This window comes from Pseudoalteromonas sp. SANK 73390, assembly GCF_054966645.1.
The window spans coordinates 115,344-173,014 of sequence record NZ_ARPN01000035.1; the positions used below are offsets into that span (position 1 = coordinate 115,344).

The following is a 57,671-nucleotide window of genomic DNA, read 5'->3' on the forward strand; positions in this document are numbered from 1 at the left end:
CAAGGTAGACTAAAATAGTCAGCTAAAGGGTAGCTTGCGATTACACTGGCACTAAAGCTAAGGGCGAACAGCCCTAACGCGATATTAGCGGTTTTTAAAATAAGGGTGACATTTTGCATACTAAGCACCTTGGACTGATTAATAGTGTTTAGTTATAGCATTCAACGTGCCAATTTTAATGTTGTTAAAAATCAGAGTATTATGATTTAAAGTTTGAAAGTGAAGTCATTTTGACATATTATTTTATGTTCACAATTAACTATATGAGTCATTTTGACATGAAGCCGCAAGCGCTATCACAACTACTTACGCTGAGTATTGCTCTGACTCGAGCTCAACCGTCACAACTAACTGATTCGGTTAATGGCTTTTATAGTGCATTAATACAGGCTATTAAAGCCTGTATTAATGCTGATGCAGTGGCACTATTGCTTAACCAAAACGGTATGCTCACGCCAGTGGCACTAGATGGGTTAACCAGAGACTCTTTTGGACGGCGCTTTGATATTAACGCGCATCCACGTTTAGCGGCTATTAGTCAAGCTCGTGGGCCACTTCGTTTTGATGAACACTGTGATTTACCAGATCCCTACGATGGGCTGTTATTAGCGACAGATGGTGATATGCCTGTGCATTCGTGTATGGGGTTAGCCTTGTTTGATGAGCAGCGGTTATTAGGCATTTTAACATTAGATAGCCTAACTCCTGGAAGCTTTAGCCATTATAGTGAATCGTTCTTACAGCATGTAAATGACATTGTTACTGAACATGTTAAATGCGCTATGTATAACGAGCAACTGTTGCGCAAAGCACAGCATGGTAATGCGCTTGTCTTAGCGTTAAATCAAGCGACTCACGACATGGTTGGGCAAAGCACTGCTATGCTTTCACTTTGCAGCGACATACAGTTGGTTGCTAGTTCTGACTTTAGTGTATTAGTACATGGTGAAACGGGTACAGGTAAAGAGCTGGTAGCGCGCAATATTCATAAATACTCGCCGCGTGCTGAGCAAGCTTTTGTTCAAGTTAATTGCGCTTCTTTACCTGAAACTTTGGCTGAGAGTGAATTTTTTGGTCACCGCAAGGGGGCATTTACTGGTGCGGATAAAAGCCGCGAAGGTAAATTTATGCTAGCTGATGGTGGCACTATTTTTTTTAGATGAAATAGGTGAATTGCCACTGATTATTCAAAGTAAATTATTGCGTGTACTTCAAAGTGGTGAAATTCAGCCTGTAGGAGCTGATAAAACTGAACAGGTGAATGTACGTGTTATAGCAGCAACTAACCGTAACCTTGAGAATGAAGTTTCACAAGGGCGTTTTCGAGCTGACTTATACCATCGCCTCAGCGTTTACCCTATAAATGTACCACCGCTGCGGGATCGCCGTGATGATATTCCCCTACTGGCAGGGTTTTTTATAGAACAAGTACGCAAGAAACTGGGCATAAAGCAGGTAACGTTAAATTCAAAGCTTGAAACAATTTTAAAGCAGTATGATTGGCCGGGTAACATTCGAGAGTTAGAGCATGTGATTAGCCGAAGTGCACTCAGAGCAAAACAAGCCCAGTGGCCAGCAGACATTATCTGTATTGAACCGAAATATTGTGAGTTGCAAACCAGTAACATAGTCACAGAAACTAAGGTCAGTGTTCCTTCAACCGCAAACGCAACACAGGCTCTTAAAGTGGCGGTAGATGACTTTCAACGCGGCAAAATAATTCAAGCACTTGAAGAGCATAATTTAAACTGGTCGGCTACAGCGCGTGCGTTACAAATTGATAGAGCGAATTTAGTGCGTTTAGCGAAGCGGCTAAATGTGCAAATTAAAAAACATTTGTAGTAGAGTTTATCTCCTCTTTAAGTCATTTTTATCGTGTTAAAGTGGCCCGTTAATTTGCCATAAGTAACGGTAGGAAACGTATTGTAACTACAACTGTAATTAGCAATGTTAATCACTCTCAATAATGTTATAAGTCATTTATTTTAAAAGGATATATTAATTTTTTATTTAGTGCTAATCAATCTTGCACCCTCCATGTTTTGAACTAGTGTTAATGAGCGAGTGTTTGTTTTTTTAGGGGGCCCCATGCAGGGTAATAAGCAAGTTTTAAATGTACTAAACAGAATACTGACTTTAGAGCTCACGTCGATAAACCAATATTTTTTGCATGCACGTATGTATAAAAATTGGGGTTTGGAAGAGCTTAATGAAAAAGCCTACAAAAAGTCGATTAAAGATATGAAGCAAGCCGATGATTTAATCGAACGGATTTTGTTTTTAGAAGGGCTTCCAAATTTGCAGCATTTAGAAAAGTTGCATATTGGCGAGCAAACAGAAGAAATGCTCAGTTGTGATTTAGCGTTTGAAATGGAACAAATTCCAGAGCTTAAATCTGCCATTGCATTGTGTGAACAAGAACATGACTTTGTCAGCCGTGAATTACTTGAAGAGATTTTAGAGTATGAAGAAGAGTATGTTGATTGGATAGAAGCACAACAACACTTGATTAAACACACTGGCATTGAAAACTATCTGCAATCGCAGATTGAGGAGTAACCTATGCAAGGCAGTCAAACAATTATTGATTTACTTAATCAGCAGTTAACGCTAGAGCTAACATCAATGGATCAATACTTAGCACACTCAAAAATTTATGAAGATTGGGGCCTAGGCAAATTAGGTGACAAGCTTGCTCATGAATATGATGAAGAACTTGACCACTCTAAAAGTATTATTGAGCGTATTTTATTTTTGGAAGGCACACCTGATACTGCGTCTCGCGCTCCAATTCATGTGGGTGATAATGTACAACAAATGTTGGAAAATGACTTAGCTGCAGAAATGACGGTTGCAGCAAGTTTAAAAAAGATTATTGCGCAGTGTGAAAAAGAAAATGACTATGTAACTCGTCAAATGCTTGAGCAGCTGTTAGATGATACTGAAACAGATCATATTTATTGGCTCGAACAGCACTTAGGGCTGATTAAGCTAATTGGTGTACAAAACTACATTCAAAGCCAAATGGGCAGTGGTGCAGCGCCTTAATAGGTTTTTGTATAAACTATGTGAGCTAAAAGCAGCGTTAAGCTGCTTTTTATTTGCTGTAACATTATGTTTGATAAATATATAATATAGTTAGGCTTTGCCATTCATTATTGTTTATACAGGAAAGTAGGTGTTGAAGCTTATCCCAAAAATAAATACAGAGCGCTTAAGAATAACGGTAGTACAACCCGACCATATTGGCATGTTAAGGCAATTTGAAAGCGATAATCGCTTACATTTGCAAAGATGGGAGCCATATAGGGATACTAAGTATTATAGCGAGGTTCTTACTCAACAACGCGTGGCAAATAACTTTAAACAGTTTGAGCTAGGTACAACTTTACCCCTTATTGGGTGAATAAAGCACAAACAAAAATAATATGTCTATGCACTTTTTCAAACATTGTACATGGAGTATTCAAGGCGTGTCATTTAGGCTACTCAGTAAGTCATCAAGAGCAAGGTAAAGGGTTAATGTTTGAGATGCTCCAAGCTTCTATTGATTATGCGTTCGACGCGTACGACTTACATCGTATTATGGCCAATTATATGCCCTCTAATACACGATCGGAGAAACTATTAAATAGACTTGGATTTGAAAAAGAAGGCTTAGCCAAGTCATACTTAAAAATTGCAGGGCAGTGGCAAGATCATGTTTTAACATCAAAAATCAGCCTTAATCACCAAGCATACTAAAGCATTTCATCATTTTACGTGAGATTAATTATTGTTATTAATCTCTATCGAGTAATTCATTTCTACCCTGATTCGAGCACTAAAAAGTGGCCAAACGTGCACAATAGAGTCTTTTTCTTAAATGTTTTGTAAACATAAAATCAAAATTTGGAAGTTGTGCTGTTTCGCTTGAAGTTTACTGAATAAGATTTAGTAAACTCACTATGTACACTTTGAAAATAACACCAGCAGTTATATGTACATTTAAGCCATTATTTAGTCAATCACACAAAAAAATTATCTTTTAGTCATTTAGGATACGTTGATTTTAGCGAGTAATGCGGGTTGACGATTTATTCTGTGTGGTTGGCTAACTTACATAAAATAGCTATTCTAGGTAGCCTCAGCTTTGCCTAAACCATTAACTTTCTGCTAGAAAAAACAGCAAACTAGTATGCCTGACATTACCAGTCATACTATGGTATAGACATTGCTTAGTTAGCAGCCAATCAAAACTTTTTAAGGAAAGTAACTATGTATGCGGTGCATATTCTAGCAGGAACTCTGGCATTGGTATCAGGCCTACTGGTACTTATTACTACAAAAGGTAGCGGCTTGCATAAAAAGATAGGCAATGTCTTCTTTTTCTCTATGATTTTTGTCTCATTAAGCGCACTTGCACTTGATATTATGCTTTCTCAAATGCCATCTTTTAGCTTACTGACACTTTATCTAATAACAACCTCTTGGCTTACCGTTAGACGACCGCCTGAACAAATAGGGAAGTTTGAAATCTTTGCTTGTGTAATGGCTTATCTAACATCCTTTACCCTGTATTATCTGGGTTGGCAAGTGACTCATGGAGAACAAATGTATGGTATTCCACCCAACATGACTCCTTTTTACTTTGTTACAGGTACTTTGGCATTGCTTGCTGCGATTTTTGATACCAAAATGCTGGTAAATGGAGGAATAGCAGGTGTACATAGAATTGCACGACATTTGTGGCGTATGTGCTTGGCATTTATTTTTGCAATGATGTCCTTTTTATCACAGGACGTTTTTCCTGAAGCCGTTAAAGCGTCAGGTTTGCTCTGGATACCAGTCTTGATACTCGTGTTGTTGCTCTTTTACTGGTTAGTAAAAGTCATATTTTTTTCTCAAAGATTCAAAAAAATGGGCGAAAGCGTCATATGAAGAATATGCTCTACTGAACCATCGCATACTACTAATGTAGCTATTTTGGTTGTGGTAAAAAAATATAATCTATTTCGTGCATAATAAATGCCTTCGTTTTGCTACATTCTAATTTGACGTGCTGCAAACAAAGAACTGATACCTGTCACATAACCAGTTGTGGGCTAGTTGTAAGTCAGAACTTTTGACATGTAATATTACTTTTCACTGTTGTATCTTGTACAGATAAACCACATAAGCAAGCAAAAGTAATTCTTATCGTAATGATTTAGTTGGCAAATAGATTTAGTTGGCAAATAGATTTAGTTGGCAAATAGATTTAGTTGGCAAAGATTCATATTGCGTATATTATAAACGAACGTTCGTTCTATTTTGTGATGTTAATGAATAAAGGTAAGCATACTAAGCAGCAAATATTGGCCACTGCGCTTAATATCGCCACTGAAACAAGCCTAAATGACCTTACAATTGGTGGTTTAGCAGCAGTGATGAACATGTCTAAATCTGGGTTGTTTGCGCATTTCAACTCAAAAGAAAATTTACAGTTGGCTGTTTTGGAACATGCACATGCATTGTTTTCACAAACTGTAATTGCTCCAATCAATAAGCAATTTTCACCGTTGGCTAAGTTATTAAAAACTTGTGAGCTATGGCAAGGTTGGTATCAAGGTAAAGCTTGCAATTGCATATTTATCTCTGCAGCTGTTGAGTTTGACGATCAACTTGGTGCGGTGCGAGATCTGGTTAAATCTTTATTGCAAAGCTGGCTCAGTTATCTCAATAAATTAGTCGTACAAGCTATCGAAGCAAAAGAGCTGAGAGAGCAAACTGATGCAAAACAGTTTACCTACGAACTGTATTCTTTATATTTGGGCTCGCAACATATGAGGTGGGTTGGATTTGAAGACGATACACACACCAGATTTAACTTGGCACTATCGCGTTTAATTAAGCGCTATCAAGGATAAAAAATATGAGTAGTAAAATTTATTTTTCTGAGCAACAACACCGAAAATCTTTAAGCTATTATGCTGTAAAAATGGTATCGGGCATAGTAGCGCGTATTGCCCCAAGCTTGGGTAAAAGGTGTGTACAGCGATTATTGCTGACACCCGTTCGTCATCAGTCCAAAGTTATAAAGCCAAATACAATGAAGGAATACAAGCTAAATACTCAGTTTGAGCAATTACATATTTATGAGCTGGGTGATGGTCCCATTGTTTTGTTCACCCATGGCTGGTCCGGCAGTACAGGGCAGTTCTATCCACTTATGGAAAAAGTTGCGGCACTTGGATTTAAAGTTATCGCGTTTGACCATTACGCGCATGGAAATAGCGCGGGTAAAGAAGCTAATTTACCGCTTTTTGTTCGAGGTTTAGACGCGGTAAAGGCGCACATAGACTTACCCATTGCAGCAACAATTAGTCATTCAATGGGAAGTATTGCCGCACTTAATAGAGTAAGCACCAATGTTCATATTCTCATTGCGCCTCCATTTGATTTTTATACCGGTTTTGAGCAACGAATTTTGGCAACGGGCATATCCAAGCGTTTATTCAATACAGTGATCAAATCAGTAGAAAACCAGCACGATATGATTTTTGACAATCTATTGCCTGAGCATCACTTAGCTAAGCATAAGAACATTGTGATTGTACATGATTTGGAAGACAAATTTGCATTTCATCATTTAACTGAAAAGGTTGCAAAAATTCACTCGCATTTAACGTTAATCACAACTCAAGGTTTAGGACATGGTCGTATCATAAATGACGAACAAACTTGGCAAGTAATCGAAGCACAGTTAACTATGCTTAAAGCATGATAAGAGTATGGGTATCTATAATATTTTTGCTACTAGGGTAAGTGTTCATACCTCATGATAATTACAAGATGCTCATAGTTCATAAAGTTTATGATATATCGCTATGTAAGTACTGCAAATTTTAAAAAGTTGAGCTACTTTTAAGGCTATGATTGCGTTAACTAGTTAGTTTATGAAATTCTATTATTGGCTTGTATTTTTGTACTTTATTGGTATGTACGCCAATGCAGAGGACAAAACGCGAGTACTTAAAATTTATCACGACTCTGATTATTCAAACCATCTGGCATCGGCTAACGCGATGAAAATAGGGCTGATCACGGCGCTAGCTGAAGTAAATAATCAGGTGCAAGGCTACCAACTTAAATTGGTTGAAAAAGATCATAGAGGCAACAGTAATCGGAGCCTTTTGCATATTAGGCAATTTATAGATGACTCTGATGCACTTGCCATTCTTGGGGGATTGCATTCGCCCCCGTATATCAAATATCGTAACTTTATTAATGAAAATGGCGTGTTGCTGCTTATTCCTTGGGCAGCTGGCGGGCCAATAACCCGTTATCCTGATGGCGTTAATTGGGTGTACCGACTGTCAATTGATGATACCAAAGCAGGCTTCACTTTGGTTGAACACGCAAAGCGAGCACTTGAGTGCAAATCAATACATACACTTTTAGAGAATACACCTTGGGGTAAATCTAATTATAAAACAATACGTGATGCTGCGGGTGTAAATAATGCTCCGGCGGTTACTTGGTTTAATTGGAATACGCAATTAAATAGTGCCAAAATTATGATTCGAGAAATTATACAAAATGATGCGGGTTGTATTGTGTTTGTGGGCAATGCATTAGAAGGAAGTCATTTTGTTAATGCGATGTCGAGTTTTCCTAAAGAGTTACAGATACCCATTGTAAGTCACTGGGGGATCACCGGAGGAAATTTTTGGTCATCTGCTCAAGCTGCTTTGAAGCAAGGTGTGGTATTGCACTTTATTCAAAGTTGCTTTTCACTTCGCGATTATAAGCGATACCCTCAAGCGAAAGTGGCTGTGACATCTGCTCAAGCATTATTTCCTGCTGCGATGAAAAACATCGAAATACTACCCGCACCTACCGGCTTTGTGCATAGCTATGATCTTGGTCGACTGTTAATAAGTGCTTTGTCTAATATCACATTGACCGATGATATAAAGCATAATAGAGCTGCATTGCGAGGTGCTTTGGAACAAATAAACTCGCCTGTCGTGGGCCTTATTAAGACATACGAAGTACCTTTTTCAACTTGGTCTGCGGATAAAGATGATGCTCATGAAGCACTTGGTTTGGCCGATTTTTGCATGGCAAAATATGATAATGATGGTGGCGTGGTGCTTCTGCCCCAATTAAACAGGAAGTTAAATGATAAATCAGTCATTAAGTAGAGTGTTTAGGCTCAAATCAGATAAGCTATTTTATGCATTTTTGATAATGAGTTTATTTTTATCGGTGAGTATAAGCCTTATTTTAGTAGGAAAAAAAGCAAACGAATCGGTAACACAACTGCAAATAAATACCAGTCAGGTTGAAGCGAAACTGACCAAAAATTACCTAGAACAATTTTTAGAAACTCGAGTACAGTTGCTACTTGATTTGGCGCATCAACCAGTTTTGGTACAAGGGGTAATGGGAAGTGGACATTCTGCAGCTTCACTGCCTGACTTTTTCGATGAGCTAACCTTACTCGGTCAAAAAGAAGCTATTCAAATAGTTAATGTACTAGGTGAAACAGTTTATAGCAGTAGTTTTTCTGAGAGCTTTATTGACAACCATTCATTATGGCTGCAAAAAATAATCAGTGGTGAGAGTGATAAAGCCATTGTGCTTGCGCCAATGGGTGATTCACAAATGTTTAAAATAGCCGTGCCAATCAGTTATAACGGTTTTATTGAAGGCGTTTTATTGGCAGGGTTTAGTATTGATTTAAACGACGTATTACTTGCTGCCAAGCAGGACTATACAACGGCTATCTCATTAAGTGGAAAGTGGGTTCAATATAGTAATCTTGACTCGAATAGTGATTACGTTAGCATCAATAAACAAGTAATAGGAACAACAGGCATTACTTACGAGTATTTTGTCAAGTCAAGTCGCCTTAATGAAAAAGTAAGTCAATTTCAAAAAAGCATAGGCTGGGCGGTGACGTTAAGCTTAACCTTATCATTTGGGTTACTGCTGGTGTTTGGACAGCAATTGTTATTAAACCCCTTTCGTCGTATTGAACACTCCGAACAGCGAGCAAAAGCGAATGAAGATAGATATAAACTGGCTATTGAAGGAAGCTACGATGGATTGTGGGATTGGGATTTAGAGAAACATAATATTTACTTTGCACCCAGATTTAGAGAGTTACTCGGCTTCGATAGAGATGACGTTGAGCTTTTTCCAAATCAACTTAGTGCAATCGAGGTTCGCATTCATAGCGAAGACAAAGCGTTAGTTAAGCGTGAATTGCAAAACCATTTCAAAAATAACACCCCATTTAACTTGGAGTTGAGAATACAAGTGTTTTCCCATGAATATCGCTATTTTCGTGCTAAAGGTGTTGCCCTTAAAAATGATCAGGGCAAAGCGGTTAGAATGGCAGGTTCGCTCACAGACATCACAGAACAGCGCTTGTATCAAGGTGCTCTGCAAGAGGCCAAAGAACATAATGATATGCTTGCTGAAGCAATTGAATCGTGCACTGTAGGTATTTCTATTGCAGATGCAACACAGCCTGAACTTCCCTTAGCTTTTGTTAACCGAGCATTTTGTGAGATGAGTGGTTATGACAAGCGGGTGTTGGGTACAAATTGTCGCTTTTTGCAAGGAAAAGAAACCTCAAAAGAAACCCAAATTCAGATGCGAAAAGCTATCAAGTCGCATCAAAAGCTCTCTATTAAGCTTATTAATTACAAAAAAAATGGTGAACCATTTTGGAATAATTTAAAATTGTCACCTGTCTTCGATAGTGCCGGTAAACTAAAAGCTTATGTCGGTATTCAGCAAGATATTACCCGCGAAGTTGAATCTGAATTGGTATTAGAAGAAGCTAAAGTTGCTGCGGAGCAAGCAAGCCTAGCGAAAAGCGAATTTTTGGCATCGATGAGTCATGAAATAAGAACTCCCATGAATGGTGTGTTAGGTATGCTTAATTTATTACTCAATGGGCAGTTGAATGAGGAGCAGAGCCATCGGGCGAGGGTTGCCTTAAATAGTGCAACATCATTGTTAGGTTTAATTAACGATATTTTAGACTTTTCTAAAGTCGATGCAGGTAAGTTGGAGCTAGAAGAATTAGAGTATGATTTACGTGGCGTACTTGGCGATTTTGCTGAATCAGCGGCGATGCAAGCTCAAGATAAAGGACTTGAATTAGTACTGGATATGACCAAAGTCGATGAGTCAGAAGTCAGAGGGGACCCTAGTCGATTAAGGCAAATATTGACAAACTTAGTCAGCAATGCAATTAAATTTACCGAACACGGAGAAGTTGTTGTCACAGCCAGTTTGGTTAAAACTGATAGAGATTGTTTACGCTTTGAATGCCAAGTGCGTGATACGGGCATTGGTATATCAAAATCGAAACAAAGTAAGTTATTTGACTCATTCTCTCAGGTAGATGCTTCGACAACAAGAAAGTATGGCGGTACGGGACTTGGCCTGGCCATCGTTAAAAAGTTGTGTGAGCTTATGGGAGGAAGTGTTTCAATATCGAGTGAGATTGGCAAGGGAAGTTGCTTTAGTTTTGATGTGTTAATGAAACACAGTATCGGTTCTACGCAGGTACTACCAAGCGTTGAAATGTCACAATTGCATATTTTAGTTGTGGATGACAATCATACCAATAGAGAAGTTTTGATTGGACAGCTTCAGCATTGGGGAGCGCAAGTCTCGCAGGCGAGTTCCGGCCAGCAGGCATTGCAAACGTGTGAGCGTTATTTGAACGAGCATGGTGCATGTTTTGACATCGCGTTTTTAGATATGCAAATGCCAAAAATGGATGGTGCTATGTTAGGAAGTGCAATTCGGCAAAATCCTAAACTAAACGATATGAAACTGGTCATGATGACGTCAATGGGAAGCCATGGTGATGAACATTATTTCGCAAAGCTTGGTTTTGCCGCATATTTTCCTAAACCAGCAACTACTTTTGACTTGTTTGCAGCACTTTCAATTGTTGCTGATAATGGCGAGGCGCTCGCTAAGGCAAAACCACTTGTTACATCAGGTTATATTCAAGCACTTAAGAAAAATAATGCGGTTGACCCTGAACGAGTTGAGTGGAGTGAATCTATTCGTATTTTACTTGCAGAAGATAATCAAGTGAATCAAATCGTAGCAATGAGCATGCTGAAAAAATTAGGGCTTAACATGGTCGATGTTGCGGCGGATGGACAAGAAGTTTTAAGCATGCTTGAACAAAGGCAAGAAGATGACAGGTACCATCTACTAATTATGGATTGTCAAATGCCTGAGTTGGATGGCTATGAAGCAACTCGGGCAATTCGCAATGGAGAGGCTGGATTATATTACAAGAACGTAAATATTATTGCCATGACTGCTAATGCTATGGTTGGCGATAAAAATAAGTGTCTAGAAGCGGGCATGGATGATTATATTGCTAAACCAATCGGACAAGAAATATTATTAGAGAAGCTGATGGATTGGTTGCCGCATACTATTAAAAGTCACTAGCTAGAAGAGCTCAAGCATGTAATGCTGTATAAAAAAACAGTTGGTGTGTGTGAAAAAACAACTTCCAGAAAAATACTACCTCGATCATTTTAGTGAATTTATAGCGCATACTCGACACCATAATATGCACTTGTTATGTGACGAGCACTTTTCGGTGCTAGAGCGTATTGATAACTTAGCAGAGAATGAACGTTGCTTAATGGTTCGGTTGTTAAACCGGAAGTCGAATTTTGTAGCACGTACAACACTTAAATATAAAGAAATTAATAATTTACCTAATGCTTTAACGGTTTTACGTCAGCAGGAACTTATCGCAGGTGTAAATTTAGATAAATTTGAAGATTGGTTAAGCGTAATAACTAAGCCTGAATTAATGGCTTTATGTAATGTGATTGAGGCGGTTAAACTGCCCTCGAGAACGGCAAAAAAATCATGCTGGCTTGAGTTTACAAAGCGGCATTTAAGGTTTGCTGATGTTGCCCATCATGAGGTTGCAAAACGCTATTTATATATTTGCGTGGCACCACAGTTTGAGTATTTTCTCTTTCTATATTTTAATCGGTTAGAACGCAATTTGTCACAGTTTTCGATGCGTGACTTAGGCGTGATGAAAACGCATAGCAAGGCCAGTGGCGGTAGTTATTTCGATAATCGCCAGTATGCGCTTTTTGCATATCGTTATGCTAAATATTATCAACGACTCCAAGATTCAGGTATTGAGCAAAGTGCTGCATTGGCTAACCTGCTTTTACGCGAGCCAATAGACGCTGATCTTGGTGTTCAAGCAAACTATCAAAAAGAAAAAGTGTTTTATAAACTTGCTTGTTTGTTGGAAAAGTCTCACATCAACTTGGCAATGCAGTTGCTTGAACAGTGTACCAGTGCAAAAGGACAAGAAAAATGGGTAAGGTTGTTATATACGCAAGGTGAGCATGAATGTTGTAAAGCCTCTCTTGAAGCCATTTTGAATACTCCTAATGATGAACACTTGCTACTTTTTGCCAAAGATTTTCTGTTACGTAAGTTTGCGCAAAAACGTACTTCTATTTTAACTGATTTATTGCGCGAGCACAGTCATGTAATAGCGATAGACGAAGCCTATAAAGGCAATACAGAGCAAGGGGTGATAGCGCACTACAAACGAAATGGAATACGCGCTTGGCATGCAGAAAATCACCTATGGCTTGCGTTATTTTCGATTGTTTTTTGGCAAGAGCTTTATGAAAATGAACATAGCATGCCTTGTAATGAGTTTGAGCGTTATCCTCAACTGCTAAAATTCAACCACTTTTACGACACTCTTGGCGCAAAAATTGACGAAAGATTGTTATTCATTAATAGTACCAATGACTTTAAAAGTTGGTTGTTAAAACAGGCAACATTTTATTATGGTCAACAAAATGCGTTGTTCAATTGGAGCGATAAAGTGCTCGAACAGCTGTTAATACTTGCCCAGCATGTCAACGTAAAGAAACTTACTGTGTTATTAAAGGCGATGGCTAAAGATTTTAAAAACTTAAAGGATGGCTTTCCGGATTTAATGATATTGGAGCGAGATTCGTTGCGATTTGAGGAAATAAAAGCACCAGGTGATTCGTTACGTAGAAATCAACTCGTATCTATTAATCAACTTAGCCTATGTGGTTTTGATGTTGACATTCAGCGCACGTGTTGGCAATTTGACCCTAATCAATCATATGCTGTAGTTGATTTAGAAACGACTGGAGGAAAAAAAGAGCTCGACCGTATCACCGAAATTGGCATAGTGAGAATTGAGCAGGGTAAAATAGTTGCAAAGTGGCACAGCTTAGTCAACCCTCAGCGGCGCATTCCTAAATATATTACTCAGCTCACTGGCATTAATAATGAGATGGTTGCTCAAGCGCCAGTGTTCAGTGATATCGCGTCTCAAGTGAATGACTTTTGCGATAATGCAATTTTTGTGGCGCACAATGTCAATTTTGACATGGGCTTCTTAAAACATGAGTTTCAAAGAGTAGGTATGTTATTTAGTAAACCCAAATTGTGTACTGTTCAACTAGCAAGGAAATATCTGCCTGGCCATCCATCATATTCGCTTGGAAATTTATGTAATACGCTTAACATTGAGTTGAGTCAGCACCATAGAGCTTTGGATGATGCAATGGCGGCTGCGAAGATTTTGCTCTTGGTAAATGAACAAAGAAGAAATGATTAGCATAGAAGCGCTTGTAAACAGTGTGGTGTTTTGAGTATTTGGTTTTTTACAGCTACAGTTATACGTATCGATAAGTAAAGGGGTAAGGTCATATTGCGACTACTATTACTCGTGGTAACACTTGGGCTCAGTTTTATGGCACTGGCTCGTGGATTAAACCCCGTTGGCATCTTGAATGAAGCAGAAGACTACCTTACTGTAAACCCAGCTAACTCCATGGTATTGCTAGAAAACATTGAAGCTCCTGAAGAGCTCCCGGATAATTTGTTTATACGCTGGCATTTGATTATGATGCGCGCGTCCGTGCCAACCAATCAAATGACACGTTTACTAGACTCACTTGAGGCAACATTTTCAAAACAATCAAGCCCTTTTTTTAAAGCCAATATCACGACTATTTTAAGCGCATTAGGTATTTTTTTGCGCAGGGAGCGTTACTATAACGATGCACAAACTAGTCTCGATTGTTCACATAAATATGCAGAAAATGACCGACAACGCTTAACATTAACTAACAGTATGGCGTTAGTCGCAAGAGAGCAAGGCGCTCATTCAAAAGCTCGTAATCTTTATGCGCGTGCAAGAATTCTTGCAGAGCAAATGCAGCTACTTCCTGTACTTGCAATGATTGAGAATAACTTGGGTAGTATGGCGTTAGATCAAGGCAATATTAATGAAGCTGAGCGACTGTTTCGCCAAGCACTTAGTGACTATCAGGAGATAGACAAACGATCAGGCAAAATTTCAGCGGGTATAAACCTACTATTTGTTTTTTTGATTAAAGAGCAATTAGTAAATTACCAACGCTTGGTTGAGCCAACTTCAAAGTTGACTGCTATCTTTCCTAATAAATCAAAGCAAGCTATGTTGTTGTGGTTAAACGCCCGCTTTGAACAACTACAGGGCAATGAGCCAGACGAAAAGCGAAAGTTAGCTTTAAAAGTGGCATATGAAGATTTGCAAAGCGATAAATTAAAAGCGCAAGTACATCGGTATCTAGCGGGCAAGCTAGATATAGATGTTAGCTTACCCAGTGCACCTGTAAGGCAAAGTTTTGAAGCGCACTGGTTCGATGCCGTTAAAAAGTGCAACTGGGAGTGAATGCAATTTTAAATTTAACAATCTTTGATTGGAGCGGCTTTACCTGTTTTGATGCAAAACTGAAAACCTACCATGGCTTTGTATCGGATACATACAGTGGCAATGAAGCAATAAAGGGGAGATTACAGTTAGCTAAAATATGCCACGGAGCTAAACTTTAATTGTTATGTATCGGTGTCAACTTGTATACACCACCATTTGGTTTTTTTGATATATAAGAGTGTGATTTTGGGCGTAGTTCTTTGCGATTAGGAGAGTCGAAAGTACCAAGCACCAATGCAACAACAGGCTCATCATCAACAGCACCGAGTGTACTACCACAAACAACACAAAAACTCCTCGATGAATAACCCGATGACCTCCAAAGGTTTGGTTCTCCTCCTGGTCCATCCCATATAATACTTTCTGCGTTAAACTCTACCCATGCCTGAGTCAGTGACCCACTATGACGCTGGCAGTATTTACACGAGCAGGTATGTGGATTATTAGGCATACCTATTGCTGTAAAACGAATATTGCCGCATAAACATCCGCCTTTGTATGTTTTTAACATGTCCAAACTCCAAAATTTACTGACGATATACTTAATGGAGCTCGTTTGAGAGATCCTGACCTTCGTCAGGAAGACGATAAGTGGGTGCTTGGGCACTACCGTTTTCCTAATTAGCCTCATAGTTGAGCTTATTTCGTTATTCTGAACTTGTTTTAAAATCTCATAACCTAAACGATTAGCATTTGCAGCGCCCCCCTTTTTGGAGTAATTTGATATGCTATCTTTTTGCTATTGGATGGTTTGGGTTTAACTGAAGCAGATCCCATAAGTTGCCATATAAGTCTTCAAACACCGCGACAGTCCCATAATCTTGCTCCGCAGGCTCACGAATAAAATTAATACCTATTGACTTCATTCGCTTAAAATCACGCCAAAAATCATCCGTGTTTAAAAAAAGAAATACTCGACCACCAGCTTGATTGCCAATAAAGCTATACTGCTGCGGTTTAGAAGCTTTAGCAAGTAACAGCGTAACACCTTGTGAGTTTGGTGGGGCAACAGTAACCCAGCGCTTATCCTGTTCAGGTTGAAGAGTGTCTTCAATAAGCTCGAATTTGAGTTTATTTACGTAAAAATCAATTGCTTCATCATAATCTTTTACAACGAGCGCAATATGGACAATATTCTGTTTCATAGTATTTCTTATTTAAAATTTCACTTACTAGCATAGACATGATGGCACCCTCGCGGTGTTCGTTCCACTTTTTGGGATAGGATTAAAGTTAAAGCCATAATTAGTTTGTCAAATAACTAAACACGAGCAATAGCCATTAAAACAGGCATATTGCCTTTTGAACTAGTCATAACAAAAGGGCTATTAACCCTGATATTTGCAAAGCCATTTGCTGTCAGTGCTTGTTTAACCCTGTTCTGCGACAATCCCATATTCGATGAATCATCATTAGAAAGCCAATCCCATTGCACAAATACCCCCTCTTTTTTTATTAGGGGCTTTAATAAACTTAACGTTTCCTCATAATCAGGCAGAAAACCGCAAACAGATGACGCCACAATTAGATCAAATTTATCCCCTAACTTCGCACAGTTTTGAATTAACTCTTTCGATAAATAATCAGAAATAGATGATACATTTTTAAGCGCTTTTTTATCCAAATGTTTTATCATTTCTGCAGATGGGTCTATCGCAATAATACTTTGAACTTTTGGGCTCATAAGCTCAGTTAAGGCACCTGTTCCACAGCCAAAATCAAGAACAGTTAGACCATTAATATTGATGTTTTGCAAAAGCTCAGAAAATGCATTATTTGCATATTCTTTAACCGTGGGATCTTCATCCCAGTTTTTAGCATACCTATCCCACTCGTTACTCAAAATACTCTCCAAAAGTATATTGTTGATTTAAATACTAAACATCCAAATAGCCTAAACTTGCTGCCCATAATCGAAGTAACGTAACCTCAGCTAGCGAGTTTTGGGATGACTACTAAAACTTGTGGCATCATATCACTGAGATATGTTTGGATACATATTTATTACGGGAGGAGAACCGTGGATAGCACTTTGTGTTAACAAAAAGCGCATGATGGGTGGTATGAAGGCTGAAGATTAGGGAGCTCTGACTACCTGGTTGCTTTTTTGTTTTTAAAATCAACATTTTGCTTTAACGTAAAATCTATTTAGAAGTTTGTGTTGCACTACCCCCAGCTCTATGCCAACTAATAATTCTATTTGCTAAATAAACAAAGTAAACAACATAGTCAATATTTTTGCTTGTTTTTTGTTCGAGGTCTATCTTTTATTTATCCTTTTAAAAGGTAGGTAGGTTTTATGGCAACGGCAACCCAAAAGACAAATAAGTCATGTTGATACCAGTACGCTGCACCTGAATATTACCACTGTATCTAGCGGTGTGTTTATAGTGCTTTTTGTACGGAAATTTAGCTGGTTTATGCGCGTTTTGAATGAAGATATAGCCAGAAAAGCCAATAAAGAAGATAACTGTACAGGCCGATTTTGGGCGGCCGCCGCGCTGAAGGGCATTTTAAATCTCAGGCACTTCTAGATGAAGTCGCACTGGCAGCCTGTATGGCGTATGTTGATTTAACCCACATCAGAGCGAAGATGGCAAAACCCCCCGAAGACTCTGAGCACACCAGCGTTCAAAAGCGAATTAAAGCTGCGAGAGACGCTAAACAACCCAAACAACTCGCTCGCTTTGCAGGTAGCCCCAGAAAACACATGCCCAAAGGGCTATCCTTTGAGTTAAAGTCATACTTAGAGTTAGTTGAGCTAACAGGGCGTTGTATGCGAGAAGATAAACGTGGGCATATTGAACAGTACACATCACCCATCTTAGAGCGATTATGCATAGCACCTGAAAACTGGTTAAAGCTCACCACACAATTTAGCAAAGTGTGCAAAGGGGCTGTAGGGCGGCCCAATAAGCTTGATGGCTACTACGCACATTTAGAAGTAAAACGACGAACCGGCATCAGTCAATGTGAAAAGCTATTCGCTTCCATAACTCAACAACACAAAACACTTACCATCAATTATGCTGATAAAATAGGCAAAACCGCGACTAATTTTTTGCTCGGATAAAGCTAAAAATAGTAGTAAAGAAGTGCTTTTGGTATGAAAATATTAAAGGTACTGGCTTTGCGTGTCCATTGTTTGATAATTCAATGATGGCTGTTTCGTTCTTTCGGTTCCGACCTCGCCAAGATAGTAGCTCTTACGTCGATTACTTTTGAATAATGACTGGCATGAGATAAAGCCATCACTCTGCTGGGTATTTAGATGAACAATACCACGAACTCGGCAAGATCAGCTTGAGTATTTTTAAGAAGTATTTTTGGACTATGATAGCTGCTGGCGCTAATTCCCAAACTTAAACAAGCGAAACGAATGCTAATGTTGTAATGCTTAACAGCATTTATTGCCATCTCTTTACGCTGAGATGGCTTTACAACTTTCCCTCAAGTGCATCCTGTCTGATCTGGGATTTAAAACATTCTTCAGCGTACATTTTTTTCAGGCGACTATTTTCAGCTTCAAGCTCTTTGAACCGCTTCATCATGGACGCATCTATACCACCAAATTTGGCTCGCCATTTGTAGAGTTGTGGTGAACTCATGCCATGCTCACGGCAAAGATCAGCAACAGCAACGCCGTTCTCATTTTGTTTCAATATTGCCAAAATTTGGCTATCGGTATATTTCGATTTACGCATAGAAAACTCCTTTGTTTTAGTGTAACGGAAGTTCTACTTATAACTGCTCCGACTTTTCGGGGGGATTACATGGCTTTGTGGATTGAGTCAGGGGTGACAGCGTGGAGCATATTGTGCAAAATAGTAAACGCATTCATGTTGTTTAGATCTGTTGTTTTTGGCGATTCATAAGATCACAAAACACCATGAATGCTCCCCCATTTCTCAAATTTTTTAATATTTCTAGTTCTCTGATATATAAAGGCTTATTCTGGGGATACTTTAGGCGTTACTTTCACTTGTAAGCGCTATGATAATGAATAGCCTGTCTTCGATTGTAAGTAATATTAGCTTTAAATTGTTCCCATTTAAAAAAACTGTGATTCAAATCTAATGCTAAGTGAATTATTTGGCATGAGCAAAGTTACCGTAAGTTATTTGCTATGATCTTTTCGAGCGCTTTTGCACTGACAGGTCGAGAAAAGTAATAACCTTGCATAAAGTGGCAACCAATATTTTTTAAAAATGCTAGCTGTTCCTCGGTTTCTACGCCTTCAGCAATACAAGTCATTTGTAAGCTTTGTGCCAGCAAATAAATAGTTTTAATAATGGACTTATTACTATTTAATACATTTAGCTTTCTAACAAAGCCTTGGTCAATCTTTATAATATCAATAGGAAATTGATTTAAATAGGTTAAAGATGAGTAGCCTGTGCCAAAATCATCTAGCAGTAAAACAAATCCAGCTTGCTTTAATGCATTGAGCGAACGCTTTGCTTTTTCAGTGTCTTCCATCAGCGAACTTTCGGTGATTTCAAGTCGCAAAACAGTGGTGTTTAGGTTGAATGATTTCAGAATGTTGATTAAATTGCGTGCTATATCTGATTTTAAAATGTGCACTGCTGATAGGTTTAAAGATAGGTAAAAATCTTGGTCGTTACGAATAAAGTTTTTGAGTTCATAAAGTGCGCGCTTTAAAGCTTGTTCAGTCATTAACTCAATTAACCCGACTTCTTCCGATATAGGTATAAAGTCCATCGGTGAAATTGGCTCCCCCTCATGCCGCCATCTCATTAACAGTTCAACGCCTACAACTCGGCCACTAATTATATTCACAATAGGTTGATAGTTGTTGTATATTTGATCATCTGTGTAGGCTGTTTTAAGCGCATTTTCTAAAGTTAGTTTGCGAGAAAGCTGTGTATTCATCTGTGTGGTAAAAAACTTAAAGCCATTACGACCCGCTTTTTTGGCATGGATCATCGCAATGTCAGCATTACGAATGAGCATTTCAGGAGTTTGCGCATCAAATGGGTACATGGCCACTCCAATACTGGCAGATATACTCATAGAAATACCACCAATTTCAATCTTGTTTGGTAAGCATTCGAGCAGCTCAGTTGCCAGTTCACTCAGCTTGTGTGGAGAGTCGATATCTTTAACCAATACTAAAAATTCATCACCACTTTGACGTCCCAAAATACAATAACGTGGCAATTTATCAGAGATCCTTTGTGTAATTTTTATCAATAACTGGTCTCCGGTGTGATGACCATATGCATCATTGATTGGTTTGAACTTATCAAGGTCAATAAACAGTAGTGCGCAATTGCTTGTCGATGATTTTGCACGGTGTAGTGCAAACTCAATGTGCTGTAGCATTAAATTTCGATTTGGCAGCTTCGTTAATGAGTCAAAGTTAGCCAAATAACGCAGTTCGCTTTCAGCCTGTTTTTGCTCTGTTAAATCTGATATTACAATAACATAATGCTCAATATGCTTATTGTTTTTTGAAATTGCATTAATACTTAAGTTAATTGGATGTACATTTTGATGAGACGTTTTAACTGTCAGCTCTTGTCTTATGAGCTGTTTTGGCCCAAGTTGGCGCATTCGCTTTAAAAGGTTCTTTAATCGCGTTTTACCAACAACTTGGGAGAATTTACTCAATGAAAGATCATGAATAGCTGTACTATCATTTAATTCAAAAGCATAACAGAAGCTTGAATTGACTGATAAAGGCTTGAAATCAGCATCTAAAATTAAAATCCAATCGCTTACTTGGCTAAATGCTTCACCGAGTATTGTTGCTCGTAAATCAACAGCCTTTTGTTCTGTAATGTTGGTATAGATCCCCATTACTTGATCAGGGCGACCGTGTTCGTCAAAACTTAAGACTTGGCCAATATCGTGATACCACAACCAAGATCCGTCATTGCCTTTAACCCTATAGGTCAATGAAAATTGCTTGTTTCTAGTTGAATGGAGTATTTTTTCCCATGTAATTTGTACGCGTTCTTGATCATCAGGATGAATAAGAAAAGCGTAGTGTTTTAAAGGAACTTGTTCACTGTTGTGCTGTGTTAATAAACAATCTGAGTTGCGTTTTTGTGTTACCACTTTAGATTGTAAATCTACTTGCCATATGCCACTTTTAGTCGTGTTTAGTGCCATTTCTGTTTGCTGTTTATTGACCGTCACTGCATGTAAAGCGGCTTCTATGGCTTGTCTTTTATTATAGTTTTGCTTAAACCAAATAAATGATATACCGCTAATGCATATAAGGTAAAAAGTCCATGCTATTGGAGAATTAAAAGGTAAATATTTGACGTTAAAAGGCACTGTGATTGAATCTATAACCGTTTTATTGCCTAATGTTTGCTGTTTTATTGAGAGCGTATATTGACCAGGCTTTAACTGGCTAAAAAATAAGTAGTTGACCTTTAAATTATCAAACTCCATTTCAGTAGGCCCTTTTAAATCAACATGATATTGGTAGCTCGCTTGATTTGAAAAGTCAAAATTACTGAATTTAATTCTTAGTCCTAAATCATTAGGTTCTAAGGTTAGACGCTGGTTATTGATAAAGCTCGGAGAGTAGTTTAGGTCACGTGTCATCAAACTGATATCTGTAATGGCGAGTTTAGCCGTGGTATTAGCGTGCTTGGTGAAGTCATCAGGAGAAAACCAAACTACTCCATTAATGGTACCGAATGCCATCTTGCCACCTTTTATTACGGCGCTAGCATTGGCATTAAATTCATTGTTTGGTAGTCCGTGGTTAGTATCAAATCTTTGAATTTGTTTAGTTTTTATGTTGAAACGAAGTAGTCCAGATTGACTACTTAACCACAAACACCCCAAATTATCAGCGTGTATTTGATATACCGTTTGGGGGTCTTTCTCAGTCGGTAACTTAACCTTAAATTTAACCGATAAATTATCTGCATTAAGTGCAATAACACCGTCAGTTGAACTTGCAAGCCATATAGTACCGTCTGCTGTAGCTATCCAACTATCAATTACCGAAAACTGTTCTGACTCTTGTTGCTCAAATTCATAAATCGTCGTTATTAAGCCTGTACTTTCATTAAAACTTACAAGTCTATGTGCTGTGCTAATTAGATATTCAGTTGGTCTTGATGGCAATGGAGGCAAAAATTTATAAGTATTGTCCACATCGAGTTGTTGGGTTAAGTTTGTTAAAGGTCGTACTATTTCGTTTTTTGCATCATAGACAAAAAAACCACTTTTACTAATAAATACAATTTGATTATTTGGTAACACACTCGCTCCCCAGTTTTGAGCTGAGAATGGGTTTTTACCCACGGTTGGACTTACTGGGGGTAATCGAATATTGCCACTGTATTTATTGATTAATTTTAGGCCATTTAAAGTTTCTAAAAAGAGTTCATTGGGCATGAGTTCATTGAGGGATATGATTTGATAAACAACATTCGTTGCATATGCTGCCTTAGGGTCTGCGTTTTGATAAAAATGTTGCGGGCTTGGGTCTTGTAATGTATTAAATCTTAATACGCCATTATCTGTGGCAAGCCAAATACGACTATCGGAGTCTTGGTGTATTGCCCAAATATTGTTGTTAATAATGGTGTTATTAGTTGCTTTGAGTACATTAAAGCGCAAAGAACTTATTGGCCAATAGTAAGCGCCTTGATTTAATGTGGCCATCCAAATATTGTTATTGGTGTCTAACATTAAATCGGTGACGCTTGCTTGGGGTAGTTTGTATTTACTGTCTTGCAATGAAAGCAGCTTTTTAGCCGTTTTAGCATTTCTATTTACTTGATACACGCCACGCTCAGTGGCAATCAACTCGCCTTCTGGTGTCATAACATGATCCCAAATATTCAGCTTTGGCACCAGTATATATGCAGAGTTTAGCTGTAAGTTTTTGTTGTTTATTGGTATTACGTATAAACCCTGTACTGTGCCAACTAATAATCCAATAGCAGAGTCTATTTTTAATAATTTTATATTACTATTGAGGTTGTTTTGTTGTTGTTTACGAAGGAACTCATGTTCAAAGAGTTGCTTAGAGTCAATGTTGAGAGTAAATAGCCCTTGGTTTGTCCCAATAACTAGTTGCTTGTCAATTTTAAGTAAGGCTCTTATATAGCTATGCTGCTCAAAAGATGCAATTAAAGTTGAGCGACGATTCGTTAAGTCAATTTTATAGAGAAAGTTATCTATTCCAGCGTAAAGTGAGTTACCTAACTTTATAGCTGCTGTGATCTCAGAAAAGGTGTTTGTATTGGTGGCTAATCTTCCCGAATAAACCTGTTTAGCATCAAGTGTATTGATGTCAATTAGGTAAGCGCCATTAAAAGTGGTAGAAACCAGCAGGGTATCTTCGTCTAGTAACATTAACATTGAAATGTGTTTTGTTGAGAAGTTAATAGGCTTTTTAAAGACTTCTACTAAATCACCATCATAGCGATTCAAACCCATATGTGTTCCTATCCACACATAGCCATGTTTGTCTTGAACAATATTACTAACGCTTGCTTGAGACAGACCTTCTTCAGTAGAAAGTCGATTAATAGTGCCGCTATTTAGTGCTAAGGCATTGCTTTGTAAAACAATCGCTAAGCAAGCAAAAAAAATGAGCACATAGCTACGATACATGTAATCGTCCTTCGAATTGTTATTGTTTATTTGTCATGTTTCCTGCTTTCTAAGGCGTAATACTCCCCATTAAACTAGTTTAATACCAATTTTATTAAAACATTGATCATTCTAGCGAGTTAAATAATTCATGTAGAACAAATACATGCCGAAATTTTTGCCTGGTTACTAAGCCATTTATCTATCGTAATATCTGGTCATTTATTTAATGCAATTGATATAGCACGCTTATTTAAAACAGTATTATTGTACCCAACTAGACTGGTTGATGCCTTAAAAAGGGGTTACTTAATGACGTCACCAACTTCATTTAATAGAAATTTTAGTATAGTTTTTTATTAATTACAGGGGCCTAGTCGTAAGTAATCATTTATTCGTTACTGCATACTAAGTTTATGATCAACTTGTATGTAAATAACAATAATTATCATTTTTTGTTTTTTTGTAGTTGATAACTATTTTTGTTTAGATTAAACTTATTGGCAGTTAATGTTATTGAGATTGGTTCGTATTCATGTACATCTGTATTTGTCACGGCGTGACTGATAAAAAAATAGCCCAAACGATAGACGATGGGGCCACTAGCATGCGAGAGCTTAGCAAAGAGCTTGGCGTTGGTACGCAGTGTGGTAAATGTACGAACTGTACTAAAAAAATCTTAAACGAGAAGTTGATAGAGATTGTGGATGTGACAGATCAAGTTGCTTAATAACTTTTAGATTCAAACAAAAAAAGGGCCTTCAGGCCCTTTTTTGTTGCTATAAATCACAATTGCGATTGTAAATAGTTTTCAATTCCCATCACTTTTATTAAGTTTTGTTGGGTTTCAAGCCAATCGAGTTGCTCTTCTTGCTCATTTAAAATGGCATCAAGTGCTTCTCGTGATATATAGTCTCGTTTTTGTTCAGCTAACAGAATAGCCGCTTTTAAATCACTTAATGACGTTTGTTCAAACTCCATATTAGCTGTAATCATCTCTTTGCTATTTTCACCAATACGCAGGCGACCTAAGCTTTGTAGGTTTGGCAATCCCTCTAAAAATAAAATGCGCTCTATTAAGCGATCAGCATTTTTCATTTTTTGAATTGAGGTTTTATAATCAGCTTTATCAAGAGCGCTAAAACCAAAGTCTTTGAACATGCGAGCATGCAAAAAGTATTGGTTAATACCCACCAGCTCGTTAGCCAACACGGTATTTAATGCACTGATAACGTCTTTATCACCTTTCATGCTGACTCCTAAATTATAGTTGCGTTTGAATGTAGTTTTGGGTACCAATTTTATCCATCAGTCCTAGCTGTTGCTCTAACCAATATACATGGTCTTCTTCGGTATCAAACAATAACTTTTCCAGCGTTTCGCGTGATTGATAGTCTTGCTCTTGCTCGCAGATAGCGATGGCTTCTTTAACACTTACAACAACTTCTAATTCAAGTGTTAGATCGTTTTGCATCATAGAGCGTACGTCATGACCAATTAGTAAGTCTCGGCGTTTAGTCATGTTGGGGATGCCTTCTAGGAATAAAATACGCTTGATTAGCCAATCAGCATGCGTTGTTTCTTCTTCCATTTCATGGTTTAGACGCTCGTATAGTTTGTTCAACCCCCAATCATCATACATGCGAGAATGAATAAAATATTGATCAATAGCTGCTAACTCATTTGCCAAAAGTGCATTAAATGCATCAATAACGCGTTGCTTACCTTTCATACCATCTGCCTGCTAATAATTAATAGAGGGCCAGTTTATAGTAAATGATTTACCTGTCAATAAAAAACCCATGAAAATCATGCGGTTAAATATTGATTATAATTCGCATTACAGTTAATTTTTGTATCATTATATGGCTTAAGTGGCCGATGAACCATCACCTAGGCAAGTAACTAATCTAGGTGATGGCTAGCTTATTTTTCGCTTAAAGCTGCTATCTTAGCGCGTGAAAAACGGGTAAAAAGAACTGGCAGTACAAACAGTGTTAATAGCGTTGAACTGATGAGCCCACCAACTACCACAGTGGCAAGCGGTCGCTGAATTTCGGCCCCAACACCGCTTGACATGATCATCGGTAGCAGCCCTAATGCAGATGTTAAAGCTGTTATTAAAATTGGACGTAAACGTGCTGTTGCTCCGTTAAATATAGCCAGCTGTGCTGTTTCACCTTGTGATATGCGTTGGTTGATACTCTCAACCATTACCACTGCATTTAAAATTGCCACGCCAAATAATGTAATAAAGCCTACTGAGCTTGGAACTGAGAAGTATTGTCCGCTTATATATAAAGCAAATACACCACCAATAACTCCCAAAGGTACATTAATCAAGATAAGGATAGCTTGACCTACCGATGAAAATGCCAAATAGAGCAAAAGTGCAATCAAAGCTAGGGACAAAGGTACTATAAGAGTTAATCTTTTTTGCGCGCGTTGCTGATTCTCAAATTGGCCACCAATGACTACCGAATAGCTCGCGGGTAGAGTTATTTGGTTGTCTATTACAGAGCGGATGTTGGCAACAACGCTACCCATATCTCGACCCTCTACGTTAGCTTGAATAGCAACCGTTCGTTGAACATCTTCTCTCCTAACTTGTGCAGGGGCAGATTGAAAGCTAATTTGTGCAACGTCACCAAGCTTTACCCAAGCACCACTCGGAGCGAGTAATCTAAGGTCTTTGATTGCTTGAGGGTTTTCTCGAAAACGATTGTCTAAACGTACATAAATATCATAGCGTTCATTACCCGTTATTATCTGACCTGCACCTGTGCCGCCAATACCATCTCTTACCACAGACATCACATCCGCTACTGATAATCCATAACGTGACAGTTGCATGCGAATTGGCTTTATAATCAATTGTGCCTCACCGGTAACTTGCTCTAAAGCAACATCACTAGTGCCGTCGATTGTTTTAACCAGCGCCTCAATTTGTTTTCCTTTGGCAACGAGGATATCTAATTGTGGACCAAAGAGCTTAATGGCCAGCTGTGCTTTAACACCAGATAGTAGTTCATCGACTCGAGTTGCTATTGGTTGCGAGAAATTAAACAACAGGCCTGGGTGGGTAGCTAATTTTTCTAACATCAGTTTTTGCAACCCATTACGATCCTTTGCATTTTTCCAGTGTTGTATTGGTTTGAGTCCTATATAAATTTCAATGTTATTTACGGGCTCAGGGTCACCCCCAATTTCAGCCCGGCCAATACGGCTTAATGCATAGGTTACCTCATCAAAAGAAAGCAGTTTTTGTTCGAGTATGGGAGCTACTGATAATGCCGTTTCTAAACTGGCAGAGGGCGCGAGTGTCACTCTTAAATTAATTGTACCTTCTTCAAGTTCGGGTACAAACTCCGTGCCAATTTTAGGTGTAATCACAATAGCTATAATAAGTAAGACACTAGCACTTATTAATACTAGAGCAGGTGCCGACATCGCTTTATTAAGCAAGAAGCGATAAATCCTATCTAAAGGCGTTAGTATGACGCTTTTTCGCACTTTAAATTTGTATGTAAATAAATAAGAAGCCAGAGCGGGAACAACAACCATGGCTACAATGATTGCGCTTATCAATGCCAACATAATGCTCACGGCCATAGGTTCAAAGAGCTTGGATTCTACGCCTTCAAAACTAAATAGGGGAATAAAGACCACCAATATGATCATTGCTGAAAAAATCACAGGCCGTGCAACGGCCTTACCGGCTCGTTTAATAGTTACTTGGCAAGATTGTGATTGATTCTCGTTTAATTGTTTGCATATGTTCTCAACCATTACGACTGAGCCATCAACCAACATACCGATAGCAATCGCAATTCCTCCTAGCGACATTAAATTGGCAGATAAACCGAACCAAGACATTAGCATCAAAGCCAGTGCGACTGAAATGGGGATAGAAATAAGCACCAAAAATGTTGCTCGAAGACTCATTAAAAACAACGCTAATATAATAATGATGAGTAAAAAGGCCATAGCTAAAGCACTTACCACGGTACTTACTGCTTTTTGAATTAAGTCGGCTTGATCATAAAAGGGTACAAATCGCACACCATCGGGGAGGGATTGTTCTATAAGCTTTATCCGTTGCTTTAACCCTGCAATGGTATTGTTGGTGTTAGCACCTAGTCGTTTTAACACAATGCCAGAAACTACTTCGCCCAGTTGTTCAGGCTCACCTTGTGTATTTCTACGTGTCATCGTAACCGCGCCTTGGCGAATTTCAGTACCAAGCTTTACTTTTGCCACTTCAGCAACAGTAATAACAACACCATTAATGGTTTTTACTGGCACTTGTGCCAGTTGCTTAATCCCCTCCTGCGAGCTTGCATACCAACCTATTCCTCTTATGACTAGCTGCTCCTGAGCGCGTTGCATATACCAGCCACCAGCATTTTCATTGTTTTGAACGATCGCATTTACAACATCATGTTGAGTTAAACCATAGCTCATCAAGTGTGTTGGATTGATATGAATTTGATATTGCTTTACATTGCCACCAAACGATAGCACGTCTGTAACCCCATCAATGGGCATAATGAGTAATTTTACAACCCAATCGTTGAGGCTTCGAAGTGTCATGGTATCAATATTTGCATTGGGTTCACTGATTAATAAATACTGATATATTTGCCCAAGGCCGGATGTATTTGGGCCCATCTGCGGTATCCCGAGCCCTGCAGGGATAAGTTCTTTGGCTGTTTGCAGGCGTTCAAATACAAGTTGGCGAGCAAAGTAAATATCGGTTCCTTCTTTAAAAACCACGGTAATGCCAGACAGGCCTGTTTTAGAGATAGACCTTACTTGCTGCACACTTGGCAGAGCATACATTACCGCTTCAATAGGGTAAGTAATTAGTTTTTCTACCTCCTCAGCGGCAAGCCCAGGCGCTTGAGTATTAATGGTAACTTGTACATTTGTAACATCAGGGAAAGCGTCCAAATTGAGCTTTGGGATTAAAAGTGCAGCAGCAATCAAAGTAGCAACAAGTGCTAACAGAACTAACAGACGATTATCAACAGACCAATCAATAAGGCGATTTAGCATATTAGTCACCTCAATTAATGGTTGTGTATATCAAAGCTGTTTTTAGCCAGCTCAGAGGAAATAAAAAATGCACCTTGGGTTACCACCTCTGAACCTTCTGCTATGCCAATCACTTCAACCAGCTCGTCAAACTGGCGGCCTCGCTTAACGTTGACCGCTACAAAATGGTTTTTTTGAGAGACAATAAATATTTGCCATAAGCCTTCTGCGGTTTGTATTAGCGCTGTCTCAGGTACAGTTATAACAGGCTGCGCTGTTGGCTGAGTAAAATACACATTAACGAACATACCTGCATGGAGTCGGTCTTCTTGATTATTTACTTGCAGGCGAACTGTGCGTGTTCGGGTGACTGGGTCTATGGTATGAGACTCTTGAATGATTCTAGCTTGGTATGTATGTTTTAAATGTTCAATCTCTACGGTACTTTGTGATGAGATATGCTGATTATCGCTGGTTGATAAACGGGCTTCAACCCACAAGTTTGTCTCATCAGCTAATAACATGAGCGTTTGTCCAGTGTTAATGCGCTGCCCTTGTGAAAAATTATCTTGTAAAACCACCCCGTTTATTTGGGCATACAGATTATACTGACCTAAATTTAAGTTGCTGTTATTATTTAACTTATTAATCGCATTATCTGTTAGGCCGAGTGCTGTTACTTTACCTAAACTGGCTAAATAACGTGTTTTTGCTTGTATTCGCTGGCTTTCGCTGACCGCTAGTGCGTTCATATTTTTAACCCGTAACCATTCGTTAAATGCCACTATGTAGTCACCTTGAGCTTGAGCCATAGACTCGCTATATAATGTTACTAATTTATCCCCTTGTTTAACCCGCTCGCCTAAAGCAACATGGCGAGTCATTATGACGGAGTCGGTACGTGGAGATACCACATAACTTGTGTAACCATTTGCTTTTAACTCCCCAGGCGCATAAGTACGTACATACGCGATTTTGGACTGTAATTTTCCCACAGTGATGTTTGCTAATTCTTGCTGAATTTGAGTTAAAGTAATTTGTAAAGTTTCGTCGTGTTTTAGTAAACCTTGCTGCTCAGTATTTTTCTCGATATGAATGTGCTCATTCTCCCAAGATATTGCTTTTGAAGGGATGTATAGGGTAAGTGCAACATATATTATTGCCACGGTTATCAATTTAAACATAACAGTCTCTTGTTTTATCCATCTAGAAGGTGGATTTAATTTTTATTAACAGACACACATAATCCAATGCTGCGCACTAAAATACGTAGCTAAAAAGTGTGAAATGAATGGCCTTTGAGGCTTATAAAAATAAGGCGTTATGCTCTGGGAGGTTTAAATTGGGGTTCGTGACGTTGCAGCGCATATGCGAACTCATCTCGCTGTATGTTGTGCGCAGGTTGCCAGTATAAAGTGGGTGTGGGTTTGTTGATATACCAACTTAAATGACTGCCACTGCAATGTCCGCAATGATGGCAATCTTTGATATTGTGATCATCTTGAACTTGCTCGAACTGTGCCATAGTGAGCAAGGAGTGAGTATGCTCTGTTTTGAGGTGCTCAAGATCAATTTGATGAACTTGTGTTGCAGCAGCCACCACCCCAACAGATTGCAAAGCAATCGCTAAAGTAATAATAAGGCTGATAAACACTCTAAGATTCACGGTTAAACTTTTCTTAAGTTAAAATATAAGGCCAAATTAGCAAACATCTGCAATGTGGTCAATTCCATATTAGATAGCCACGTATACATCATTCTTAGGTTTGGTTCCAAATCTGGCTATAACGAAATAGATTTTGCGATAAACTAGGACCATTGTTATTAAGCCATTGAGTTGTTATGTACTCATCTGATATTTGTGAAAAAGCAAGAAACAGCAGAGACCATCGGTTTGATGGTTTATTTTATGTAGCAGTTAAAACGACAGGAATTTATTGTCGGCCAATATGTCCAGCACCTACGGCAAAAGAAGAAAATGTGGAATATTTTGAATATGCTCACAATGCCGCAGAGGCTGGGTTTCGACCATGTATTCGGTGTCGGCCTGACGCTGCACCAGGTAGTTATGCATGGCTCGGCACCGAAACAACCGCTGTACGAGCAAAAAAGTTAATTGATGAAGGGGTTTTATCAACCCACTCAGTAGCAGGTTTAGCTGAGCGTCTGGGTATCACTCAGAGGTATTTAAACAAATTGTTCAAGCAATTCTATGGAACTAGCCCCAAGCAGTATGCATTGTATAGACAATGTGACTTTGCTAAGCAATTGTTACAACAAACTACTTTACCAGTTGCACACATTGCGTTTGCGAGCGGTTTTCATTCATTAAGGCGCTTTAATGATGCGTTTGTGCGTTTATACCAACTTACACCAAGTAAACTAAGAGGAGGTGTAGAGCATACTCAGTCAGTAATTACCTTGAACCTGCCATTTAGGCCACCTTATAACTGGCAAGTATTACATGATTTTTTGGCTAAACGGCTGATTGAGCCTGTTGAATGGTTAACAGATAATAGCTATGGACGTAGTTTTAACCTAGAGGAATACGATGGATCGTTTGAAGCACATTTTGACAAGATTAATCACCGTTTTAGGGTTGAGATAGCGATTAATGATGTGGCTGGGTTGCGTACTGTGGTTAGTAATATACGCAGAGTGTTGGACTTAGACGCCAATACATCTTTTATTGAAACTCACCTTGGTCAAGCTTTACCAAAATCGTTTAATTTAACTAAAGGGCTGCGCTTACCGGGTATTTGGAGCGAGTTTGAAGCCGGTGTTCGTGCAATATTAGGGCAACAAGTGAGTGTTGGGGCTGCTAGGAGCTTACTTAAACAATTGGTTCAAGAACTTGGCGAACAAAATCACTTAGGGCAAACACTATTTCCAAAGCCTGATGTGATGAAAGATAACGCATTTGCTTTTTTTAAAATGCCACAACGGCGTAAGGAGGCTTTAGCAGGTTTTGCTCGCTATTGCAGTGATGAAAACGTAATTGATGATCTCGATTTGTGGTTAGACATAAAAGGGGTTGGTCCTTGGACTGTGGATTATGCAAAAATGCGTGGGCAAAGTAACCCCGATATTTATCTGGCTGGAGACTTGGGTGTGAAAAAAGCGTTTGCTAAGTATGGTGAGCTTGATATAAATACATGTGCTCCGTTTCGAAGCTATTTAACCTTTCAATTATGGCAGCAGTTATAGTTTATTAACTTGCTATAGGCACTTCGATTGACGTGTTTATAGTTGTAGCATCGCAATGTGGTTGAATTAATGCGGGACTTGTTAGTAAAGCAATTGATATACAGTTGCATGATTTTATATGGCGAGGGGTTGTTGCTCTTTGCTTTGTGTTGTTACCACAGTTATTGGGTATTTTCCCAAGGCAGAGCCTGTATCCATAGTTGCTTTATGTAAGGGTTGATAACGTAGAAAAAAATACCAGAATGGCACTGCTCAAAGGCTTTCAATGCAACATAGCGTATTTCTTGCATTGAAAGCATTTGATTTGAAAAAATTTATACCGCAAAGATAAACACGCCTTAAACATGAGCAGCAAAATAAATTAAACTAGATATACTTATGAGCAATTATTATAAACTTTGGGAGTATGAACTGTTGTTATTAAGGTTGTTCATTTGTTTGTGTTTAGGGTCGTTTGTTCCTGCTATTTCCGCACAAACACTTACTTTTTGTTATGAAGACAAAGAATTGGCACCCTCATATATGGGGACAGGCTTACATGTGCCGGATACTCGCCCAGGGGTTAGTATTGAGGTGCTACAAATGATGGAGCAAAAAATTGATGGCCTTAGCATTGATTTTATAAGGGAGCCTTGGCAACGATGTTTACATGATATGAAACGCAACAAGGTTGATGCGGTAATCGCCAGTTACCGTGAAGAACGAGCGGCTTTCATGGTTTATCCAACAACTCAAAATGGTGAACTTAACACGCAACTTGCGCTTAATAAATTTGGACGTTGTATTGTGGGTGATAAACAGTTTATCAAAGCGTTAGCATCCTCAAAGCAAAGTTTTAGCCTGGCCATCCCCAATGGCTATTCATCTGCGAAAAATATTACCGATGAGCGCTTTATTAAAGTTGATACGTTATCTCAACTAGATGCTTATGAATTGGTAAGTAAACGAGTAGTTGATGGTACGATTGGGCTGTGTATGATCAATGAAAAGGTTGTTAAAGCGTTTCCTTTTGCAAAGCGATTGGAGGCATATCACCCGCCATTTGATACGAGCTATGGTTTTTTAACTTATTCAAAACAGTTTTTTAAGAATAATGAGATACTTGCAAAAGAACTATGGGAACATTTAGCCGAGTTTCCATTTGCGCAGGTTTACATGGAGTACTTAGGATTTGAGCATCAACAAATTGACAGTATCATAATTGACCCTGAGGGCTCAAAGTAAAATAGTAAACAACCAAAACTTTGGTTAGACTAGTGGCATTGTTAGTTACAAGATAATCCTATGGCACAACTTTATTTCTATTATTCAGCTATGAATGCTGGTAAATCAACTACTTTATTGCAATCTGCATTTAATTATCGTGAACGCGGTATGACACCTTTTATTCTTACCGCCGCGATAGATAATCGTGCAGGGGTAGGTAAAGTAGCATCACGTATTGGCCTAGAAGCGGATGCCCATGTTTATGATACACATAGCGACTTGATGCAAATAATTACGAATGAAAATGAGCTGCAAAAAATTGACTGTATTTTAGTAGACGAATGTCAGTTTTTAAGTAAGTCGCAAGTAAGTGCGCTGACAGATGTGGTTGATGAGTTGAATATTCCTGTGTTGTGTTATGGCTTAAGAACTGACTTTAGAGGTGAACTATTTGAAGGTTCGCAATACTTACTTGCGTGGGCTGATAAGCTTATTGAATTGAAGACTGTGTGCCATTGCGGCCGTAAGGCTAATCGAGTTTTACGTACTGACGAAAACGGTACTGCCATTGCAGATGGTGCGCAAGTTGAAATTGGTGGCAATGACCGTTATGTGTCTATGTGTAGAGCCCATTATAAGGCTCAGCTAGAAAACAAAACATAAATTTAGATAAGGGACATATGGCTGGGCTAAGCTTCGAGTGCGTTTTAGTTAATCCCTAAACGGCGTAAACTCACTTTACTTTAAGAGTCACTTGCATAACGCCATGCTAAAAACCTACTCACTTTTTGGCCCTGATCCATTTTTACGACTTTTATTTCTTTAGGATTCTGCTTTTTCAAAAAAAGTTTAAGTGATGATAGGTTATCCTTTTTTGATACAAGACAAGTAAACCAGCCTACCTGTTGTGAATAATTTTTGCTCTCTTTAATCATGGTTTTGATGAATTTACGCTCACCCCCATCACACCAGAGTTCTTGGTTTTGGCCACCAAAGTTTAGTTTGCTACTTGAGTGCTGTTTAAGGTTCTGCCACTTGCGTTGTGTTCCTTTAATAGCCTCATCTTGATTGGAGTGAAAGGGTGGGTTGCACATTGTTAAATCAAAATATTGATTAGGCAATATCACATTCTTAAAGATGTTGATGGGGCTGTGTTGTTGTATTAATTTAATATTTAAATGGTTTGCTGCCACAATGGCTTTAGCGCATTTGAGTGCTTTGGGATTGATGTCTGAGCCAACAAATTGCCATTGATATTCTGCATTACCGAGTAATGGGTAAATGATGTTAGCGCCAGTACCAATGTCTAGTACTGTCACATTTGAACAAGGTTGTTGCTTATCGAGTAAATCGGCTAAGGCATGAATATAATCTGCTCTCCCTGGGACGGGCGGGCATAGAAAGTCTTCAGGCAACGACCAAAATTTTATAGCGTAGTAATGCATCAGTAGTGCTTTGTTGAGGCATATTACGGCATTGCTATCACTAAAATCAATGCTGTTTGTACCTTTTGGTGTGATGATCAGGTATTTGGATAGCTCAGGCAGTGTCATACATAAAGCATTAAAGTCATATCCATGTTGATGTTTGTTTCTACTGTGCATTAACGTGAGTTCTTATGAAGTTAGCATTCTATTATATCGCGTACCAATTACTTGTGACAAATTTAGCTTGATTGCGAGTACACAAAACTACTGGTAGGATGAGTTAACTGGATTATAACAAGAACTAATAATGATTGAGCAATCTTCTCTTTTCGTGACATTAAGTAGCGAGCAAAAATTACATTTGCGATATATCGCAAAGTCTGGGAGCAAAGGGCCCGCCGTGTTTTTTATGCATGGGGCGGTTGAAAATGGCAAAATCTTTTATACTGAAAGCAACAAAGGGCTTGCACCCTTTTTGGCATCAAAAGGTTACCGCTGTTATATTGGTGATCTTCGCGGTAGGGGTTTAAGTTTACCAGAAATTTCGCGCCAATCTGACTATGGCCAAACAGAAGCAATTTTAGAAGATATTCCCGCTATGCTTGATTATATTACTTATCATAGCGGTGAATTTCCCAAGTTTTGGGTGGCGCATTCTTGGGGTGGGGTGCTTATGAATAGCTATTTTGCACGTTTTAAAAAAATGGTAAATAAAGTGGCTGCCTGTGTTTATTTTGGCTCGAAGCGTTCGCTTCACAATCACCATATTAGTAAATATATTCAAGCAAACTTAATTTGGTATGGTTTAGCCCCTTTATATGTAAAAAAACATGGATTTTTACCCGCAAAAGCGCTTAGGTGGGGCAGTGATAATGAAACTCAAAAATCGCACCGCCAAGGAATGGATTGGGCAAAACGTAAGCCTTGGATAGACAGTGATGATGGGTTTGATTATGCTACTACATTAAAAAATATGCGATTACCCGCAACATTGCATGTTGCGGGGGTAAAGGACAAAGCTTTAGCTCAGCCAGTTGATATTAATAAGTTTATGCAAGAATCTGGCTGTGGCACGCAAAAGTTGAAAATGTACGGCCAAAAACATGGCCATTTACATGATTATGGTCATATAGATATGCTTACGCATAAAGGGGCTCATCACGACCAGTTTAAGGACTTACTTGATTGGTTTGCGTTTCATCAGCATGGTTAAGTAGTGCTATGATATGTTTTTCATAGGGTTGCCAGCTTGTAAGTGGCGCTTTACTGATTGGTTTGCGCACTTGTGCTTTACTTAAAGTTGTTATTGAGCGCCTATCTTTATAATACTCTAAGCATTGAGGTTCAAACTTTTGATTTAAAAAGTTCAGTGTTTTGGTGATCATCTTATTTGGATGCTCTAGTAGCGCTTCATAACTAAGTGTAAATATATTTCTGGGAATATGATTATTAAAATGTGCCATGAGATTTTGCTCTGCTTGGGCATAAATTTCAAACTCACTGATTGAGCAAAAGTAGGGCTCATCAGCTGCAAAATGATTACTAAACACAGACCAAGCTGTTGCTTTGAAATTCCGTGTTAAGTGAATAATTCGTGCTTCAGGAAATAAGCTACAAATCATACCTAAATTTTGAAAGTTAGCAGGTAACTTATTAATAACTACTTCATCACCTACACGGCGTTTTTTGATTTCCTCTACGTATAAAGTACGGCAATAATCTTTTGTTGAAGTGCTTAGGTTGTCAAAGCAATAGGGATATGAAGTTTCAGAGCGCTTTTCTAAAAATGGCACGATGGCATCACTGAGTATGGTATTTTCACCGATAGACCCTATATTGCTATGTTGCACTAGCATTTGTTCAAGTAGGGTTGAGCCTGTTCTGGGCAAGCCGACAATAAAAGTTGGGGTAAAGGTAGACACCACTTTATCAGTCTGTTTTTTGAAAAAATCGTCATTAAAATGTTGTTTTAATTGATGAAAAAATGGCAGCATTGCCGATGTTTTAAAGTCACAAAACTGTAACTGTATATCGTTAGCAAGCTGAAAAAAGTCAAATGCTTGGTCATGGTTTTTGAGACGATGATGGCATTTACCTAATGCATAGTAAGCAACTACTTTAAGGCGTTCGTTGTCATACGTATCAAGCAACTGCTCTAATAGTTGCAAATATTGTTTAAGTTCAGAGACTGATGCTATTTGTACCAGCTCATTGAGCATAAAAACGCTAACTGGGCCATATGGACATTTCAAGCCTTGCTCTAAGGTTTTCTTCGCATTGTCAATAAAACCATAGTCAAGATAGAATTGACTTAGTTCATAGTGTGCTTGTGCATTATGCTTTGCGATACTCAAGGTGTATTCAAGTACGGTTTTAGCATCCACTGGGGAGCCTACCTGATTAAAGCAATGCGCAAGAGCAAATAAGGGGTCCAGCATTTTTGGTAGATGTTCACAGGCTCTGCGTAAATAATAGATTGCACTGTCGAAATCTTCTAAACGAATACATATACGGCCTAGGCCAAACAAGGCTGAGCCATTGTTATTATTCTCTTTTAGTATGGCCTTAAACATAAACTCAGCCTCTCTGAGCTTATTTTCTTCCATTAATTCGTTGGCTCTTTTTATCAATAGCATATGCGTTAGTTATTTAATTCGATTAGCTTAATGGTAAAAATAAAAAGGCGAAATAGCTAATGCTATTTCGCCTTTACTGCTGGGTTACAGTAAAAATTAGAAGGTGTAAGTAGCCTTCACATAGTAGAAGCCACCGTTAATACCGTACGGAGACGTCTCATAGTATTTACCACCCCAATTGTTGTTAGGAATACCTGAGGCCTTTTGGAAATCAAGTTTTTCAGGCTCTTGGTCAAAGATGTTGTTTGCACCTATGCTCAAGCTAACATTCTCAGTTGCAAAGTAAGTTAGCTCTGCATCGAAGGTAACTGAAGGGTCAGCCGTGATAGCTGTTTGGTCGAAGTCTACGTGTACACCTTGATATTCACCAAAGTAGTTATAACGAATAAAGCCTGTGAAAGTTTCCCACTGTTGTGTCCAAGTTGCTGTTGCGCGATGTTGTGGCAAGTCTTCTTCTAAGCGCTTAACTTTGAATGCGCCAGTAATCGCAGAGAACCTGTCAACTTCTGTTTCATTCCAGTTATAAGCAAATGCAAATGTTGAGTAACCATCTAGCAAGTCCATAGAATAGTTAGCAACTACATCAACACCTTGTGTTGTGGTATCAAAGTCATTAGTAAAGAAACTTACCTGCGCCAGACTATCTACATTTGGCACGCCAGCTGCCTTTAACGCAGCTTTTTGACTGACTGTTAAGTTAATTTTATCTGATTGGCTAATACGGTCTTCAACCTGAATGTTGTAGTAGTCAATGGTTAAGAATATATCACCAGATTGATAAACTGCACCAAACGTATAGCTGTCTGACTCTTCTGGTTGTAGCTCAGTACCGCCTAAAAGCTGAGATACAGGGTTTGTTGGTGGTAAAAGTGCTGAATCTACCAGTACACCACTACTTAGGTTAGTTTGTACGTTACTCACATTCGCTTGACCTACAGTTGGCGCGCGAAAGCCGGTACTGATTGAACCACGAAATGATAAGTCATCAGTTGCTTGGAACTGTGCCGTTATTTTGTAATTCGTGGTTGAGCCAAATGAGTCGTAATCTTCATAACGCAGTGCCCAACCCATTAAGAACTCTTCAGTAAACGGCGTTTCAACATCCACATAAGCGGCATAGTTACGGCGGCTATATTCGCCTGCTGCTGATGGCTTAAAGCCTGGGAAACCATTAGAACCGATACCAAAACCTTGCTCTGTTAAAGGACCTGCTATAAATGACGCTTCATCACCTGCAATCACTTCAAATGTTTCTTCATGCCACTCCAAACCTGCCGCAATGTTCACATCGTATGCAAGGTCAAAGTCATAGCCCTTTGAAATGTCGGCATTGAAGTTTTTCTCTAACTGAATGTATTTACCTGGACTAAAGTCCATCGGTGTTTCAGCACCCAGCGATGCATTTACCGTATTAGTAATAAAGTAACGAGATTCGTTGCGACCGACTGAGCCGCTCAAGTCATAACGTGCCCCTTTAAAATAGCCATCAGTAATATCGCCTTTTGTTCCAATCGTTAAAGACGTATCCGTGATGTTACCACCAAAGAAAGGTGTAAAACCTGCAGGTAGAATTTCATTGAATGAAAAACAGTTTGCAGCAGATAGCGATGCTAATGCATCAGCATCTGGTAGCCCGTTTGACTGTATTTCAACAACTGGACAGTCAAGTTGTTGATCGTAGCCACTATTTGAACCAACAAGCACCGTTGGTGTTGCAGCATCCCATGCAGCTTGTAAAGTCTCATTTGTTGGGTGTCTTCTTGTTGGTTCACCATTAACTAGGCGAATATTACCGCCATAAACACCTGGGCGAGTAGTTGGGTTACGATAGTAAAAACCACCTTTTACATCACGTTCTGAGTAGTTACCAAACATGTAAAACTGCGAATCATTAGTTAAATCTAAACCAACGTTACCAAAGAGCGTGATATCGTCATTAATTTCTGGCGCTCCCCATACTTGTGCTGGGTTTCTTACACCTTCTAATCCTGCAGCGGTGAACGCCGCAGCATCTGGACGTTGCACACTGCGGCTTGTGGCATCAGCATTTTTATACTGAAAACTTAAGTTAGCAAAACCATCATCACTAAATGGCAAACCGACATTACCTTCATAGGTTGTGGTATCACCATCGCCTTCAAAGAATTGACCGTGTTTAACTGCGAAGCTACCACCTTCTGATGCATCTTTTAATACAAAGTTAATTACACCAGCAATTGCGTCAGAGCCATATTGCGCTGCAGCGCCATCACGTAATACTTCAACTTGCTTTAATGCAATACTTGGAATAACAGAGATATCTGGACCTTGCGCACCATCGTTAATACCGCCGCCTAAAAATGCGATAACCGATGAACGGTGACGACGTTTACCGTTTAGTAAAATTAACGTGCTGTCAGCAGGTAGGCCTCGAAGGTTCGCTGGGCGAACTAATGAAGCTGCATCACTGATTGGGTTCTGGTGTACGTTTAATGAAGGCACTGAACCTTTTAAAAGTTCGAGCATATCATCGCCACCCGCCTTACTTAACTCTTCACCGCCGATGATATCGACTGGAACGGGTGAATCACCAACCGATCGAGGTGCTGCACGCGAACCAACGACCGCTATTTTTTCAATCTTTTCTTTTTTGGCTCCATTTTCATCTGCCATCGCAGTAGTAGAAAATATACCAACAGATGCTGTTGAAGCGATAGCATAAGTAATTGCACGACTAATCGCGTTTAATTGTAGTTTCATCCTGTTTCCCCAGTTTGATTCTTTTGTTGTCATAAGCTTTAAACAAAAACTCATGTTTGCTTTTTATTGCAACTTATATATACATATCATTAACTTGTGATGCAAACATTCTTTGCACCCGATATAACCGTAGCAGTGATTTAAATAAAGGCAAATTTTTAAATAATTATTATTAAAATCTTAGGTTTAACGGTAGATTAAAGTCAAAATTATGGAAGAAAGTAGGATGAAATTAAATTTTTAATGCACACTGATTGCTTGTTTTTTATTCAGCGCAATGCTTGTTTGTTGGTATTTTAACCACTGGCGTTTTTGTGCTCGATATGTATCCCACACACAAGGGCAGCAACTTCCGCCTGCGCAGCATTCATCAGATTTTGGTTTTTTTGGTTCGCAAGGTGGGTTTTTCGTTGAATTAGACATGTGTGTAAAAAATTAAGACTAAAATCACATAGTACCATTAAAAGAAAATTTGCTAAACTCTGGGATGATTTAAATCAACAACGGCGTTGCATGAAGCTGATTAAAGTTATACATAAAGCACCTATGAGGGTGGCCAAAATATCAAAGCGTAGGCAACAAATACGCTTGCGTCGTGCAATGATTGCGCTTAAATTAGCATTGTCGCAGGAGAAGCAAGAAACCAAGGAGATGCTTGATATTTATAAAAGGTATAGCTCGGGTAAAGCACAAAAAAGTGAACTAGTGGTTGCAAATAAGCAGTTTGTTGACTTGCTTAAAGGATTAGGGTTAGGGGTATTTGCGTTATTGCCATTTGCGCCAATCACTATTCCATTAATTGTAAAACTGGGCCAGTGGGTCGGTGTGGATGTTCTGCCAAGTTCATTTTCTTCCAGTAATAAAGCTTCTCGCAAATAAGTGATTTACGCCTCGTAACTTGTTATTCTTAAATTAACTTTTAAAGTAAGAGACAGATTATGATGCGCGGATTACTTGTTCAAGCCGATACAGGCATACCCATTCACTTTATTTTGAAATCTCAGTTGGATGATTGGTTAACGACCCAATCATCTTTAATACAATCTATAGTTGGGGCACTTAAAACAACCAATACCAAGCATTTTTTTATTCCTCAAACGCAAAGTACAAATTTGGCTGCGGTGGTAAGCGTCGTAGAGTCATTTGATTCGATGTGGTTAGCAGGGGATCTCGCCAAGCAATTGCCAAAAGGTATTTATCAGATACAAGGCAGTGATGCTTTTGTTGAGCAGCAAGCGTTGAGTTTTGTGCTTGGTGCCTATCAATTTTCGGTTTATAAATCGCTACCAAAGGTTGAGGCTCAGTTAGCAGTTGCCGATCAGGATATATTTAAGCGTGTCATGCAAAGTGCAGAAGCTATTTATTTAGTAAGAGATTTAGTTAACACGCCTGCCGCAGATATGATGCCACAGCATTTGGCTGAGGCAATGATTGAATTAAGTGAACGTTTTGATGGTGTATTTAGCCAAATCATAGGCGATGAACTATTGGAACAAAATTATCCAACTATTCATATGGTTGGTAGAGCGAGCGACAATAAACCACGTCTACTTGACTTGACTTGGGGTGATGAAACCCACCCTAAGCTTACATTAGTGGGTAAAGGTGTATGCTTTGACTCTGGAGGGCTTGACTTAAAGCCTGCATCAGGTATGCGCAATATGAAAAAAGACATGGGCGGTGCTGCACACGTTATTGGTTTGGCGCAAATGATAATGGCTGCCAAATTACCAGTACGTTTAAGAGTATTAGTGCCTGCAGTTGAAAATGCGGTTTCACGTAATGCATTTAGACCTGGAGATGTAATTAAAACACGCAAAGGCATCACTGTTGAAATAGATAATACCGATGCTGAAGGCCGCTTAGTACTGTGTGATGCGTTAGCTGAAGCGCAAAGTGAGTCTCCAGATTTGTTAGTCGACTTTGCCACGCTCACTGGGGCTTGTCGTGTTGCGTTGGGCACTGAGTTACCCGGCTTTTTTAGTACGGATACCTCAGTGGCTGCTGGCTTGATTGAGCATGGAGTCAATGCACAAGATCCTGTTTGGCAACTACCATTATTTGGACAGTATAAAGACTTATTTAAAAGTGATGTGGCAGATATGGCAAATAGTGGTGCTACCCCTTACGGTGGTGCTATTACGGCAGCGCTTTACTTAAAAGAGTTTATAGAGCCAGAGCAAACACCTTGGGTGCATTTTGATGTAATGGCTTGGAATACTCGTTCATTACCGGGACGCCCAGCTGGTGGCGAAGGGCTTGGTTTAAGAGCCTCGTTTGACTATTTGCTGAGTCGTTACGTTAAATAACTTTTAAAAAGAAAAACAGGCGTTCATATAGCCTGTTTTTATGCATTATTTTTAAGCTTTTGGTTTGTAAAGATTTTCCCCACTTAAATAAAAGTGTGAAATCAAGAGGGGAATATTATAGCTCTATTGGCAGGCTTTAACGGCAGGTGCGATGAGCTCCAAACCGCTTTGAGTGCAAGGAGGTAGTGCTGCATCACTTAGTGCAATGGGGGTGACTCTTTCTCCCCATTTTATGTAGCTTGCAGCCCATGTTAACCCAGCACCAAATGCTGCTGACATAATGTTACTATGTGGTTTGACTAGGCCATTCTCTACTGCTTCGCACAGCGCAATAGCGATGGTTGCAGCAGATGTATTACCATATTTATCAATGTTTACCATTACTTTATCATCGCTGATATCTAGCCGTTGCTGTATGGCTTGAATGATGCGTAAGTTTGCTTGGTGAGGCACTAAGACATCAATGTCATTTAGTTGTAAGTTAGCTTGTGAAAGCACATCATCACAAGCTTCGCTCATGCCTTTGACAGCACGTTTAAATATTTCTCGACCTTCAAATAATAAATCAGACGGCCCGCTTGGCTGGTACTTGTCCATATCGGTGCCGTAATTGGCTATGTGTAAAATATCTCTATCGCCACTGTCGCAGCCTGTTTTTGTACCAAGTAAACCGCATGGCTCGGCACTCGCTTCTAAAATAACAGCTCCAGCACCATCACCAAATAATACAGCGCTGTCTCTTTTTGCCCAGTTGACATACCAAGTCATGCGCTCAGCAGCAACAACAACCGCTCGTTTGATCATACCAGCTTGAATTTGTGCTGTAGCATTTTGCAGGGCATACAAAAACCCAGAGCAAGCCGCATTAGTATCACAAGCCGCAGCACCTGTGGCACCAATATTTTTTTGTACTAACGAGGCTGTATTGGCAACCATGGTTGAAGGGCTACAAGTGGCCAAAAGTACTAAGTCAATATCTTTGCCAGTTAACCCTGCACAAGCCAGTGCATGTTGACTTGCAACCGTTGCCAATTGAGCGGTCGTAACATGGCTCACACGGCGAGATCTAATACCTGTTCTGGTGCTTATCCACTCGTCGTTTGTTTCGACTATTTGGCTTAATTCGTCATTAGTAATTTCAGCGGGTGGAATGCATTTCCCCCAACCAGTAATTTTTGCGTAAATCATGCGGGTCTCTTAATCTTGTCTGGCCATTGGCCGATAGTGGCATTTATAACAAATATTGGGTTTGATCACCAGTTGATATTACCATTAGGCATTAGGGCGCGATGTTCTTTGTGATATGAACTTTTTCATACCACAGGCATTTAAAACGCTAAATGAATAATTTAGCGTAGTAGTTTATGGAAGTTAAGAATGACAAATAAGTGTAAGCCTTCAGTTGAACTCTGTGAGCAACACATCTAAGTTTAGGCTAGACTCATACCTAAGTTGCAGATTGATCTATAAGGTGTTATGAGCGATAAAATTAAATCTGATTTACTCGAGCTACTTATAGAGCAAGAGCGTCAATTACTTGAACCCAGTGTACGACAGTCCAATGACATGTTGGAACAACTGCTGAGTAATGATTTTTATGAGATATCAGCCAATGGCCTGATTTTTAATAAACAATATGTTTTATCACGCTTGCCAGATGAAAAAGTACCGCAGTTTTATAATCAGGCATTTCAAGGTCGTATGCTCACGGCGCAACTTGCCCAACTTAGCTATCATGCCGCTTATCGTCGCAATGTAAAATACCAACTTAATTACTCTATTCGTATGTCTTTGTGGCGTTTGGAGTATGGGAAATGGCGTTTGGTATTTCATCAAGGCACACCATGTGCAGAGTTTAAATTGCATTTGGATGAGTGATCTAAATCAGCTAAATTTAAAATTTGACTTGTCATTTGATATTAAATCATTAGATTGAGCGCTTTGAAATAAAACTCGGTTGCTATGATAGCCTTTTCTCCTAATTCTGCTATTGGCCGTTTACTGTTATTGAGAACGATAGCAATAATAGTGCAACTGCTTATGGTACTTGCTGGCTCGTTATTTTTTTATAAAGATGTAAATCTTTTGCCCTTGCTATTTGTTATTGCGTTGGAGTCGGTATTTCAACTAGCCAGTGTTTATGTATATCGACACACTCATGAAGCGGCACCTATGGGAATGTTGTTACAGTTACTTGCCGATATTATATTTTTAACCATATTACTATCTCTGTCTGGTGGGGCAAGCAATGCGTTTGTATCACTACTATTGCTTCCGATAGTGGTTGGTGCAGTAACGATACCTAGACATTTTGTTTTGGTTATAGCATTAAGTGCAATAACAAGTTATGGCTATTTGTTTTGGCATGTGCCGAGTGATCATATTCATCATATGGATATGACTCAGCACTTTTTTGGTATGTTAATTAACTTTGTATTTAGTGTATTAGTCATTGTTTTTGTTGTTATGGCACTTGCAAAACAGTTACAGCAACGAGAGAAAAAATTGGCGCAAATAAGAGAAACACAACTTAAAAACGAGCAGCTATTGGCGCTTGGTGCCGCGGCGGCTCAAGCCACACATCAACTTGCAACGCCTATTGCTACACTTACATTGCTACTAGAAGAAGTAGAAGAAGCGTATCCTGAATATCCTGCTTGGCATGATATTGGTGATGTATTAAGCCAATGTAAAAAACAACTTGATGGATTTCGCACGCAAACAGAGTATTTAAAACAGAGCCCTTCGCAAAAAGCGATTGCAATAGGTGATGTACTGTCTGAATTAAGCGCGCTTGTAACAATGCAATATAGTGCTCAGTTGGTTGTAGTTGATGCAGATAATGAGGCCGACTTTGTGCTAACGGATCCGATGTTAATTCCAGCGTTATTAAATATTGTTGCTAACGCTGCCAGAGCTAATGAATTGGCAAACAAGCATGAAATAGGTATATATAGCTTCAGTAAAAACCGTCAATGGCACCTTTCTATTGTTGACCAAGGACTGGGTATTGAGCCTCATAAGCTGGCTAAATTGGGCCATGATATGGTGCCAAGTGAACATGGTTTAGGTATGGCGCTGGTGCTATCAAACGCTACATTGGAGCGTTTGGAAGGCAAAATGACTATTGAGAACAACCCGTCGCAGGGCGCTACAACACGCGTTGTATTGCCGTTAACGCAAACGAAGTTATGATTATGAAATTACTCATTGTTGAAGATGATATTGCTTTTTCTAACGCACTCGCTAGGCGATTGCAAAAACATGGCTTTGAGCCTGTGATAGTAAATGATATTCGAGATGTGGTCGCTCAATGCTTGGCCAACCAACCAGACTATGTGTTATTAGATATGAACTTGAATGGCGTATCTGGGCTTAACTTTATTAGTCAAATACGTCAACTGTCTCCTTTGTGCCGTATAGTATTACTAACTGGCTTTTCGAGTATTGCCACAGCGGTTGAAGCGGTTAAATTAGGGGCTGATGATTACTTGTCAAAGCCTGCCGATACAGCATTAATTGTGCAAACATTATTGGGTCATAGTCTCTCTTGTGAGCATTTATCTGATATTGATACGATGTCAGCAGAGCGGCTTGAGTGGGAGCATATACAGCAAGTGCTTAAGGCAAATGATGGTAATGTGTCGCAAACCGCACGGCAATTGAATATGCATCGACGAACACTTCAACGTAAGCTACAAAAACGTCCAGTTCATAAATAAAGTCATGCTATTTCTCATACGTTAAGCGGGCTTTTATATCTGGGTGTTGTGTATTTTAAGTTGAGCTTAGTAAATCTAATCACTTCTTATGAGTAAGAAGGAAAGTTTGATCATCAAGTAACTATTGCCTAAATTTAAATAAAAATAGCACTAAAGATATTTGAATGTCGATTTTTGATTTGAACTATTGGGCCGTATTATTAGCTGCGCTTTCATCTTTTATGCTTGGGGGGTTGTGGTATTCGCCATGGTTATTTGGCCATGTATGGATGGAGTGTTGTGGTTTGACAGAGGTAGACTTGCAGCAAAGTGATCCTAAGCTTATTTACGGTGGTGCGCTAATGTTAGCGCTTGTGGCTGCTTTTTTTATGGCTGTGTTATTGGGTAAAGACCCCCTGTTAATTGACTCGATAGCTATGGGTTCATTTGTGGGTGGCGGACTTGTTTCAACAGCGCTAGGTATTAGCTATATCTTTGAACAACGACCGTTAAAACTATTTTTTATTAATGGAGGCTATCACACTTGCCAGTTTATTTTAATGGCTTTTATTTTGAGCATAACGGGGTAGTGGATGATGGCAAAACCAAATAAAAAAGGGCCAGTCCGTACTGTTGATATCTATTGTGCTAATTGTACTTGTGCGTTATTTAAATATCGTAAAGGTGGTAAGGGCGCGCTGGTAAAATGCTTTTTAGAACGTATTACAAAAAACCACACACAAGACAACAATCACTGTCCATCTTGCGAGCAGGTATTTGCACGCGCTACGATAATACGTGGTACACCTGCTATAAAATTTATTGGCGGCAAAGTTAGGTTTAAGTAGTAGCGGACAATTATCCTGTTACAGGGTAATACAGCTGCTATGATTCTCGCCGTTTATGCTGTTTCAACGATTGAAAGTCACCCTACCCATGGAAAGGGCCAGTGTGTTTGGGTGAGTTATAGCTAGCTAATTCTGGCATTTTTGATGGACAAAAACATGATTGATATACTGTTTGATGTAATAGGTATGAGTGGTACTGCTTTGGTAGTTGGCGCATTTTTTATGCTTCAACTAGGAAAAGCTGCACCAGAGAGCTTAACTTATAACGTGATGAACCTCACAGGCGCAATCTTACTGCTAATCAGCTTATGTTACAATTTTAACTTGGCAAGTTTTGTTATTGAATTATTTTGGATCGTCGCCTCAATAATAGGCTTGGTTAAGTACTTTAAGGCAAAGCAAAGTACTGTTGCTACATAAATTTCAATAAATTACATGTAAAAGCTTGCACGGCAGCTGATCATTTGTATTATTAATATAATGTGAAAGTCGCTGTGCTGTTGCCATATTTTTACCTTTGTTTCAGTCAGTGCACGTAGCTAGGCTGAACTATGAATACATATAAAAAACAAATTTCTCTGCTTGCTACTTGGTTTATAGCCTCTATTTGCCAGGCTAATGAAGATCCTGATATATTTGCGTTGTCTTTTGAAGAGCTGTTAGATGTTAATATCAGCTTAGCCACAAAAACCGATGAAACGCGCGCCAGTGTCCCCTCAAGCATTACGGTGTTTACCCATCAACACATGTCTTTGTTAGGCGTTACCAATGTTTATGATTTGATGAACTATGTGCCTGGGTTTCAATCAACTCGCGGTGATTGGGTTGGGGCTGTGCCTAAAGAGCATACCCGTGGTGTGTTTTTAGATAGTGGTAATGTACTTGTTATGCTCAATGGACATCGATTGAACGAGTCGTCATTTGGCAAAGCGTCGGTATATATGCCACACATTTCAGTAGACACTATTAAAAAAGTTGAATTTATCCGTGGGCCCGGATCAGCACTTTATGGCAGTAATGCATTTTTAGGTGTGATGAACATCATTACCTTTAAAAATCGAAACCAAATGAGTGCGGGCATTGGAGAGCAAGGGTATACACAAGCGGCATTCAGTCTTAGCAAATCACTTTCTAATGTACTGGCTGTATATGCAAATGCATCTTGGCAAGGACAGCAGGGGCATCGTTATGAACAGGGCGTGAGAGACCCGCTTGCTAGTTACTATGTCGAGTTTGGTGCACAATGGCATGATTTTGAGCTATCAATGTGGCACAACCAAACGCAACTTAATGGTTTTGTGAACTTGGCGGGTTGGTCAGATGAAAACAAGCACAAAAGTGAGAATATCGCTTTTTCGCTTGGATATGATTGGTTGAATAGTGACAAATGGGATGTCCGTTCAACGCTAAAATACATCAAACATGATATTTATTCTGCCGGTTTAATTGCCACAGCCCAGCAGTTGGGGCTTGAGCATGACTTTTTTGTTGGGCCCGCATGGCAATCAATTGATTTCTCAATTAATGTTGATGCTGCTTATCGCGTAAGTGTCTCAACTGCAATTAACTTTGGTGTTGAGTATTCTGAAGAGGAACAATCTGAAGCGGGAATTAATAGCAGTTATTATGATTTCACCCGTGGTGACGTATATTTGGGTAATGAATTTTATCAAGATGGCGTAATTACTGTAAAACCGCATATCCCCTTTAATAACTTATTACAATCATTCGACTCAACTGCAATATACGGACAGGTAAAATATGCGCTGACTGAGCAGGCCACGTTGTTTTTTGGTGCTAGATACGATGAAGTCAAAGGCATAGACAGTAAACTTTCTCCAAGAGTGGCGGCTACTTACGCCCTATCAGAGCACCATACTCTTAAACTTCAGTATGGTGAATCATTTCGCACGCCGGTAAGCAACGAATTGAACTCAAATGATGATGTGACCGTGGGTAACCCTGACCTGACGTCAGAATATGTTAAAACCACAGAGATTGTGTGGCATAACAAATATACAAATTGGGAGTTTGATTTTGTACTATTTGATAATCAACTCAAGGATTTCATAAACTTGGTTCCTATTCAATCAGGCTCATTACCCATCGAGCAAAGGCGTTTTACATTTGAGAATATATTTAATACGAATATGCAAGGATATGAATTAAATGGCAAGTTTAATGCAACGGACGCTACTTGGTTAGAATTTGGCTATACCCACCTAATGGATGAGCCTTTTAACCCAAGTTTTAAGCGTTTTGCAACCACATCAGTTACTCATAATGCAGGTTCATTGCGATTGAGTGTGAACGCCATATGGAGAGATAGCGTATTTGTACAAACACCGGAACCAGGCGTGCTAGAAAGTGTAGATCAAACCGCCTATTATCTTGTTGGTGGCTCGGTATCGTGGCGCTTTGATGAGGGAAAATCAATTACGCTTAAAGCAAGTAATATTTTTAATAAACAATATGTTACATTTGAGCCTAGGATAGATGATGGAAAAATAGCAGGTGCTGGTAGAAGCATCAAATTACACTATGTACAAAAATTTTGATTGCTTAACGTTTAGCCATATAAAGCTGATTTTATTCAAATTAATCTATTTCATTATTTCATCCACCGTTAAGAAGTAACACCTGCGAATACTAATAGACCTAAAGTTTGACAGAAGAGCTGATATTAATCAGTTTGTTATCTGTGAAATCAATTTATAACCATCAGAGATAAAAACTCCCAACTAGCAAGTTCCTTTTTAAGGTTTGTTAATCTAAATGAAAATAGTTATTGAATGCATCTTTATTATTCGTTAACATTCGCCCGCTATAATAACCTTACAAAAATTGGGATTACTGTGAAAAACATTAAAAATATTGCACTCTCGCTCGTATGTATTGGCGTTTTAGCTGCCTGTGGTAGTGATGACAAAAAGGTCGCTGCGCCTGTTGATACAGGTCAAAATCAAGGTAATGTTCAGACAGACAAAACAACTGTGGTACATCCAACAGCAACCATTGAAAGTGTGGTTTCAGCGAATGCTGACTACGCATTTGCAGTATATACAGATGCTTTACACAGTGCACAATCACTACAAGAAGCCGTTGATAAATTTGTTGCCAGTCCAAGCGAAAATAATTTTATGGCTGCTAAGCAAGCATGGTTGAGTGCGCGTGAACCTTACGGACAAAGTGAAGTATTTCGCTTTCGTGAAGGGCCAATTGATGCGTTAACAAAAAATGAGCAAGGAAATTGGACATTAGAGGATGGACAAGGTCCTGAAGGTGCGATTAATGCGTGGCCATTAGCTGAAGCACTCATTGATTATACACAAGATATGGACGGCAATCAGTCACGAGGTAATGGCCAAGTGTATCAAGCTGGTGGTAATATTATTTTAGATAGTGTCAGTTTCCCTCAGATCACTGCCGAGTTAATTCGTGAAAAGTTTGAACTAGATGGTGAAGAAGCGAATGTCACCTCGGGTTATCACGCAATTGAGTTTTTACTATGGGGCCAAGATCTTAATGCTGACCTAACTTACACAGCACAACGAGATTATACTGCAGGTCATCGACCAATCACTGATTACTACACCAGCACAAACTTACCAAGTGATGAGGCAAATGGTCGCACTTGTACATCAGGTGAGCAGGGCTCATTTAATGAAATATGTGAGCGCCGTGGTGTTTATCTCAAGGCTGTTACACAATTATTGGTAAAAGATTTACAAGCTGTAGTTGATGCATGGCGGCCTGACACGGGGTTCCATTACCAAGAATACGTAAAAGCTGAAAACGCAGCAGCAAATCTTGGCGCGATGTTAGAAAGCATGGGCCGTTTAAGCTTTGGTGAGCTGGCAGGAGAGCGAATGAGTATCGCTGTGCGTACCGATAGCCAAGAAGATGAGCACTCATGTTTTTCCGATAATACACACAGAGATATTTGGTTAAATGCAAAGGGTATTCGAAATACTTACCTTGGCCTTTATACACGCGTAAATGGGTTAGAGCAAAGTGGTGCTAGCATTCATAACTTATTGATCACTAAAGGTCATGAAGAACTTGCAGTAAAACTAAAGGCGGCGCTTGACAGCACTATGGCCAAAGTTCTAATTATTGATGAAACAGCTAAATCAGGGATGTCGTTTGATGTGCAAATTCAAAAAGCTGAGCATAAAGAATATATCTATGCGGCTATTTCTGCTCTAGGTGAACAAACGGACCTTATCCAACAAGCCATTGATGCATTAGATGTGTCAGCTGAAGATCTTAAACAAGATACAGAAGAAAATATTTAACCAACCTTATTGAACAATACGGCTGGCGCAATGCCAGCTATTTCAGTTTCTGATGCAAATTACATTTGCACAGATGCAGGGGCACTGAAGTGACATATACATTGAAAAAATTATTTATGCTGATTGTGATTATAAGCTTAAATGCTTGTGGTGGTGGAGACTCAAACAGCGAGAGTAATGATAAAAAAGACAACAGCAATGAGAGTGAACAAGTAGCAACCAATAATCATGCTTTTAACATTACCATCAATGATGGGTTAGCACCGTTATTAATCAATCAACCTGACTCATCCGAGCACCTGAGTGCCGGACTTGGGACAACAAATATGGTTGACCAAAATGCTTATAGCCAAGCGATTGAAGCCATTGTCGATGAGCCTCAACTTGATGCGGTTTTTAAAGCGGGTGATCATACCTTTAGAAGTAACCATGATGGACAAGGGCCGCTGTTTAACAACACTAGTTGCCAAGGTTGCCATATTAAAGATGGTCGAGGACAAGTGCCAAGCACCGCTGATGAAGCGATGAGTAGTATGTTTTTGCGTATTGGCGATAGCTTAGGTAATGTTGAACCGACTTATGGTGAGCAACTGCAAGTATTTGGCACATTAGAAGGTACATATGGTGGTGTAATTGCTAAGTATCGTGGTGCGTTAGATGAGGGCTTGGCTTACGGTGAGGCGTATACTTGGGTTGAATATGAGCGCGTTACAGGTGCTTTTTCTGATGGTGAAACTTATGAACTACGTAAGCCAATATATAAAATTAAAGACTTGGCTTATGGAGATTTTATTGATGATGTGCAGTTTTCGGCACGTGTAACGCCACATGTTTATGGTTCGGGTTTACTTGAAAGTATTCCACAACAGCATCTTTTAGCCTACGCAGACCCTACTGATAACAATAATGATGGGATTTCAGGACGTCCAGCTTATACATCACATCCTGTTTCAGGCGAAAAACAAATTGCAAGATTTGGACAAAAAGCGGTAACGGGCTCGGTATTACAGCAAATTGCAGGGGCATATCGTGGAGATATGGGGGTAACGAACTCGATAAACTCAGCAGAGCCGTGCACAGATGCACAAATAGCGTGCCTTGTTCAAGCTGAACGAGAAAACAACAAACATCATAATGGTGTTGACCTAAATGATGTAGATTTGGCACAAGTTGAGTTTTATAACCGAACTTTGGCAGTCCCGAAACGTCGTGGCTTTGATGTAAGTACTCAGTTATGGCAAGAAGAAATACTGGCCGGCCGTGCACAGTTCTATGCAGCTAATTGTCATAGCTGCCATGTTCCTCGTTATAAAACTGCACAAGCTCCGGGTAGTGTGTTGGGTGATGTTGATTTAGTGTCTCTCTCAGATGCCCGTACAAACATTATAGCTTTAGAGCAACAGGTCATTTATCCCTATACTGACTTGCTTTTGCACGATATGGGCGGGTCATGTGTGGTGAGTAAAGAATTGATTGATGGGCAATCGTGCAATGAAGGTGAGCAGTGCATTTATGTACAGCGTTGTGAAGGCTTAGCAGATGGCCGCCCAGAGGGAGAAGCAACGGCAAGTGAATGGAAAACGCCGCCTTTGTGGGGCTTAGGTTTAGTTCAAACAGTAAACCCAAAGGCAACTTTTTTGCACGATGGTAGGGCTAGGAGTATACAAGAAGCCATTCTTTGGCATGATGGTGAAGCTAAAGCTTCGCAGCAAGCTTTTATCAATATGGATAAAACACAACGCACTGCATTATTGGCATTCTTAGGGTCGCTATAATGTTAACTTTAAGTTTGCTATCAGCGGTACTATTAAATACTGCCGCTACAACACAAAATGTCATTACAGAGTTACCTCAGCGCAAAGTGCCTGTCTTTTCAAAACAAGAGCTACTGCCCGGAGGGCAGGCTACGGCCAGACGTATTGCTAAAAGGACCTTTATTCATCCAGCTGGCAATGTGCCTACCATGGAGCAGTTGGACTTTTGGGATGGTTTTTCGTTTTTTCGAGACCCTTGGGTTGCTTCGCCTGCCATTACAACTGATAGAGATGGCTTAGGGCCTCTTTTTAATGCGCGTTCTTGTAAAACTTGTCATAACGATGGGGGCCGTGGTCGATTGAATAAAAGCGGTGAGTTTGCTGCCCCCGCGTTATTATTTCGCTTGTTAAAAAGCGAATCTTATGGCAGTGATAAAAATTATGGTAGTCAATTGCAGCCTAATGCAGTGCGTGTATCGCATCATAAAATAGCAAAGGCCATAGCGGGCGAAGGTAAAGTCAGAGTACATTATGAGGCATTATCAGGTAAGTACCCAGACGGTATTTCTTTTAGTTTAAGAAAACCTCATTATGAGCTGGAACAATTAGGATATGGCCAAATAGAAACGAATACGGTGTTATCTGCACGTTATACACCGGCTATTTATGGGATGGGGTTACTAGATGCAATTGCTGAGCAAGATTTACTTGCCCAGCAAGATATGGATGACCAAGATGCGGATGGCATTACTACAAAATACAATTTTGTAACAAATGCACTAACGGGACAAATACAAATTGGCCGGTTTGGTTTCAAAGGATTGCATGCCACATTAGAGCAACAAGTTGCAGGCGCATTTTTAAATGACATTGGGATCACCAACCCAGTTTTTAGTGAAGAAGTATGTACAGATGCTCAATTAATGTGTCGAAATGCGGCAGAGATTGACCCTGAAGGTACGTTAGACATACCTAAAAAGTTACACGATTTAACTGTATATATGAATCAAATCTTAGCGGTGCCTAAAGCACGAGATTTATTAAGTGAACGCGCACAAAATGGCAGAGCGTTATTTTATCAGCTGCGTTGTGACACCTGTCATACCCCTAAATATATTACCAGGTCTGATTATCCAATAGTGGCTTTGCAGTCTCAGTCAATTTACCCCTATTCAGATTTAGCTCTACACGATATGGGCGCACAACTAGCTGATAAAGGCATAGAAAACTTAGCGCAAGGCAAACAGTGGCGAACACCGCCGTTATGGGGGATTGGCCTACAAAAGCGTGTACAAGGATTTCAAGCATTTTTGCATGACGGCAGGGCGAGAACTCTTGAAGAGGCGATTCTTTGGCATGGTGGTGAGGCAAAAATGTCTCAACAAAGCTTTATGAATTTGAGCGCAACACAGCGCAGCGACCTAATTTATTTTTTAAAACAAATATAAGCTTAAGTGGGATATATAATGGCACAAAAAGATAATAAAGCTGTTTTCTGGACGTTTTTTTTAGTTTTGATGACGACCGTGTCATTAAGTGGCTGTGGAGGTGGTTCCGATACACCACAGATCAATAAAGAGCAGCAAGAACAGAATAATAATACTGAGGGCGCTTCAACAACGACACAGAAAAAGTTAACGCCAGAACAGGGGTATGAGCAGCTTACTAGGGCTATGGTTGATTCGGTGATTTTGCCAGTTTATCAAAATGTAAAACAGCAAAATTTAGCTTTGAAAGCGCAAACAGCAGCTTTTTGCAATAATACGCAACGCGATCAAAGTAGCCTGATCCAACTACAAAGTATTTGGCAACAAACGAGTTTGGCTTGGCAACAGGCACGTACTATTAAATTAGGTCCAATCGCAGACACATATCACTACTCAAGAATTCAGTTTTGGCCAATCTCAGCGGATAAGCTGGCCAGCGATGTGATAGCTTTGCTGGATGCAGAACCTGATTTCTCACAAGGTGTTGCATCATTAAAACACCAAGTGCAAGGTTTACCAGCCTATGAGTACATAGTTTTTAATTCTCAAATACCATTACTTGAGGCACAAGACTTAGATAAACGATGTAATTATTTAAATGCTATTACCGAGAATATTGAAACTTTATTAAATAATAGCATCACTCATTGGCAAGGGGAGTATGGTGACAATTTTAAAGCGGGCTCAGGTAAGTTCACGGATAAAAAACAGGCTTTGGAAAAGCTATTGACGATATGGTTTGAATATCTAGAGGTAATAAAAGACAACAAAATTGATGGTCCGTTAGCACTTGAGACCCCAGGTAAAGTAGAACTCGTAGAAAGCGCTTTTAGTCAAACTTCACTAAGAAATATACATGCAAATATTGTTGCTCTTGAACAAATATATAAAGGCTCTGAAGGATTCGGTTTTGTTGACTACTTAAGTAAAGTAAGTCAAAGAGATGATGTAGCAACAGAAATTGACCTGCATTTTAAGGCAATCTATGACGCGATTGATGTGATGCAATACCAACCAATGAAAACACTCATTGCTACAAACCAAGGCCGTTTTCAGTTGGAAGCACTGTCTACTTCAATTGCGAATTTACGCAGTTTAATGAGCAGTGATTTTGTACAAATTACGGGTCTTGAACCTGGTTTCAATACCAACGACGGAGATTGAAAATGTTAGTTAAAACGAGCGCTGTGAGGTTGTCTCGTCGTGACTTTTGTAAGGGGTTGTTTGCTATTAGTGCCAGCGTATGTATTACGCCTTTTTTCACCAGTTGCAGTGTTATATCAAAGCAGCACTTTGCGAGTGCATACACTGATAAGCAAGGTAATCACCATGTTGCTTGGTTTAATCAACATGGTGATATTTTAGGGCAAGTTAATATTCAAGTAAGGGCACATGATTTATGTTATGTGCCTCGTAACAATATATTACTGGCATTTTCTCGTCGTCCCGGTCGTGTGCTGTACGTGATTGATTTAGATACTCAGACAATTATTAATAGAGTAAAGAGTGCGAAAAGCCAGCACTTTTTTGGTCATGGTGCATTGAGTAAAGATGGGAAGTGGCTTTATACCACAGAGAATCGTTATGATGATTCATACCGAGCACACGAAGGCATCATTGTTGTTAGAAACACCAGTAGCTTTAGCACTGAAGCACAGTTTAGTAGTGGAGGTATTGGCCCTCATCAGCTCGCGATGCTTGCGCATGAAAATACTTTGGTGGTAGCTAATGGTGGCATTCATACACACCCAGCCAAGGCGAGAGCAAAGTTGAATTTAGATGTGATGCAGCCAAATTTGAGTTATATCAATATGCTTACTGGAAAAGTAGTTGAACAGGTAAAACCACCGGACCATCAGCTGAGTACGCGCCATTTATGTTTAGCTTCGGATGATACTGTTTATGTTGGATGCCAATATCAAGGCCCCGCACATTATGTAAAGCCTCTTGTGTTCTCACATAAAAGAGGAAGCAAATTGAATGCATTACAAGCAAGTGAATCTCAGTGGCTGACTTTTAAACAGTATATAGCAAGTTTAGCTGTTAATAAAAATGGCAATGTTATTGCTGTAACGTCGCCAAGAGGTGGGGTGGTTGGTTACTGGAATAGACATACCGAAACACTGCGACAGCTTACAATGAACAGTGATTGTGCTGGTATTGCCCCTTTGGAGAGTGAATTTATTGCAAGTACTGGACATGGCTTGCTAACATCAACGGGAATCGAAGTTGAGCACCCGCTTCATTGGGATAACCACATGATAGCAATATGAAGATCCTTCATTAAATTAAATAGTTAGACATAATAAATCTTCATAGTAACGGTTTATTATGTCTTTTAGTTTTAGTACAGTTCAAATCACACGTTTTCTGTTCTTAAAACGTTACAGTATAGCATTTTACCCCCTGATTTAGAATGAATACTCTGCCACTTTGAATCACGCCAGCCTATTAAACTGCATAATTCGACCCTCAATCCTGTCTTTTTAGACTTAATCTGACTTTTTTGGCAATGCAATATTTTTTCATGTATTAAAATTGTTAACAATTGTAACTCACTCTTTACGTTTTTAGGCTGGTTTTTTGCATTTATTCAAGGTTTGAAATATTAGTTAATTGATTTTTAAGTGTATATTTAATTTCAATAAGGTGTTTATTTTTTGTTAAGTTTGTCTGTGTTTTTTATATTCGCTCTACTAAGCTGTTTTTAGCGGTGAAACTATAGCCGCTGATTAAAAGTCAGCATTACTGACGGATACAACATAAACAATAAATTGGAGCGTAAACGTGAAATTATCAACTATCACTTTATCCACACTTTCAGCATTGGCTGTGATACATATGGGCACAGCGGCGGCTGCAAATAAGCAGTTTTTAAATCAAAATAGCACGATTAGTGCGGCCATTAATTCGCAAGCAGTATCGGTACTTTCTGCCAAACCACGAGATGTTGTGGGTTTAAGTGCAGATAACGAGCTGGTGCTAATTAAAGAATTTAAGCAACCCAATGGTGATGTGACGCGTCGTTATCAGCAAATGTACAAAGGTGTACCAGTGATTGGTGACTCGGTGATTTTATCATTTGATAAAAATAATCAGTTGAAATTTGCTCATGGTGCTGCTGTGTATGATATTGCAGCTGATGTGTATGCTGTGACACCCACTTTAGATGAGGATATGGCGGTTGCTAGAGCAGAACAAACGCATGGCATGAAGGCGTTAAACGCTAAAGGCGAAAAGCTAGAAAAGCATAATGAAACTAAACAGTTAGTAGTTTGGGTTAATAGTAAGAATAAAAAAGCTTACCTAGCATATGAAGTGCAATATGTAGTGTACGGTGATAATCCATCTCGACCATACCAAATTATTGATGCACATACTGGTGAATTATTATTTGGTTACGAAAACTTGCAACATGCTGAAGCGACAGGTCCTGGCGGAAACCAAAAAACAGGTCGATATGCTTATGGAACCGATTTTGGCTATCTAAATGTGAGTCAGTCTGGTAACACATGTACGATGAATAATACTAATGTGAAAACGATTAACCTAAACCATGGTACATCAGGTTCTTCAGCACATAGTTTTACTTGCCCAGAAAATACAGTTAAGGAGATAAATGGTGCT

At 39.3% G+C, this 57,671-nt stretch carries 46 protein-coding genes and 3 pseudogenes (2 of these 49 cut by a window edge); 33 read left to right on the top strand and 16 right to left on the bottom strand.

The features are described from left to right. On the bottom strand, nt 1-119 hold the 5' portion of the coding sequence (locus SANK73390_RS03065; protein ID WP_462763394.1) for a hypothetical protein. 106 nt of this gene lie to the left of the window's left edge; the window shows 119 of its 225 coding nt (coding positions 1-119); the start codon lies at nt 117-119; its stop codon lies beyond the left edge, outside the window. A gap of 159 nt (nt 120-278) precedes the next feature. Between SANK73390_RS03065 and norR the strand changes: the two are divergent. The 12 genes and pseudogenes from norR (at nt 279) to SANK73390_RS03125 (ending at nt 14,761) form a co-directional block, all read left to right on the top strand. Next, nucleotides 279-1,842, top strand: a pseudogene (gene norR, locus SANK73390_RS03070) (nitric oxide reductase transcriptional regulator NorR). 246 nt (nt 1,843-2,088) lie between these two features. After that, nucleotides 2,089-2,559 (top strand): bacterioferritin, encoded by a 471-nt coding sequence (bfr, locus tag SANK73390_RS03075; RefSeq protein WP_462763397.1) that lies wholly within the window; start codon nt 2,089-2,091, stop codon nt 2,557-2,559. A gap of 3 nt (nt 2,560-2,562) precedes the next feature. Further along, nucleotides 2,563-3,048 carry a bacterioferritin gene (gene bfr / locus SANK73390_RS03080; protein WP_462763400.1) on the top strand — a complete coding sequence of 162 codons (486 nt, stop codon included), beginning with the start codon at nt 2,563-2,565 and terminating at the stop codon, nt 3,046-3,048. Nucleotides 3,049-3,178: 130 nt separating this feature from the next. Continuing rightward, nucleotides 3,179-3,406 carry a hypothetical protein gene (locus tag SANK73390_RS03085; protein ID WP_462763403.1) on the top strand — a complete coding sequence of 76 codons (228 nt, stop codon included), beginning with the start codon at nt 3,179-3,181 and terminating at the stop codon, nt 3,404-3,406. Further along, entirely contained in the window at nt 3,403-3,744 is a 342-nt protein-coding gene (locus tag SANK73390_RS03090; protein ID WP_462763405.1) for a GNAT family N-acetyltransferase, read from the top strand. Before SANK73390_RS03085 ends, SANK73390_RS03090 begins: the two co-directional genes overlap by 4 nt. 513 nt (nt 3,745-4,257) lie before the next feature. Further along, nucleotides 4,258-4,920, top strand: coding sequence for a DUF2306 domain-containing protein (locus tag SANK73390_RS03095; protein WP_462763408.1), 663 nt, complete (start codon nt 4,258-4,260; stop codon nt 4,918-4,920). A gap of 383 nt (nt 4,921-5,303) precedes the next feature. Continuing rightward, nucleotides 5,304-5,888 carry a TetR/AcrR family transcriptional regulator gene (locus tag SANK73390_RS03100; protein ID WP_462763410.1) on the top strand — a complete coding sequence of 195 codons (585 nt, stop codon included), beginning with the start codon at nt 5,304-5,306 and terminating at the stop codon, nt 5,886-5,888. 5 nt (nt 5,889-5,893) lie between these two features. Then, complete coding sequence (locus tag SANK73390_RS03105; RefSeq protein ID WP_462763412.1) at nt 5,894-6,745, top strand: alpha/beta hydrolase; 852 nt, start codon at nt 5,894-5,896, stop codon at nt 6,743-6,745. A gap of 172 nt (nt 6,746-6,917) precedes the next feature. Next, nucleotides 6,918-8,168 carry an ABC transporter substrate-binding protein gene (locus SANK73390_RS03110; RefSeq protein ID WP_462763414.1) on the top strand — a complete coding sequence of 417 codons (1,251 nt, stop codon included), beginning with the start codon at nt 6,918-6,920 and terminating at the stop codon, nt 8,166-8,168. Continuing rightward, complete coding sequence (locus tag SANK73390_RS03115; RefSeq protein WP_462763416.1) at nt 8,146-11,463, top strand: response regulator; 3,318 nt, start codon at nt 8,146-8,148, stop codon at nt 11,461-11,463. Before SANK73390_RS03110 ends, SANK73390_RS03115 begins: the two co-directional genes overlap by 23 nt. A gap of 49 nt (nt 11,464-11,512) precedes the next feature. After that, nucleotides 11,513-13,660, top strand: a complete 2,148-nt coding sequence (locus SANK73390_RS03120; RefSeq protein ID WP_462763419.1) for an exonuclease domain-containing protein — start codon at nt 11,513-11,515, stop codon at nt 13,658-13,660. A 93-nt stretch (nt 13,661-13,753) separates the two neighbouring features. Then, complete coding sequence (locus SANK73390_RS03125) at nt 13,754-14,761, top strand: tetratricopeptide repeat protein (protein WP_462763422.1); 1,008 nt, start codon at nt 13,754-13,756, stop codon at nt 14,759-14,761. A 157-nt stretch (nt 14,762-14,918) separates the two neighbouring features. On the opposite strand, the gene SANK73390_RS03130 is transcribed toward SANK73390_RS03125, so the two are convergent. The 3 genes from SANK73390_RS03130 to SANK73390_RS03140 all read right to left on the bottom strand — a co-directional run bounded on the left by SANK73390_RS03130 (nt 14,919) and on the right by SANK73390_RS03140 (nt 16,646). Continuing rightward, entirely contained in the window at nt 14,919-15,314 is a 396-nt protein-coding gene (locus tag SANK73390_RS03130) for a GFA family protein (RefSeq protein ID WP_462763424.1), read from the bottom strand. 217 nt (nt 15,315-15,531) lie between these two features. Further along, a complete protein-coding gene (locus SANK73390_RS03135) occupies nt 15,532-15,948 on the bottom strand; it encodes a VOC family protein (protein ID WP_462763427.1) in 417 nt (138 codons plus the stop codon). A 116-nt stretch (nt 15,949-16,064) separates the two neighbouring features. Next, complete coding sequence (locus SANK73390_RS03140) at nt 16,065-16,646, bottom strand: class I SAM-dependent DNA methyltransferase (RefSeq protein WP_462763429.1); 582 nt, start codon at nt 16,644-16,646, stop codon at nt 16,065-16,067. Nucleotides 16,647-17,214: 568 nt separating this feature from the next. Here SANK73390_RS03140 and SANK73390_RS03145 point away from each other — a divergent pair. After that, nucleotides 17,215-17,792: pseudogene (locus tag SANK73390_RS03145) on the top strand (transposase); the annotation flags it as partial. A 347-nt stretch (nt 17,793-18,139) separates the two neighbouring features. Here the strand turns inward: SANK73390_RS03145 and SANK73390_RS03150 are convergent. Further along, nucleotides 18,140-18,507, bottom strand: a pseudogene (locus tag SANK73390_RS03150) (transposase); the annotation flags it as partial. 403 nt (nt 18,508-18,910) lie between these two features. Beyond that, nucleotides 18,911-23,416, bottom strand: coding sequence for an EAL domain-containing protein (locus tag SANK73390_RS03155; RefSeq protein WP_462763432.1), 4,506 nt, complete (start codon nt 23,414-23,416; stop codon nt 18,911-18,913). Nucleotides 23,417-23,930: 514 nt separating this feature from the next. Here SANK73390_RS03155 and SANK73390_RS03160 point away from each other — a divergent pair. Further along, nucleotides 23,931-24,125, top strand: a complete 195-nt coding sequence (locus SANK73390_RS03160) for a bacterioferritin-associated ferredoxin (protein WP_261591410.1) — start codon at nt 23,931-23,933, stop codon at nt 24,123-24,125. A gap of 56 nt (nt 24,126-24,181) precedes the next feature. On the opposite strand, the gene bfr (SANK73390_RS03165) is transcribed toward SANK73390_RS03160, so the two are convergent. From bfr (SANK73390_RS03165) to SANK73390_RS03185, 5 genes are all read right to left on the bottom strand, one after another. Then, entirely contained in the window at nt 24,182-24,646 is a 465-nt protein-coding gene (gene bfr / locus SANK73390_RS03165) for a bacterioferritin (protein WP_261591411.1), read from the bottom strand. 13 nt (nt 24,647-24,659) lie between these two features. Next, a complete protein-coding gene (gene bfr / locus SANK73390_RS03170) occupies nt 24,660-25,127 on the bottom strand; it encodes a bacterioferritin (protein ID WP_261591412.1) in 468 nt (155 codons plus the stop codon). Between the two features lie 194 nt (nt 25,128-25,321). Then, nucleotides 25,322-28,453, bottom strand: a complete 3,132-nt coding sequence (locus SANK73390_RS03175; RefSeq protein ID WP_462763437.1) for an efflux RND transporter permease subunit — start codon at nt 28,451-28,453, stop codon at nt 25,322-25,324. A gap of 14 nt (nt 28,454-28,467) precedes the next feature. Then, nucleotides 28,468-29,616, bottom strand: a complete 1,149-nt coding sequence (locus SANK73390_RS03180; protein ID WP_462763440.1) for an efflux RND transporter periplasmic adaptor subunit — start codon at nt 29,614-29,616, stop codon at nt 28,468-28,470. Nucleotides 29,617-29,753: 137 nt separating this feature from the next. Beyond that, a complete protein-coding gene (locus tag SANK73390_RS03185; RefSeq protein ID WP_462763443.1) occupies nt 29,754-30,098 on the bottom strand; it encodes a hypothetical protein in 345 nt (114 codons plus the stop codon). A gap of 176 nt (nt 30,099-30,274) precedes the next feature. On the opposite strand from SANK73390_RS03185, the gene SANK73390_RS03190 reads away from it, so the two are divergent. From SANK73390_RS03190 to SANK73390_RS03200, 3 genes are all read left to right on the top strand, one after another. Beyond that, nucleotides 30,275-31,639, top strand: a complete 1,365-nt coding sequence (locus SANK73390_RS03190) for a DNA-3-methyladenine glycosylase 2 family protein (RefSeq protein WP_462763446.1) — start codon at nt 30,275-30,277, stop codon at nt 31,637-31,639. Between the two features lie 378 nt (nt 31,640-32,017). Continuing rightward, nucleotides 32,018-32,863: a hypothetical protein gene (locus SANK73390_RS03195; protein ID WP_462763449.1), complete on the top strand. Its 846-nt coding sequence runs from the start codon at nt 32,018-32,020 to the stop codon at nt 32,861-32,863. 60 nt (nt 32,864-32,923) lie between these two features. Continuing rightward, the gene (locus SANK73390_RS03200) at nt 32,924-33,508 is read left to right on the top strand and encodes a thymidine kinase (protein WP_261591418.1); all 585 of its coding nucleotides are present in this window, start codon (nt 32,924-32,926) and stop codon (nt 33,506-33,508) included. A gap of 80 nt (nt 33,509-33,588) precedes the next feature. On the opposite strand, the gene rlmF is transcribed toward SANK73390_RS03200, so the two are convergent. Next, nucleotides 33,589-34,449: a 23S rRNA (adenine(1618)-N(6))-methyltransferase RlmF gene (rlmF, locus tag SANK73390_RS03205; RefSeq protein ID WP_462763453.1), complete on the bottom strand. Its 861-nt coding sequence runs from the start codon at nt 34,447-34,449 to the stop codon at nt 33,589-33,591. A 130-nt stretch (nt 34,450-34,579) separates the two neighbouring features. Between rlmF and SANK73390_RS03210 the strand changes: the two genes are divergently transcribed. Continuing rightward, the gene (locus tag SANK73390_RS03210; RefSeq protein WP_462763456.1) at nt 34,580-35,485 is read left to right on the top strand and encodes an alpha/beta fold hydrolase; all 906 of its coding nucleotides are present in this window, start codon (nt 34,580-34,582) and stop codon (nt 35,483-35,485) included. Here SANK73390_RS03210 and SANK73390_RS03215 read toward each other — a convergent pair. The 3 genes from SANK73390_RS03215 to SANK73390_RS03225 form a co-directional block, all read right to left on the bottom strand. Continuing rightward, nucleotides 35,442-36,908: a tetratricopeptide repeat-containing sulfotransferase family protein gene (locus tag SANK73390_RS03215; protein ID WP_462763459.1), complete on the bottom strand. Its 1,467-nt coding sequence runs from the start codon at nt 36,906-36,908 to the stop codon at nt 35,442-35,444. The two genes, SANK73390_RS03210 and SANK73390_RS03215, sit on opposite strands and share 44 nt — an antisense overlap. Before the next feature lie 96 nt (nt 36,909-37,004). Continuing rightward, the gene (locus tag SANK73390_RS03220; protein WP_462763461.1) at nt 37,005-39,647 is read right to left on the bottom strand and encodes a TonB-dependent receptor plug domain-containing protein; all 2,643 of its coding nucleotides are present in this window, start codon (nt 39,645-39,647) and stop codon (nt 37,005-37,007) included. Nucleotides 39,648-39,887: 240 nt separating this feature from the next. Beyond that, on the bottom strand, nt 39,888-40,070 hold the full coding sequence (locus SANK73390_RS03225; protein WP_462763465.1) for an oxidoreductase-like domain-containing protein: 183 nt from the start codon (nt 40,068-40,070) through the stop codon (nt 39,888-39,890). 90 nt (nt 40,071-40,160) lie between these two features. Between SANK73390_RS03225 and SANK73390_RS03230 the strand changes: the two genes are divergently transcribed. Continuing rightward, a complete protein-coding gene (locus SANK73390_RS03230; protein ID WP_462763468.1) occupies nt 40,161-40,526 on the top strand; it encodes a hypothetical protein in 366 nt (121 codons plus the stop codon). A 62-nt stretch (nt 40,527-40,588) separates the two neighbouring features. Beyond that, the gene (locus SANK73390_RS03235; RefSeq protein ID WP_462763640.1) at nt 40,589-41,956 is read left to right on the top strand and encodes a leucyl aminopeptidase family protein; all 1,368 of its coding nucleotides are present in this window, start codon (nt 40,589-40,591) and stop codon (nt 41,954-41,956) included. A gap of 123 nt (nt 41,957-42,079) precedes the next feature. Here SANK73390_RS03235 and SANK73390_RS03240 read toward each other — a convergent pair whose 3' ends face one another. Beyond that, a complete protein-coding gene (locus SANK73390_RS03240) occupies nt 42,080-43,144 on the bottom strand; it encodes a ketoacyl-ACP synthase III (protein WP_261591424.1) in 1,065 nt (354 codons plus the stop codon). Between the two features lie 288 nt (nt 43,145-43,432). Here SANK73390_RS03240 and SANK73390_RS03245 point away from each other — a divergent pair, with 288 nt between their 5' ends. The 13 genes from SANK73390_RS03245 to SANK73390_RS03305 all read left to right on the top strand — a co-directional run. Continuing rightward, nucleotides 43,433-43,834, top strand: coding sequence for a nuclear transport factor 2 family protein (locus SANK73390_RS03245; RefSeq protein ID WP_261591425.1), 402 nt, complete (start codon nt 43,433-43,435; stop codon nt 43,832-43,834). A gap of 84 nt (nt 43,835-43,918) precedes the next feature. Next, on the top strand, nt 43,919-45,151 hold the full coding sequence (locus SANK73390_RS03250) for a sensor histidine kinase (protein WP_462763473.1): 1,233 nt from the start codon (nt 43,919-43,921) through the stop codon (nt 45,149-45,151). A gap of 2 nt (nt 45,152-45,153) precedes the next feature. Beyond that, the gene (locus SANK73390_RS03255) at nt 45,154-45,678 is read left to right on the top strand and encodes a response regulator transcription factor (RefSeq protein ID WP_261591427.1); all 525 of its coding nucleotides are present in this window, start codon (nt 45,154-45,156) and stop codon (nt 45,676-45,678) included. A gap of 164 nt (nt 45,679-45,842) precedes the next feature. Continuing rightward, nucleotides 45,843-46,247 carry a DUF1761 domain-containing protein gene (locus tag SANK73390_RS03260; RefSeq protein WP_462763477.1) on the top strand — a complete coding sequence of 135 codons (405 nt, stop codon included), beginning with the start codon at nt 45,843-45,845 and terminating at the stop codon, nt 46,245-46,247. Between the two features lie 6 nt (nt 46,248-46,253). Continuing rightward, complete coding sequence (locus tag SANK73390_RS03265) at nt 46,254-46,505, top strand: hypothetical protein (RefSeq protein ID WP_261591538.1); 252 nt, start codon at nt 46,254-46,256, stop codon at nt 46,503-46,505. Between the two features lie 156 nt (nt 46,506-46,661). After that, nucleotides 46,662-46,925 carry a CBU_0592 family membrane protein gene (locus SANK73390_RS03270; protein WP_261591429.1) on the top strand — a complete coding sequence of 88 codons (264 nt, stop codon included), beginning with the start codon at nt 46,662-46,664 and terminating at the stop codon, nt 46,923-46,925. Nucleotides 46,926-47,056: 131 nt separating this feature from the next. Then, nucleotides 47,057-49,063: a TonB-dependent receptor plug domain-containing protein gene (locus SANK73390_RS03275; protein ID WP_462763480.1), complete on the top strand. Its 2,007-nt coding sequence runs from the start codon at nt 47,057-47,059 to the stop codon at nt 49,061-49,063. Between the two features lie 297 nt (nt 49,064-49,360). Beyond that, entirely contained in the window at nt 49,361-50,803 is a 1,443-nt protein-coding gene (locus SANK73390_RS03280; protein WP_462763483.1) for an imelysin family protein, read from the top strand. Nucleotides 50,804-50,892: 89 nt separating this feature from the next. Next, nucleotides 50,893-52,578, top strand: coding sequence for a di-heme oxidoreductase family protein (locus tag SANK73390_RS03285; protein ID WP_462763486.1), 1,686 nt, complete (start codon nt 50,893-50,895; stop codon nt 52,576-52,578). Continuing rightward, nucleotides 52,578-54,005, top strand: a complete 1,428-nt coding sequence (locus tag SANK73390_RS03290) for a di-heme oxidoreductase family protein (RefSeq protein WP_462763489.1) — start codon at nt 52,578-52,580, stop codon at nt 54,003-54,005. Before SANK73390_RS03285 ends, SANK73390_RS03290 begins: the two co-directional genes overlap by 1 nt. 18 nt (nt 54,006-54,023) lie before the next feature. Then, entirely contained in the window at nt 54,024-55,208 is a 1,185-nt protein-coding gene (locus SANK73390_RS03295; RefSeq protein ID WP_462763492.1) for an imelysin family protein, read from the top strand. A gap of 2 nt (nt 55,209-55,210) precedes the next feature. Then, on the top strand, nt 55,211-56,317 hold the full coding sequence (locus SANK73390_RS03300) for a DUF1513 domain-containing protein (RefSeq protein WP_462763495.1): 1,107 nt from the start codon (nt 55,211-55,213) through the stop codon (nt 56,315-56,317). 514 nt (nt 56,318-56,831) lie between these two features. Continuing rightward, nucleotides 56,832-57,671, top strand: partial view of a M4 family metallopeptidase gene (locus SANK73390_RS03305; protein ID WP_462763498.1) — the 5' portion only. It continues 1,353 nt past the right edge of the window; only the first 840 of its 2,193 coding nucleotides appear in the window; its start codon is at nt 56,832-56,834; its stop codon lies off the right edge, out of view.

Bases quoted from the DNA above. Each gene is read 5' to 3' on its own strand.
- SANK73390_RS03300 (WP_462763495.1), top strand. From the start codon at position 55,211: ATGTTAGTTAAAACGAGCGCTGTGAGGTTGTCTCGTCGTGACTTTTGT.
- SANK73390_RS03200 (WP_261591418.1), top strand. From the start codon at position 32,924: ATGGCACAACTTTATTTCTATTATTCAGCTATGAATGCTGGTAAATCA.
- SANK73390_RS03255 (WP_261591427.1), top strand. From the start codon at position 45,154: ATGAAATTACTCATTGTTGAAGATGATATTGCTTTTTCTAACGCACTC.
- SANK73390_RS03175 (WP_462763437.1), bottom strand. From the start codon at position 28,453: ATGCTAAATCGCCTTATTGATTGGTCTGTTGATAATCGTCTGTTAGTT.
- SANK73390_RS03220 (WP_462763461.1), bottom strand. From the start codon at position 39,647: ATGAAACTACAATTAAACGCGATTAGTCGTGCAATTACTTATGCTATC.
- bfr (WP_462763400.1), top strand. From the start codon at position 2,563: ATGCAAGGCAGTCAAACAATTATTGATTTACTTAATCAGCAGTTAACG.
- SANK73390_RS03130 (WP_462763424.1), bottom strand. From the start codon at position 15,314: ATGTTAAAAACATACAAAGGCGGATGTTTATGCGGCAATATTCGTTTT.
- SANK73390_RS03265 (WP_261591538.1), top strand. From the start codon at position 46,254: ATGGCAAAACCAAATAAAAAAGGGCCAGTCCGTACTGTTGATATCTAT.
- bfr (WP_261591412.1), bottom strand. From the start codon at position 25,127: ATGAAAGGTAAGCAACGCGTTATTGATGCATTTAATGCACTTTTGGCA.
- SANK73390_RS03275 (WP_462763480.1), top strand. From the start codon at position 47,057: ATGAATACATATAAAAAACAAATTTCTCTGCTTGCTACTTGGTTTATA.
- SANK73390_RS03190 (WP_462763446.1), top strand. From the start codon at position 30,275: ATGTACTCATCTGATATTTGTGAAAAAGCAAGAAACAGCAGAGACCAT.
- SANK73390_RS03250 (WP_462763473.1), top strand. From the start codon at position 43,919: ATGATAGCCTTTTCTCCTAATTCTGCTATTGGCCGTTTACTGTTATTG.
- SANK73390_RS03115 (WP_462763416.1), top strand. From the start codon at position 8,146: ATGATAAATCAGTCATTAAGTAGAGTGTTTAGGCTCAAATCAGATAAG.
- SANK73390_RS03110 (WP_462763414.1), top strand. From the start codon at position 6,918: ATGAAATTCTATTATTGGCTTGTATTTTTGTACTTTATTGGTATGTAC.
- SANK73390_RS03210 (WP_462763456.1), top strand. From the start codon at position 34,580: ATGATTGAGCAATCTTCTCTTTTCGTGACATTAAGTAGCGAGCAAAAA.
- SANK73390_RS03245 (WP_261591425.1), top strand. From the start codon at position 43,433: ATGAGCGATAAAATTAAATCTGATTTACTCGAGCTACTTATAGAGCAA.
- SANK73390_RS03135 (WP_462763427.1), bottom strand. From the start codon at position 15,948: ATGAAACAGAATATTGTCCATATTGCGCTCGTTGTAAAAGATTATGAT.
- SANK73390_RS03195 (WP_462763449.1), top strand. From the start codon at position 32,018: ATGAGCAATTATTATAAACTTTGGGAGTATGAACTGTTGTTATTAAGG.
- SANK73390_RS03260 (WP_462763477.1), top strand. From the start codon at position 45,843: ATGTCGATTTTTGATTTGAACTATTGGGCCGTATTATTAGCTGCGCTT.
- SANK73390_RS03105 (WP_462763412.1), top strand. From the start codon at position 5,894: ATGAGTAGTAAAATTTATTTTTCTGAGCAACAACACCGAAAATCTTTA.
- SANK73390_RS03290 (WP_462763489.1), top strand. From the start codon at position 52,578: ATGTTAACTTTAAGTTTGCTATCAGCGGTACTATTAAATACTGCCGCT.
- SANK73390_RS03235 (WP_462763640.1), top strand. From the start codon at position 40,589: ATGCGCGGATTACTTGTTCAAGCCGATACAGGCATACCCATTCACTTT.
- SANK73390_RS03230 (WP_462763468.1), top strand. From the start codon at position 40,161: ATGAAGCTGATTAAAGTTATACATAAAGCACCTATGAGGGTGGCCAAA.
- SANK73390_RS03295 (WP_462763492.1), top strand. From the start codon at position 54,024: ATGGCACAAAAAGATAATAAAGCTGTTTTCTGGACGTTTTTTTTAGTT.
- SANK73390_RS03240 (WP_261591424.1), bottom strand. From the start codon at position 43,144: ATGATTTACGCAAAAATTACTGGTTGGGGGAAATGCATTCCACCCGCT.
- SANK73390_RS03180 (WP_462763440.1), bottom strand. From the start codon at position 29,616: ATGTTTAAATTGATAACCGTGGCAATAATATATGTTGCACTTACCCTA.
- SANK73390_RS03100 (WP_462763410.1), top strand. From the start codon at position 5,304: ATGAATAAAGGTAAGCATACTAAGCAGCAAATATTGGCCACTGCGCTT.
- rlmF (WP_462763453.1), bottom strand. From the start codon at position 34,449: ATGCACAGTAGAAACAAACATCAACATGGATATGACTTTAATGCTTTA.
- bfr (WP_261591411.1), bottom strand. From the start codon at position 24,646: ATGAAAGGTGATAAAGACGTTATCAGTGCATTAAATACCGTGTTGGCT.
- SANK73390_RS03225 (WP_462763465.1), bottom strand. From the start codon at position 40,070: ATGTCTAATTCAACGAAAAACCCACCTTGCGAACCAAAAAAACCAAAA.
- SANK73390_RS03160 (WP_261591410.1), top strand. From the start codon at position 23,931: ATGTACATCTGTATTTGTCACGGCGTGACTGATAAAAAAATAGCCCAA.
- bfr (WP_462763397.1), top strand. From the start codon at position 2,089: ATGCAGGGTAATAAGCAAGTTTTAAATGTACTAAACAGAATACTGACT.
- SANK73390_RS03270 (WP_261591429.1), top strand. From the start codon at position 46,662: ATGATTGATATACTGTTTGATGTAATAGGTATGAGTGGTACTGCTTTG.
- SANK73390_RS03215 (WP_462763459.1), bottom strand. From the start codon at position 36,908: ATGCTATTGATAAAAAGAGCCAACGAATTAATGGAAGAAAATAAGCTC.
- SANK73390_RS03155 (WP_462763432.1), bottom strand. From the start codon at position 23,416: ATGTATCGTAGCTATGTGCTCATTTTTTTTGCTTGCTTAGCGATTGTT.
- SANK73390_RS03095 (WP_462763408.1), top strand. From the start codon at position 4,258: ATGTATGCGGTGCATATTCTAGCAGGAACTCTGGCATTGGTATCAGGC.